Consider the following 57,671-nt stretch of genomic DNA (forward strand, 5'->3'; position numbering starts at 1 on the left):
CTTGGCCTGTAAACATTCTTTTACTCAACAAGACCATCCCCCATATATTTAGTTAATTCTAAGTATACATAAAAGTACCCTATAGAGAGACTTTTTTTAAGTGTCTACTCTATAGGGTACATTTTACGAGATGGAAAGGGAGCATCTTTTTTAGGATGTCTGGCCAGCGTAGTTCTCAATTGCTTGTAAAAACAACTCACCGTATTGTTCATATTTCTTCTCTCCTACACCCTTAAGGGCGAGCATGTCCTCTCTTGTTTTGGGGAGATGGATAGCAAATTGTTTTAGAGTAGCATCCGAAAATACAATGTATGGTGGGATGTCGTGCTCCTCTGCAATAGATTTCCGTAACGTCCGCAGTTCATCGAACAGTTCCTGGTCGTAATCTGTATCCTTTGCCATAGCAGAAGTAGTCTCTAATAGCATATTGACTTGCTCTGCCCCTTTTAAAACCGGAACGGATTCAGAAGTCAGGCGCAGAAGAGGGAATTTTCCTTCTCCGACAGCTAAATACCCTTCTGCTACGAGAAACTGAATCATTTGTGTAATTTCTTTTTCGGTTAAATAAGACAGCAGACCATAGGTTGATATTTTGTTCCATCGACCTTCTATGACTTTCTGGCTTTTTGAGCCCTTTAATACTTTTGCGACTAGCCCTGAACCGAAGCGCTGTTCCATCCGTTTTACACAGGATAGAATCATTTGCGCTTCCTTAGTAATATCCTTTAATTCTCCTTGATGCTGGCAATTGCCGCATCGTTCACATGGGGGATGCTCAAATGGGTCCTTGAAATACGTCAGCATATATTGCTGAAGGCATCGGTCCGTATGACAGAAATTAATCATTTGTTGAAGCTTTTGGTACTCAACGGCTTTCTTATCCTCTTCCATCATAGATTGCTCAATTAAGAACTTCTGCAATTGTATATCTTTAGCGGAAAATAGCAAGATACAATCACTGGGTTCACCGTCTCGGCCAGCACGGCCAGCTTCCTGGTAGTACGATTCAATATTCATCGGTAGGGCGTAATGTATCACATAGCGTACATTAGATTTGTCAATGCCCATCCCAAAAGCGTTTGTTGCTACCATGATGGTGGTTTCCTCTTGAATAAATGAATTTTGAGCTGCCTTCCGCTGTTCCTCAGATAATCCCGCATGATATTTATCCACTTTATATCCTTCGCGTGTGAGCCATTGATGAAGGCGATCCACATCCTTTCGGGTAGATGCATAGATAATGCCGGACTCATTTGAACGTGACTGAATATACCCTTGAATAAAATCGTGCTTCTCCTGCCCTTTAACGATGCGGAAGTGCAGGTTGTCTCTTGCAAATCCTGTGTTTACTACATGCTCCTCCTGGATGGTTAACAACCGCTTTATATCTTCTGTAACCTCTTTCGTGGCTGTAGCGGTCAGTGCCATTATTTGCGGAAGCGACCCTATTTTTTGAATTTGCTGGACTACAGAGCGGTAGCTTGGGCGAAAATCATGCCCCCATTGAGATATACAGTGTGCCTCGTCGAAGGCAATTAGGGAGAGCTTTGTGGACCGCAGGACTCGAATGAAGCCATCTGAGTCAAATCGTTCAGGCGCAACATAGATGAATTGGTATGTACCTTGAGAGGCTTGCTGCAAGCGGTCATATTGCTCCTCCCATGAAAGAGAGCTGTTAATGTAGGTAGCAGGGATGCCGAGCGATGTTAAAGAGTCGACCTGGTCCTTCATTAACGATATGAGCGGAGAAATAATGACGGCTGTCCCATCTAGCACTAATCCTGGAATTTGGTAGCACAAGGATTTTCCGCCGCCAGTAGGCATGATGCCGAGAGCATGTTGGCCGTTCAATACATTCTCGATAATTTTTTCCTGACCTTGGCGGAACGTTGTAAAGCCAAAGTATTGTTCCAATATATGCTGAGCTTGTTTTAGCATGAATATCATCCTTTATACGTGTTCAACTAAAAATATCCGTCTAACTTTCTAATATCGTATCATGTCTGTTTGGTAACCGATAGCTTGTTTTCTTAGTTTCTATTATAATGAAGGCATTCTCGAAGAAGAGGTGATGGTATGGAACCACTCGAAATTATGGCGCATTCCTCTCACGTAAATAAAATTATTTTCTCTGATGATGAACAATCTGTAGTTTCAGCAGGGTTTAGTGGGGAATTGAGGCAGTGGGATGTAAAAACAGGAACATTACTTCAAGAGTTTATTGGTCACACGAAATCTGTAAATGGCATGGCTTTCATAGAGCAAGGAAAAGCTTTACTATCCGTAAGTGCTGATGGAACATTTCGTAAATGGGATGTTGCAACAGGGGAATGCCTTTATAGTGATAATGATCAACGGAAGGGTATTGGATCCTTGAAAATGACGGAAGAATACGCACTTACAAGCTCACCAGAGGCAATGCTTTCGGTAAGGACCCTTCCAGACGGTTCTGTAGCTAGAAAACGAAAGGCAGATCAGAAAAATATTGGTATTATGGCTGTGGACCACAATAAAGTAGCCGCGGTTGGCGGGCTTGGAGAAGCGGTTCGTTTTTTTGACATTGAAACATTAGAGAAGATAGATGAGATATCTGCTCATGATACAGCTGTGATGGGGTTTTCCTTTACCCATAACAATACAGCTATTTCTATCGGATATCATGGGGACATAAAGCTGTGGGATGTAAACAAGCATACAGTCATAAAGGAAGCTTCACTAGGCGGGAAGGGGTACTATTCTCTTGCGATATCTCCTTCTGCACAAGAGGTGGCTGTGAGTATGCCGCATCAAATTGTCATTCTAGATGCTGAATCATTTCAGGAGAAGTATAGGTTACAAGTTAAACCAAAAGGAAACTATGGTGTAGCGTATTCCTCAAGTGGGCAATACCTTGCTCTAGCCTCTGCAGACAAAAGAGTTAGAATATGGGAGTTGGATGAAAAGTGAGTAGAATAAACTCACTTTTCTTTTGGCATTCTATTACTAATTCGACATTATTTTAAAAGTTCCTACTTTACATAACCCTATATTTTATGAGAAAGTGAGAAACTGTGTTTAGCAACGTAAAAAAATTAAAGGAGTTAACTAACCTAAAATGACTACCAACAAACAAGAACGCACCTCCAATATAGATTGGCCCGTCTTTGGATTAAGCGGGGGACTATTAGTACTATTTGTAATAGCAGCTTTTTGGAATCTCGATGCAGTAAAGGCTTTTGTTAACGGTGGCTTTGCATGGTCATCACAATATTTTGGAGCATTTTGGCAAGTTCTCATGTTACTTCATTTCTTAGTTGGACTTTATATTGCTTTTTCTCGTTATGGAAATGTGAGACTTGGATATCTTGAAAAACCAGAAATGAGTACATTTAAGTGGTTATCCATTATTATGGCAACATTACTTGCAGGTGGAGGCGTATTCTGGGCGGCTGCAGAGCCGATGTACCACTTTTTGACCGTTCCGCCATTGCATGAGGGAATAGATGCTAAAACCGAAGGAGCTATTATGCCAGCACTTGCGCAGAGCTATATGCACTGGGGCTTTCTAGCTTGGGCAATCCTTGGTACATTAAGTGCCGTGGTGATGATGTATGGTCATTACCATAAAGGTATGCCTATGAAACCTAGAACCTTATTATATCCAATATTTGGAGAGAAGCTGAGAAATAGTGTCCTTGGTACGATTGTTGATGCATTTTCTATCATTGCAGTTGCAGCTGGAACCATTGGACCAATTGGCTTCCTAGGTCTGCAAGCAAGCTATGGGTTATCAGCATTGTTTGGTTTACCTGAAGGATTTTCTACTCAAATAGCCATCATCATTGGTCTCGTTGTCGTAACAACTATTTCTGCTGTAACTGGTCTGCATCGCGGCATCCAGGCGCTTAGTAACTTTAATGTTCGGTTGGCTATTGGACTCATTATATTTGTTCTTCTCTTTGGCCCTGGCGGCTTTATTATTGATAAATTTATTTCCTCCTTTGGATTTTACGTAGAGAATTTCGTCTCTATCAGTACATTCCGCGGAGACAAGAGCTGGCTTGGCAGCTGGACCGTCTTTTTCTGGGGCTGGTTTATAGGGTATGGTCCTATGATGGCTATCCTTGTAAGTCGTATCTCTCGTGGTAGAACCATCCGCCAAATTATAACAGCAGTTGGTATTATTGCCCCAATCGTAACAACCTTCTGGTTTACCGTTGTAGGGGGATCCGGAATTTTCTATGAGCTGCAAAATGCTGGTTCTGTTTCTGAACAGCTGAATAGCGGAGGTATGCCGGCAGCAATGATTGCTATTACAGAGCAGTTACCGCTTGCCAGTATTATTTCACCACTATTTCTGTTGCTGACAATTATTTTCGTTATTACAACGGGTGATTCTATGTCCTATACGATTGCTATGGCAGTCTCTGGAGAAGGAGACCCTAAAGTATGGCTGCGCGTATTCTGGTCTCTCCTTATGGGATCGATTGCAGGTATTTTACTGTATATAGGAAATGGAAGTATTAATTCCCTTCAAAGCTTTATCGTGGTGACAGCTGTTCCTGTTTCCATATTACTGTTACCGATGCTTTGGCTTGCTCCGAAGGTATCAAAGGAATTATTACACGAACAACAAGGAAAAATGGATTAATTACAGCAAAGAGGCGCACCCTAAAACGGGAGTTGCGTCTCTTTTTCTATTCTGTAATCTACAAATTATAGAAAAGTGTAAGAAGAGATACGGCGGGGTATGAAGACACATAGAAAGGAGAGGTTAACGTGAAAGCAATCGTAATTGAACAATATGGCGGTAAAGAGCAGCTTGTAGAAAAAGAACTAGAAACGCCTGCTATTAAAGAAGATCAGGTATTAGTGGAGATGCACGCTACCTCCATAAACCCAATTGATTGGAAAGTAAGAGAAGGGTACATGAAGGATATGCTCGACTGGGATTTTCCGATTATTCTTGGGTGGGATGCTGCTGGAGTCATTGCTAAGGTTGGCAGTCAGGTAACTAATTTTCAGGTCGGTGATCGAGTGTTCACAAGACCTGCCACAACACCTAATGGTACGTATGCGGAATACGTAGCCGTAGAAAGTCATCTTGTAGCGCACCTACCAGAGAATGTTACCTTTCAAGAGGGGGCTGCGGCTCCACTGGCCGGTTTAACAGCTTGGCAATGTCTTTTTGAGACAGCTCATGTAAAACAGGGAGATAAGGTGCTTATCCATGCTGGCTCTGGCGGTGTTGGAAACTATGCCATCCAATTAGCCAAAGCAGCCGGCGCCTTTGTAGCAACTACAGCAAGCTGGAAAAACAAGGAGCTTGTAGAAGGACTCGGTGCTGACCGCTTTATTAACTATAAGGAAGAAAACTTTGAAGAGGTGTTAAGTGATTATGATATGGTCCTGGATGCTTTAGGCGGAGCGGTACAGGAGAAAAGCTTTCAGGTGTTAAAGCCTGGTGGTCATCTTGTATCTATTACGCAGCAGCCTTCCGAAGAACTTGCCACGAAATATAATGTGGAGGCAACAGCCATCTTTTTAAATCCAAAGGGCGAACAGCTTAGCCAAATGGCTGACCTGATGGAGAACGGGAAGGTAAGGTCGGTGGTTGGACACACCTTTCCTTTTTCACAGGAAGGCCTAAGAGAGGCTCATGATTTAAGTGAAACGCACCATGCCAAAGGGAAAATTGTCATAGAAATGAAATAAAAACACTGCCTTTATGATAACGCATCTAGCCCATGGGAATAGCTAGATGCGCTTTTTTTTACTCAACATATTATAGAAGGGCATGAGAAGAAATATTAAGTAAAAACTAAAATCAGTGTGAAATGATTTACATATGTCATTCCCCCATTTAGAATATTGCTATATGTGTGTTTTCTAAATGGTACTCAATTATAGAAATAATTGGAATATATAAACATAGAAGGGGGCGACCTAATGTTCGATTCCATACTTTTTGACTTTATGTTAATAGGTGCGCTCGGTGTTGGTTCTCAGTGGATTGGGTGGAGATATCGTGTACCAGCAATTGTCGTGATGTCTATAGTAGGGCTGCTAGTCGGTCCGGTATTTGGTATTTTAGAACCTTCAAAAGATTTTGGTGATCTATTTAATCCTATCGTATCGATTGCCGTTGCCATCATACTGTTTGAAGGGAGTCTGAGCCTGGACTTTCGGGAAGTAAGGGGCCTCGGTAAGCCTGTTATGCGTATCGTTACGGTCGGTGCTTTCATAGCATGGCTGCTCGGTTCCCTCGGAGCCCATTACGTTGCTGGCTTATCTTGGGCTGTCGCATTTGTAATTGGGGGGCTGTTTATTGTAACAGGTCCTACCGTTATTTTACCGTTGCTACGACAAGCAAAGCTAAAACCAAGACCTGCTACTATCCTAAAATGGGAAGGAATCATTGTGGACCCATTTGGGGCTTTGTTATCTGTATTTGCTTTTGAAATTATTGATTTCTTAACAGCGGAGGATGTAACTGGAAACGAGTTACTATTCTTCTTTTTCGCATCATTTTTAGCCGTCATCATCGGATATGCATTAGGAAAAGGTCTCGGTTATATGTTTGAGCATGGCCACGTACCAGAGTTTCTGAAATCTCCTGTTATGTTTGCAGTGGTAATATTCTGCTTTACCCTTGCCGATGAAATTGCTCATGAAACAGGCTTGCTTGCTGTTACAGCTATGGGGATGACCCTTGCTAATATGCACATCTCATCCATCGAAGATATGCGGAATTTTAAAGAGAATATATCCGTCTTACTAGTCTCCGCCATCTTTGTCATGCTGACAGCATCTCTAACTGTAGATACACTTCTCCAAATATTTAACCTGAATATCATTGTGTATGTACTAATTATGCTTTTCCTGGTACGACCAATATCAATTTGGCTTTCTACCATCCGCACAGATCTATCCAAAGGGGAAAGAGCACTTGTGGGATGGATTGCACCAAGAGGAATAGTAGCCCTAACGGTTGCGGGATACTTCCAAGTGGTACTTCTAGATGCTGGGTTTGAGGATGCTTCCATATTAACATCCTTAACATTCGCGCTTGTATTCGCCACGGTATGTGCCCACGGTTTTTCAATCGGATGGCTGGCGAAAAAGCTTGGACTATCGAACGAAGGGAAGCCAGGAGTGCTAATTGTAGGGGGAAGCAGCTTTTCAACAGGTATAGCAAAAACCCTGAAGGAATTAAATATTCCAGTGCTTATTACAGATTCATCCTGGCAGCGACTCATACCTGTCCGAAAAGCAGGAGTTCCTTTTATAAAAGAGGAAATCCTATCCGAACAGACAGAGTATCACTTAGATTTAACACCTTACGACTATATGATTGCTGCATCAGAGCTTGATTCTTATAATGCACTTGTATGTAACACCTTCGTCCCAGAGGTTGGCAGAACGAATTTATTCCAGCTAACCCTTCACAATCGTCGAGGTGACGATTTAGAATCTATGGGTAACACCATTGGTGGACGGTTGTTATTTAACGAACAGGCTACATGGGAGCACTTGAATAACAAAGTGGAGAATGGCTACGTATTTAGGAAAACGAACATTACATCTCAATACTCTTACGATAAATATTTACAAGAGCAGCATCCAGAAACGCTTATGCTATTTTTAGTGAAGGCTTCTGGTAAGCTGTCATTCTTCACCCATAAGTCCCGTCCAAAGGCAGAGAACGGAGATGTCGTTGTCAGCCTAATGCCGCCGAGTAAAGAATTTCAGAAGATAAAGGAAAAAATTACGGAAAATAAACAACCAGAAGAACCAGAGTAAGCCTGACACCCCTGCCTCCATGAGGCAGGGGTGTTTTTAGAGCTGTCCTACGGTGTTAGCATGTTCCTGCCATAACAAACATAATGGAATCCTATTTCTTATAAAACCACGACTCTCCAAACCATTACCACCCCATTATTTAAAGTAATAATCCATCTTGAATTCTTTATGAGTAATTAGAAAGCACATGTTAGGGTGCTGTTCCATAATTTCTCAACATGAAAACGACTTGAAATGGGTAATAACTACTAATTAGGTATGGGACAAATGGGGAGAATCATAAGGTTAATATGAGAATAGGAAAAGGAGGGGCGGTTATGGAGGACCTCGTTTTTCATTCAAAGCAAGCGGTTATTTTTGAAAGGTTGGCTAGACAATATCAGCACTTGGATGGTGAATTATATCAGTATTTTTATTGTTTGTATCAATATCACCAGCAGCAGATTTACTACCTTAAAGAAAAATCACTGTAATTGCTTTACCCCTCCATCCCATACCAAAAAAAAGACCTCCTGCTTAATGAAAAGCAAGAGGTCTTTTTTGTTAGGACACCTTTTTAGGAGACTCAACGGGATGGCCGTTGAACATTAGGTCAACTACATATCCAATAATACCACCGATAATGGCTGGGATTAGCCAACCTAAATTTTCCTCAAATAGAGGGAAGAAGCTAATGATACTCTGAAGTCCTGTAACATCTGCACCAAAGGCTTCTAAGCCATCATGAATACTGAATATCAGAGTGAATAACAAAGCACCTCGGTAAACATAGCTCGACCCACCGAAAAGCGGGTGCAGGAACGTAAGTCCAATGAGTACGATAGCTAATGGGTAAATAAAATACAGTACTGGTACACTGTAGGCAATAATTTGGTTCAGTCCGAGATTTGCTACTCCGAAGCTAATGAGAGTAATAATTAGAACAAGGTTATTATACTTCAGTGCTGGGAATGTGTTTGAGAAAAACTGACTGCAGGCCACTGTTAAACCAACACAGGTAGTAAAACAAGCTAACAATACGATAAGGCCAAGTACTAATGCTCCGCCAGAACCGAACAACATTTCTGCACCAGAAGCTAGAATGTCCCCGCCGTTGTCGTAATTACCAAGTGAGGCCATTTTGGCTCCCATCCAGCCAATAGAGGTATAGACGAAAATAAGGCCAATTGCTGTGACGCTTCCCGCCTTAATGGTTTCCTTAATCATCTTGTTACCAGCTGGTACGCCGCGATCCTTTAGGGCGTTGACTACAATAATCCCAAAGGCCAAACCGGCTATAGCATCCATTGTTAAATAGCCATTCACAAACCCTTCAAAGAACGGTCCCTCTGCGTATTTTTCATTGGCGGATTGAAAAGCTGTGTCAAAATTGAAAAAACTAGCCAGGGCTAAGGCTACAATCGCTATGAGCAGCATAGGAGTAAGCCATTGACCAATCCTGTCTACAATTTTAGAAGGGTTAAGGCTGATCCAATACACAACTGCAAAGAAAATGACGGAAAAGATGAACAACACAACCGAGGTTGAAGCTCCTTCTGTGAATGGTTTAACCCCCATTTCAAACGCTACGTTAGAAGCACGCGGTATCGCGAAAACTGGTCCAATTGCTAGATAAATAAGAGAAGTAAATATAAGACCAAATAAAGGATGCACTCGATTTCCAAGTGAACGTGCGTCACTGCTGCCAAAGGAAATTGCCATGACTCCAATAATTGGCAAACCAACTCCTGTTATAATAAAGCCTGCAATCGCAAGCCAGTAATTTACTCCAGATTGGATGCCTAGTTCAGGGGGATAGATTAAGTTTCCCGCACCGAAGAAAAGAGCAAATAGCATAAAACCAATCGTCAATGTATCTTTCTTTTTAACCATTTTAGCTCTCCTTTCTATCTATAAAACGTACTGTTTGGAAATGGTGAGCCTGTTTCAATGCCTTCATAAAAAAAGCCCGTCCGTTTTCCTGAGTAGGACGAGGGTTATCTGTGCTCGACTACGCAATGTTAGCAATAAATGATTGCTCATATGCTGGTAGTCTTCACAGAAAAATATCCAAGGTAACGGGGGAAAACCGGCAAATTCCTACAAAATAGGACATTTAGCAAATACATACCCCTTGAAAACAGCTAATAGCTGCCATGAACAGGACTTCACCTTATCCAATTCATAAAATATATATTATTTTTTGACAATTTTCGAGCTGATTAAAGCTTAACAAGAGGTATTTTCTATGTCAATTAAATTATCAAAAATTTTTGAAAAGAAAAAATTGTAAATGATCAGCCTTCTATGTGGACCACAGCAAGCCTAGTATTTGCACTTTTTGTCTGTTCATACATCGTCTTCTTTTCATTTTTTTATGTTGAACCACATCTATGTTGAGGAGGTACCATAAATGCGTGTAAAACCCGTTTGGGAGTTGGAGCATGGCCATTTGATTGTTCCGCATCAGGAATAACATTCAAATTTGAGAAGAATACCCTGATTTGAAAACAAGAAAAGAAGCATCAGAATTAAGTTTCTGATGCTTCATTCCATGGAAGGTGTTTATTCCGTTGATAATCCCAGATGGTTAAGGCAAACACAAATAGGAAACAAACGCTGGAGAGTTTGAATAAGTCCGCAGTGGATACTCCGAATGAATTGGATATGATGCCTAATAGAAGCGCGCTCAGGCCAATTCCAAGGTCAATGGATGAATAATACATGCCATTAGCAATGCCGCTTCGTTCCTGGGTAGTTTTCGATATGACCCATGCTTGGAACGCGGGCATCATCGAGCCAAACCCAATGCCAAACAAAATCCCTGCTGCGATGATGTAATAAAAGTTATCTGCTAATGCAATAGTCCACATACCTGCGAAGGCGAAAAGGGAGCAAGGGATTATGACAATCCAGGGTCCTCGTTTATCAAACAGCTTACCTGTAATAGGACGAGAAATAGTAGCAAAAACAGCGTTAAATAAATAAAACAAATAAATATGCTCAATGCCTTGCTCTTTACCGAAGATAACGATAAACGTCACGATGGAGCCATACCCAAATGTATTCAATAAGGAAACAACAGCAGGAAACCAGCTTGGCTTTTCAATCATCGATCCAAAGAAAGAGAAGGATTTCACATCGAAAGTGCGCTTTTGAACCTCTTTCGGTGTTGTGAAGTTCGTGATGCTAAATAGAATAAAGGCGATGATTCCAAGAGCTGCTGATGTCATAATCAGTACGGAAAAATTAAAGTTCTGAAAAAGAAAAATTCCAAGACTCGGCGCTATGATCATCCCAATGGTAACGGATAAACCGAAATAGCCCATTCCTTCCCCAATTTTTCTTTTCGGAACTAGGTCGACGGCTGCTGTCCCATTTGTGGTAGAGGACCAGCCCCATCCTAGACCATGCACGAATCGGAATAGTAGGAACACAAAAATGACAGATGTAACAGAATATAAGGTAGTTATTAGTAATAAGGAAAGAGAACCAATAAGGACTAATTTTTTTCGAGCCTCACTTTGCAGAAGATGTCCAATGAATGGTCTACTAAGCACAGCTCCAATTGAAAAGAGAGTAGTGACTAGTCCGACCTGTGTTTTGCTGCCACCTAGCTCCTCCATATAGGGAGGGAGGGTAGGGATAAGCATTTGAAAGCTCATGAAAGTAAACCAGTTCGCAATAAGGAGAAAAATAAACGATTTCGTCCATAATGTTGCTTGTTGCTGCATACAGTACCCACCTTCGAAGGGAATGACCCATTTACTATGTATAAAGCTACTTCATTGTAACAAATGAGGGTGGAATTTGCTCCAATTTAGGCTCTGATAAAGAAAGTAGTAGGGGAGTATTGAAAAGGGGGAGAAAGCAGCCGAAATAAAGGATAACTCCATTGTTTCTTGATGAAAGGTGATGATGTAATGCAGATGAATAGCCTTCAACGCTCCATATTTCCAGGTCCTGTAGCAGGGATTTCCAATCAAAGACATGCAAATCTCACACATCCATCACAAGAATTAGCACCTCAAGAGAAGAAAACGGTCCCGACTCTTTCTGTTTCAGCTGAAGATACACATTATGGAAACAAATTATCTCCTGAAGCCAGACAACATATTTCTGAATTGAAAATGAATGAGATGAAGGTAAAAGCTCATGAACAGGCACATCAATCAGTGGGTGGTTCCTTTGCAGGAGGTATTAGCTATGACACAGAGAAGGGACCAGATGGGCAACAGTATATTGTAGGCGGAGAAGTTCCGATTAGTATGCCGAGTACAGATGATCCGGAGGAAACGATTCGGGCTATGGAACAAATTAGGAGAGCTGCGCTAGCACCAGCTAATCCTTCCTCACAGGATATGCAAGTAGCAACGAAAGCATCACAGGCTATATTACAAGCGAGGAGTGAGCTGGAAGATAAGCTAGCTCAAACATTAGATCCTGCTGTTCAGGTCCCTAAATCCCAGAAGGTCCATGAGGAATACCAGCGTAATATGCATATGCTTCGTCCTCATGAAACAGAATCAATTTATCATTATTCAACGTAACGAAAAAGCCAGCGACCGTAATCATCGCTGGCTTTTTCGTTCCTAGAATTCTTTTGAATTTAGTGCTTCAGTATAAAAATGATTGATTATCGTCTTTACTACCGCATAGAAAGGGATAACGAATAATAAGCCAAGGAAGCCGGCAATGCTTCCAGCAGCTAAAATAAGTGTGATAATCGTCAAAGGATGAAGGCTGAGCGCTTTCCCCATAACATTTGGAGAGACGAAATTCCCTTCAATCTGCTGAGCAATTATCATAATGATAATAACCCAGAGCACCATGGTGGGCTCCTGAAATAGAGCTACCAGAATAGCAGGAATGACAGCCAGATAAGGACCTGCAAACGGAATTACGTTTGTCATCATTCCAAATAATGCAAGTGTTAAGGAGTAATCTAGCCCTATAATGACATAACCGATAAACAGTAAAATACCTACAATTACACTTACAGTGAGCTGTCCCTGTATAAAGGAAGAGAGGGTGTGATCAATACGGCTTAATAAGAGCCTTAGACTCTTGGCCTTTTTATCCTCAAAAAATTGAGTAATAAATGGCTCCATCCTTTCGCCATCTTTCAGCATAAAGAAAAGGAAGAATGGCACAAGGATAAGCAGGAATAAAAATTGGATAACCTGCGCAATCGTGTTAATCAGAAAATCTGTGAATCCCAGTGTTACGTCCTTTATAGAACCTGTAAGCTGCTCTTGAGCACTTTTAATTTCCGACATAAATTCTTCAGGTATGACGGATTGGTTATTCTGCCACAGGTTAATTAATTTCTCCACTTCGTTAATCATTCCCGGCAGATTGTCATAGAACCTGGAGAATTGCTCCTGAGCAATAGGAGCAATGAAGCGAACAATTAAAAATCCTACACCGATTAATAGAAGGAAGACGAAAATAATCGAAATCCATCTTGGCACTTTATAACGGTCCAAAGCATGGACGACAGGGCGTGAAATATAATAGAGAACTCCGGCCGCAATGACGGGAAATGCAATAGCCTTTACATATTTGAAAACGGGAGCAAATACATATTGAGTGTGCTGCAGCAACCAAAATAAAATAAAAATTAAGATGGTTGTAATGAGTGCTTGAAACCAACGTTTTTTATACATTCTTCCACTACCTTCAATCGTAATAATCTTTTCCAAGTATATCGGTTTCTTCAAAAAACGTAAATCTCCTGCTTGTTCTCTAATAAAAAAAACCACTCTCATCGTGAGGAGTGGTTTGTAAGAGAGAAATTACACGATAACATAAGATATTAGTAAGCCTATGATTCCACTTGCTATGGCGTAGTAAAGCATTGGACCGAGTGTCATGCGAATGATAGAGCCTTCTTTCCCGGCCATGTTGACGACAGAGGCAGCTGCCACCACGTTTAGAACACAAACCATGTTACCTGCATTCGCGCCGAGTACTTGAAGTGCTACGATTAATGATGGAGAGGTGCTTATTTGGTCGGCGACACTGAATTGGAACAGGGAGAACATCATGTTGCTAAAGGTAGCACTCCCTGAAATAAAGGATCCTAATGTGCCAACCAGTGGCGCAACGAACGGCCACCCCTCACCGATGCTTGCTGCAAATACTTGAGCCAATTCCATAGGCATGCTATCTAGACCTGTTTGATTGACTCCAGAATTAATGAAAATACGAACCATCGGCACAGCGGTACCTAGTGCTATAGCACTTCCTACTAGTGTTCTTCCAGAATCCTTAAGCGTTGTCAGCATGGCGTGCTTGCTCATGTTATGGAAGAAAGCAGTCAGCAATACCGCTGCTACAAAAATCGTTCCTGGTAGATAAAATGGTTGAAATGATGTACTGATAGCAGTTCCGAATATGTTCTTCCATCCAACTTGAACAGACTGTAATACATCTTTAAAAGGGAATACTTCTAATCTAGTTATGACCAACATGATAGCAATTAATACATATGGCAGCCATGCTTTCCACAAAGGCATTCTTAGACTAGCACTTACCTTCTCTTGACGTAACCGGTCCTCCTCATTGAAGTACCATGGTTCACTGGGGAGGAGCCAACCTCTTCTAGCGACTGGTATAACAATGGCTAAGCCTGTTAAACCTCCGATAATGGATGGGAATTCAGGTCCTAGCCATGTAGCTACAAGAAAGGCGGGAATAGTAAAACTGAAGCCTGCAAAAATAGCAAACTTCCATATGTGAAGCCCCTCCTTAAAGCTCTTATGTTCCCCGAAAAAACGGGTTAATAGAGCTGCCAAAAGAAGCGGGATAAAGGATCCTACAAAGATATCAATGAAGACTGCTGTTTGAGTGACCTGCTGAATAAAGTCTGCCATGGTCTCATTCTGTAGGGCTTGCTCTACTTGAGGAGCAAGGGAGGTACCCTGACGTAATCCTTGATCCACTCCTACTAGAACGGGAGTACCAACGGCTCCAAAGGATACTGCGCTGCTATCTGCTACGAGTGCCAGAGAAGCAGCTCCTAGTGCAGGGAAGCCTAGCGCTACTAATAGGGGTGCACCAATAGCGGCGGGGGTCCCAAAACCAGCGGCGCCTTCAATAAAAGAGCCAAATAGCCAAACAATGATAATGAGCTGTACACGACGATCAACAGAGATGCCAGAAAACCCTGAGCGGATAGAATCCATCGCCCCGCTATTACGAAGGGTATTGAGTAATAAAATGGCACCAAACACAATCCAGAGGATAGAAATAGCTATTATGATACCCTCCATTGATGCTGCTGCAATTTGCAGCAAGGGTACCTTCCAAAAGATAAAAGCAAACATACTGGTTAACACGAGGCTTATTGGCATTGCTATAGATGCTGGCCAACGCAACAGAATAAGAAAGAAGAACACTGCTAAAATTGGCATTACAGCCGCCGCTATTTGTCCAATTGTCATATTATGATCACACCCTATTGTTGTATGTATCTCTATTGTACATCTCATTGTGAAGTATTGAGCAATGTAGTTGTGTACATTTTATTACTAATGGAACTTCTACAGAAGAAAAAAAGAGGAAAATGGTCTAGTAATATTCCATATTAGGGAATTTTGATATATATTTATTACGGTAGCATTTGATGAATTATAAAGAATGAAAGTGTTGATATACATATTAAGCAACCAGGAGAGTATGAACAATCAGCAGGGGGGAGTATGTAGTGGAAGTGTATGTTGCAAGACAGCCTATACTGGATAGAAGGCAGCAAGTCATCGCATATGAATTGCTTTATCGAGGAGATAAGAGACAGAATCAATATGCTTCTCCGGATGGGGATCAGGCCACTGCAGATGTGGTGTTAAACAGTTTCTTTAATATGGGTATTGATCAGCTGACAGAAGGGAAAAGCTGCTTTGTTAATTTTACCGAGAATTTACTAAAGAGCGAGCTGCCACTATGTTTTCCACCACAACAATTAGTTATTGAGTTACTAGAAACGATTACTCCTACAGAAGAAATGGTCCAGATCGTCAAATTATTGAAGGGGAAAGGGTATCGCATAGCATTAGATGACTATATTCTTCATGAAGACAACCCATACACCTATGAGCTGTTGCTGCATGCGGATATAATAAAAATAGATATAAGAAGTACAACTCCAGAACAACAAACAGTAATATTCGAAGCGCTGCAGGGCTTTCCAGTCCAGTGGCTGGCGGAGAAGGTGGAAACATATGAGGAATACCAGTATTGCAAGCAAAGAGGGTATGACTACTTCCAAGGTTACTTCTTCAGTAAGCCCTCTATTGTTACCTCTCATGATGTAGCCATTCCTCCTATGCAGCATATGAACATGATTCAGGAGCTCTCTAAAGAAGAGCCCGAAGTAAGAAAGGTTGCCTCTCTTATTGAAACAGACATGTCCCTTTCTTATAAGCTGTTACGTCTAATTAACACAGTAGCGAATCGCAGGGTAGATAAGATCAAATCTATAGAACAGGCTATCATGTTATTAGGGTTTCAGGAAGTGAAGAAGTGGGCCTATGTACTAGCAATGAAGGACATGAGGGAATATCGAATGGACTTTAATGAGGAAGCGATGAAAATGACCTTCCTGCGCGCAAAGCTATGTGAACAAATAGCAATAGAGCTAGGTAAGAAGCGCGAAAGCTCTGCCTATTTTCTAACCGGGTTACTATCATTAATAGAGCTTTTTATGCAGCAGCCATTACAGGAAATACTGCTGGACCTTCCGGTGGATGAACATATTAAGCAGGCACTGAACGGAGAGGATAACGAATATAAACGGGTGTTAGACCTGTGCATGCGAATGGAAGAGGCCAATTGGAGTGAAATGGAACAAAATGCATCTTCCATAGGGATTAGCATGGAAACGTTATTTAAAAGCTATAACAATAGTCTGCAATGGACAAAGCAAGTAATGCAAAGCTTTTATACTAGTGCATAAGAAAAGGCAAGAGACGCTCTCTTGCCTTTCGTTATGCCTATAATTTTATGGTTTGGTATCCTTTTGGAGGAATCGTGACCCTGTCGACCTTTTCTTTCACTTTTTCGTTCAGGTTTGTGACGCTGATACTTTGATTATAGTTTGACAGGGACAGTGTTGCTGGCTCATGTAAGGGGTTGAACCACCTAAGGATTATACCATCTTGGTCATAGCTTTGCTTACAAACGCTTAATAAGCTGGTTGTATGAACTTGTAATAAAGAGTATTGGGCATTTAGGGTTTCCACTGGATATGGAATTTCAAATCGATCCAATCGCTCTTCGAAAGAGTTCAAGCTTTGCTTCTGATAGCTAGCGTTGTGCTCATTAAATTGATAAAGCCTATTAAACAATACTGTCGGTGAAGCGGAGCTGCTATCAAATGAAATAGCATAATCGAATGTCATACATTGCTGCATTTGAGCGTCCGGGGTGTAAACCACCTTGTTGTTTATACCTGAAGCTCTTCCAGGTCTCCACGTCAGATTATCCCTACCGAGTAACCCGACACTGCGGAAGAGGGTGAATGCCATTTGCCCTGTATCCAGTACCTCATATTCCTTCATTCCTTTTGTCATAACAGTAAATGTACCTTTATCTGACTCTATCCCCGCAATACTTTCTAGTGGATGAATAGAAACAGGAGCCTCTTTATGTCCTCTTTCCTTCCACTCTGACAAATGAGGATTGTTCACAGCATGCTCTACCAAACTGAAGCCCTGGTCCGCGAAGGAAGTAGTAGGAGGTGTTCCTGGTGACTGAAGCAGTACACGTAGGCGATGGTCCTTTGCTTGGTTCGTTACTTCGTGATGAACGCGGACAAAGTTTTCTGTTTTTCTAAGCTCAAATGTAGTAATAATCGTACAAGGTGTAGTAGCCTGCTGCTTTTGACGCTCCTCTAGGGTGTGGGGCACAGCTGTAGTATGCGATACAGTAAGCTTCTCTACTTCTGGGCTCCTTTGTACATCTATTAAGGCACCGTCTTCAAGATAGATTGGACTATCTCCTGGAAGAGGGGAGAAGTCATAAGAGTCTCCAGCATCTGCTCTCTCCTCAAAGCAAAGCAGGTTTTCAATGGTGCTCCCAGTCGATTGATTGGTGAGAGAAATGGTCCCCTTATCTGTCCATTCTAGTTGTAGAAAGGAATTTGATATTACAGTTTCCGTTGCTGCAGCCAGTCTATAGCTGGATGAGACTCCCTCTTGGATCAGGTATGCGGCATACCCTAATGCAGGCATGTCAGTAACCGTTACTAACATTTCACTGCGATAATAACCAGGAATCTCCACCTCTTGTTCCCCATCAGCTGTAACTACAATTTTTTTCCCGCCACTAATGTACTCCTGGTCTAAAACAGTGGAATCCAGTGGTTCCCCCTTTATAGTTGTAATCGTAAAAGCAGGATCCTTCGTGAAAATAGTGGTCGTCAGCTGACCATCCCACACTTGCGGCATTGTATTGAAGAGGACCAGAATCTGTTCTTCTCCTAGTTCGTTTGCCACCGCTTGAGTTACTTGCTTTTTAATAATATTTAGTAACCCGTCTGCCTTCCTATCTATCTTTCGAAGACGAATCATAATGTCACTATTCGTATCGTCTGAATTGCAGCCGCCGATGGAATCATGAGCATGAACATCGAACAAATCCTTCCACATAGTATCAAGCCATTCCTGTGGGTAACGGAAGCCAAGGGTAGAAGCCATTACCGCTATGGGCTCCAGCAGGTGTAATAGCTTATGCTCGACGTTCGTATTCAGCTGCTTAATATCGTACCGTTGAGAACGGATGGTTTGATGAATACGGGAATGCTCCGTCGCGGTTAATTCTCCTTCAATTACTGTATCAAACGGTTCTTCACTCCATGCCTGCTCCATGAAATGTTCGTAGTCAGATAGGATATAATCTCGATCCTCATCTTGCTGATTAAGCTGTTGAATCGTAGATGGGAAGTGGTCCCGAACCAGTACCTGATCACCCCCTGAAGGCAGCAATATTTGGTCCGTGTGTTTATTGTAATTTTCTAATTTCTCTACAATAGGCTGCAGCTTTTCTTCATAATAGGTTGGGTCTGCTGATAGGAACTTCCCTGGACCGTATCCGAAAAGCATAAGGTTCGTAGGAATACTTTCCCCATCAGGCGATTTCCACATGAAATGAAGGTCGTTATCTAATTGTTCGGAATACACACCGCGTTGCAAGATACTGTAACCTAGCCCAAACCCTTTAAACATAGATGGAAGATACGCATTTTGGCCAAATATATCTGGTAAATAGCCAATGTTCATATTGTGTCCCATATCCTCAGCCATACGGCTTCCATATAGCAGGTTACGAATGACGGCTTCCTTGTGAACGAGTAGAGAGTCTGTTTGGGTGTACCATGGTCCCACAAATATACGCTTGTTCGTAATCAGGTTCTTTAACCGTTCCCGATTGTCGGGACGGATGCGTAAGTATTCCTCTACAACAGACATTTGCCCATCCATCACATAACTATAGTAATGAGGGTTTTCCTCAAGCAGGTGAATAAGATAATCCATATTTTCAATTAGTAGAATATTGGAGTCTTCTATCGTAAAATACCACTCCCTATCCCAATGGGAGTGGGGAACGATATGAACGGTTTTTTTGGTCATGACATACCCTCCTAAGCATAATAGAGCAAACAGGCACTGCAGGGAATCGTTCCCATAGCGCCTGTATTCACAGTTCATCAAATGGTAATTCTATTTCGTTTTAATAGAGCAAATCGAACAAATATATTGGCTACGGCAATAAATAGTGCTCCTATTATCAAGCCGAATAAATAAGCTAAAATAGAACCTTCTACTAGAGGCCAGCCCCAAAAGGCAGGTAAAGGTAACCATTGTTCAGCACCAAGTAATACAGCAGTTGATGCCCCTATAATAGCACCGCCTATATTTATGGGGATGGTGATGATAGGGTTACGAAGCATAAATGGAATAGCCCCTTCACTAATAGCTATTAACCCTAGCAGGATAGAGGTTTGTCCTGTCACTCGTAGGTCAGGACTAAACACCCGTCGTCCAACTAAAAATCTATCTAACACAGTAGCTAAACCTAGTCCAATTGGCGGGATAACAATAGCTAATACTCTTGCAGTTAAAGGAAATATCTCGTCTGAGGCAAGTCCAATTGCAATAGCCCCTGCTGCTTTGTTAATTGGACCGCCCAAATCGAAAGCAGTTGCAGCTGCGATGACGGTAGCTAATGCAATTTCACCAGATGATTGAGCCGATTCAATGAAGTTCCGCAGAGCTAAGTTCATCCCGCCAAAGACAGGATCTACAATGTAGAAGTTTAATAGAAAAATAGATAATACACTTATAGCAGGGATGATTAACATTGGTTTCATGGCTTGGAAATTTTTATTCAATTTTATTTTCTCATTAAGGAATTTAGAAATATAACCAGCTGCAAGACCTAATATGAGTGCTCCAAAGAAGCCAGACGCAACACCGTCTTCGATTCCCCAGAAGCGATAATGAATACCGGCTGCAAATATTCCGCCGATGAATCCTGATACGATGCCAACACGGTCAGCTAAAGCATATGCAGTGAAGGCGGCAAAAATGGGGTACATAAATTGGAAGATCATAAAACCAAATTTGTCTAAGTGATGGAGAATAACGAGAAGCTCATTAGGGTGATTGGCAAATCGGCTTGCATCGTTAATATCATTGACGAGTCCAAATGGCATCGACCCAAGCTTAGCAATACCCATCATGAGCCCAGCTGCAACAATCACTGGAATCATATACGATATACCTGTTAATATGGCTTGTCCCATTTCTGCAAATAAGCCTTGCTTTTTCTCAGAAGATGCTGTGTACTCAACAGAGTCAGTGTTTTCTCCTTTTACTGTTCCATCAGGGTTGTGTAAAGCACGATGCAGCAGCTTCTCTGCGTTACCCAGCGGGTCCGCAACCCTTACCTGTACATATGGCAGCCCTTTGAAACGTTCTTTTTCCTTTGGTGCAATATCTGTTGCAAACACAACAGCATCTGCCTGTTGAATGAGCTCCTCAGTATGTCGATCCTCCATACCGTTCGCTCCTTGCTTTTCGGAATGGACCCGAATACCAAGAGATTCTCCAGCTTGCTCCATCGCCTCTGCTGCCATGTAGGTATGTGCAATACCTGCAGCACATGCTGTGACCACCAGTACGGTTTGGTCGTAGGAGGAGGCTGGTTTCTGTTTCCTTTGTGTTGTATCGTCTAACGTTTGGAACAGCTCTTCTGGTGTTGTAGCTTTCATGAGCTGCTCGTAGTATTCGGAATCCATGAGTCTAGTACTTAATTCCGATAATACGTGAAGGTGGGTCGAGCCAGCCTCGCCGTCTGGAATCGCTATAAGAAAAACTAGCTCCACTTCGTTGGCAGGATCGATACTTTCCCAATCTTCCACAGGATTCTGAAGCCGTGCGACAGCAAATCCTGGTTTTTTTACTGCAGGAGATTTTCCGTGAGGTATTGCCAGCCCTGCTTCCATACCTGTTGCAGATACAGCTTCTCTATCTAATACTGCCTGATAATACTCCTCTTTTGAGGAAAGCATGCCTTCCTTAAACATAGCTTCTGTTAATTCCCAGATTACTTTCTCTTTATTCGTAGAAGAGATATCAAAAGTAATTAACGAGCTACTGGTCATTTCTGTTAATCTCATATATTCCACCCCTCATTCAAAGTGTTGAAAACCCTTACTAAAATCGCTTACATATAGTTGTATCATAGAATGGCCTGCAGTGAATGTACACTCGATGTACATTTGTACTTTCTTATTTTGGAAAGGAATAGCCACAAAAAGCAGGTGTGGTATAATTCACCTAGAAATGCTAGAGCGGAGGATAGTTATGGGAGCAATTTTAGATTATTTTTCCAAGGATATACATAAGCTCACACATGCTGAACGACATGTATTATATTATATTGAAGCGAATCTTGATCAATCAAGGAGGCTTTCGCTTACGAACATGGCCTCTATTAATACCGTGAGCACAACAACTATTGTGAGAATGTGTCATAAGCTAGGATTAGAGGGATATTCCGAGCTGAAATACTTTCTACGAAACTTCACCTTTGATGCTTTACCGGAAGAACAAGACACGATGGAGCGGTATGAGAAGGATTTACACCAGGTTTTCACCTCTTTGGATATTGATTATCTGGATGAGGTCAGCTTAAAGATGCTTCATGCCAAACGAATTATTATTGTGGCTGTTGGCTTATCCAAAACATTAGGAGAATATTTCAGTAAACGGCTTATGCAAATGAATACGGTATCCTCCTACGTGTATGAATCCCATATGATTGATTTGCTGCCTAATTGGGTGAACAAGGATGACTTTGTAGTGTTTATTTCTTCTAGCGGGGAGACGGAAACGTTAACGAAAACAGCCGATAAAGTTAACCATTTAGATGTACCGTCTCTTGCAATTACCAATACACCTGACAGTGCTCTACACTCCATGACTAATGATTCTATTAGTGCTCATGTGCAGCGGGTTATGTTTGCAGGATACGACTTATCAGCACGGTCTACCTTAATGATGCTCATAGATGTATTATTCGAGCGATATTTACGAAATGCTTTAGAGCAGAAATGAGCGTCCTAATGAGAAGCTTTGACAAGCAGCGTTAGAAGGGATTAGGGAAAGAGGGAGGGTGACGATGTACTTCTTTAAACAATTATTTCACTTCACATACCAGCAAGCGATGGCTTCGTTATTTCCGGCGCTTATATTTTTGACGCTTGCAGGCACTAAAATCATATCAGTACCAGGAATTCCGCGGTATGATCTTATTTTACTAGCGTGTATTGGTATTCAAATTTGTATGTTGTGGACAGGATTGGAAACGAAGGATGAGCTGAAGGTTATAACTTTGTTTCACGTACTAGGCCTTACTTTAGAGCTGTTCAAAGTTCATATGGGCTCTTGGAGTTATCCAGGGGAAGCCTATTCGAAAATAGCAGGTGTTCCGCTATATAGCGGTTTTATGTATGCCAGTGTAGCGAGTTACATTGTTCAATCCTGGCGTAGAATGAAATTAACCATCACGAAGTGGCCGGCTTGGTATTGGACAGTTCCCTTAGGAGCTTGCATCTATTTGAACTTTTTTACCCACCATTACATTTACGATATGCGTTGGTTCCTTACGGGTGGGCTCTTTCTGTTGTTCCTGTTAGGCAGGGTGTATTTCACCATCCATGACAAACGGTATTGGATGCCCCTGACCCTTTCCTTCTTCCTCATCGGATTCTTTATTTGGATTGCTGAGAATATTTCCACACTATTGGATGGGTACCGTTATCCAAACCAGGGAGATACGTGGGAAATAGTTCATATAGGGAAGATCAGCTCCTGGTTTCTACTTGTAGTAGTAAGCTTCATTATTGTTGCCCAACTGAAACGGGTGAAAGGGGAAGGCTTTGACGATACGGTACCGATAGAGCCGAAAGAGGAGGGGGTCCTCAAACAGAGCTAGGATGCGGATTCAGTATTATCAGGAAGCAGAACTGTTTCGTAAATCCAATATACAATCGCAGCAATTAATACATACAGATAGAACTCCACGTTCATCCAGGAAGTAGATTCAATCCGTAAGATGAGGTATGCCGGAACTGTAATAATCGTCGCTGCCGCTATGTATAGTATTAAATGGATAAGGTCAAACCGATCCTGACTTTCCCATTTTCTAAGCAGTATGGTAATGGGAAGCAACAGGACACAATATAATGCTAGGAACATAGGGAAGGTTACGATAATTGGATACATCATACTCAATGAGAACCCTTTTGATTCAATTCCAAAATCAACAACTACATAAATAATTGCCATTGTAAGTGACGCCAGCAGAAGCATAAAAATATATCGATATCCCATTGATGTTCTCCTTTATGAATTGGTTCATTCGTTTAAAAAAGGTGCCACGTATGTGTTGCCCTTGTATGTGTATGATAAAACATATACTATACCACTATTCTCGAATAGTACCTTTCTACAATTTACCATAAAAAATTAGTACCTGCAGTGTAGACGATTAGGAACGGATGGAGTTTTAGCCTGACTAAGTTTAAGGAATGGCCCTGTTAGACATTTTCGGTGAGGTTTGGGTTATTTTCTTCAAAAGGGGATTCCAGCTCAATCACATAAGGGCACATTACAGAATTAGAGACATGCAATAAATAGTTGTTGACTTTTCCGGTAAAGCACCGTATTCTAAAGATAATTAAATAAACATTTTCTTCCTTAAAGGGGAGTAGCTATACAATAAAGTCGTCATTGCGAGAGAAATCTCCGGCTTTATTGGCAACGATTTTGGTTGTTAGCAAGACCTTTACACCACTCGTGTAGAGGTCTTTTTTGATGGGCCTTTACCAATAACGGTAAAGGTTTTTTTTAATGGTATTTGTGGTGAGAGCAGAGGAAGAAGGAAAAGGAGAAGGATACATGGAACTACAATTAGTGATGGAGTATGGCTGGGTGTTATTAGTACTTATTTTGCTAGAAGGAATTCTTGCAGCTGATAATGCACTAGTGATGGCTGTAATGGTGAAGCACCTGCCAGAAGAAAAACGAAAAAAAGCTCTCTTTTATGGATTGGCCGGTGCGTTCATTCTTCGGTTTGCTTCCCTATTCGTGATTACATTATTAATAGATATTTGGCAGGTTCAAGCCTTAGGAGCAGCTTACCTATTATTCATCTCTATTAACCACTTACGAAAAAGGAATAATAAAAACAAAGAAGGCGATGATAACGAACAGGAATCCAGCAAGGGGAAAGGGTTTTGGGCTACAGTATTAAAAGTAGAGCTTGCAGATATGGCTTTTGCAGTAGATTCCATTTTAGCTGCTGTTGCGTTGGCTGTTTCTCTACCTAATAGTGGTCTTCCTGCAATAGGTGGTATGGATGGCGGCAAATTTCTAGTTGTATTACTAGGTGGAATTATCGGGATTGTCATAATGAGATACGCCGCAAATAAATTCGTGCATGTATTGCACCAACGACCTGGATTAGAAACGGCCGCGTTCATTATTGTAGGCTGGGTTGGTGTAAAGCTTGGGGTTCATGTATTGGCGCATCCATCCGTTCATATCATTTCTCACCATTTTCCAGAATCTCTGTTGTGGAAAGGTATCTTCTATTCTGTGTTAGTGGTAACCGCAATAGTAGGATGGTTCTCAACGGAGAAATCATACCAACAGCAGGTTAGACCAAATATATAGAGGAAGGGGTGCGTTATGTCAAAAGAAGAGGTTAGAAATAAGGTTTGGGACCTTTTAGAGGAGCAGAAGGCAGCTCGATTTCCATTTCCTATAAAGGGGAGGATTCCAAATTTTAAAGGAGCTGAGGCTGCAGCGCAGCAAGTCTGTAAGCTAGAAGCTTATCAGAAAGCTAAAGTAGTAAAGGTGAACCCTGATTCCCCTCAAATACCATTACGTGCACAAGTGCTAAGGGACGGGAAGATATTACTTATCCCAACTCCAAGGCTAAAGGCTGGTTTTATTCAATTAAACCCAGAGGATATCCCGCGTGGAGAAGAGAAAAAGGCGGTTAGTCTAAAGCATATGAATAAATATGGGGAAGAAATATCTTTGTCAGATATGCCGGTTATAGATTTAGTTGTGGTTGGCTCGGTGGCTATTCATGAGGATGGACGCAGGCTAGGGAAGGGAGAAGGCTATGCAGATCGGGAATATGCCATACTCCGTGAGCTTGGCAATCCAGCTGTGCCAATTGTTACGACCATTCATTCTTTGCAGCTAGTACAAGACGATTTCCCCCGGGATGCATACGATGTCACCGTCGATTACATTGCAACAGAAAGGGAGGTTATCCAGGTAGAGTCGCCATACGATAAGCCAACTGGGATTGTTTGGGATCAGGTAACGGAGGAGCAGAAAAAAGAAATGCCTATATTAGAAGATATTTGGGCATTAAAATAGGAATGAACTTAAGCAGCACCACTTCTGGATGCTGCTTTTTCACTGAGGTTTGATTAAAATTGCCCCTGATACCAGCGGAAATACCCAAGCTGATAGGAGCTGTATGCTATGAGGAAAAAAATGGTGATCATAAAGGCTAGAAAAGCCCAATCTCGCCAATCTAGCGTGAAACGGCGATACCACGTTCGCTTCTTGTCTCCTGTAAACCCTTTTGATTCCATGGCAATGGCTGTTCGTTCGGCTTTCCGAATAGCACCGGCTAATAAAGGGATAGCAAAACGTTTGTACTGCTGAAGGGATTCTTTAATGTTTGTTGCTCGGTTGACTCCCCTTACTCGATGGGCAGCCCTTATCTGTGCCAATTCCTCTTTCATCATCGGAAGGAATCGATAGCCTGCAAGAATTCCATATGCTAGCTTTGGAGGAAGTTTGCATTGCTGCATCAAACTTAATATAAAATGCACCATATTAGTGGTAAAGACAAACATTAGTGATAAAGATGCAAAGGCAAGCATCCTTAAGGAAAGAGAGAGAGCTACCATTACGTCCTCTCGAGGGACATTCCACCATAATAGAGCTACAACATCATTTTTGTTCGTTGGTTCATCTGCAAAAGCAATCGTAGTCCAAAGCATCCCGAGCGAAATAATAAAAAAGGGTAGAAAGAAAAGTGCATATCGGCTCCAGGCGACCTTTCCAAAGAGAATTGTCAATAAAATAGTGAAAATGCAATAAAGGAGCGGGGTGAACGGATCAAATACAAAGGCAAGCAAACAGACGGTGAGCACGACAGTGATGGCTTTCAAGCTTGGATTAATTTGATGTAATAGAGTAGACATCTTGCAGTGCCTCCAATCGTTTCTCTAACGACACACTCGTTGGTAATAGCAAGTTCCACTTTGCTAGATTTGGTTGCTTCCACAGTTCAGCAGGAGTCTGATCGGCAATGATTCTTCCCTCTTCCATCACAAGAACTCGTGTTGCATATTTTTGTACAAGGTCCATGTCATGAGTAATCATCACAATCGTAGTATCCTCCTTAAAGCGCTGTTCCAGCAAGCTCATCAGCCTTTCTGTGGAGCGGGCATCTTGGCCAAAAGTAGGTTCATCCAAAAATAACAAGCCCTGCTCATCGACAATCATTGTAGCTACACTCAATCTTCTCTTCTGTCCCTGGCTCAGAGTGTAAGGATGGCGCTTTTCTAACCCTTCCAGCTGACAATAGGACATTATTTCTGTTACGCGTTGGGTTATATAGTCCTCTGAGAAGGATCGAACTTTCATTCCATAGCCTATTTCCTCTTCCACGGAATCTGTTATAAATTGATGCTCTGGATTTTGAAATACATAGCCTATTTCCTTGCGTAAATCCCTTTCCTTCCAGCTGGAAAGCGGTCTTTGGTGCAGCATTAGGTCTCCTTCGTACTTGGTTTCAATACCCGCGAGCGCTCTCGATAATGTTGTTTTACCACTTCCGTTTGGTCCGAGTATTGCGATAAATTCCCCTTTGTGAATAGCAACATCAATTCCCCGCAGTATTGCTTGATTCCGTTTACTTACGTGAAGATCCTTTGCCATGAGCAAATTATTACTCAAAGCCTTCCGTTTGTTTGGCCTAGAGATTATAGCAGGGGCGTGGAGGTGGTTCGCTTCCAACGATTGCATATATTCCTCTATGGTTAACGGGAGGGGCTGTAGAGAAGAACCAAAATGGCTAAGCCAAAGGTCCGTGACTTTCGGAATCCATATGCCCTGTTCTTTTAGTTCGTCACCAAATGTGGTTATCGCTTCTCTTAATGGACCGTCATACAGCATCTTTCCGTCCTTTTGTAAAATAACAGCTCGTTCTATAAAGGAAGCCCATCCCTCCAGCTGATGCTCAATAACAATCAGGCCAAACGAATGCTGAAGATGAAGGCTATGAATCGTATCTATAAAGTCTTGTGTAGCTTTCGGGTCCAGGTTGGCAGTGGGCTCATCTAAAATAAGAATGGCAGGTTGTAACGCCAACACACAAGCTAATGCTACCTTTTGCTTTTGCCCACCAGAAAGAGAGGAAATGGTACTTTCCTTATATTCCTCCATGTCAACTAATGATAGTACTTCTTCTATTCTTGTTTCGATTTCCTCAGGGGGGGTCTGGATATTTTCTAATCCGAAAGCTATTTCATCCTCTACTGTAAGCATACAAAATTGACTTTCTGGATCTTGGAATACCACTCCAATCCGTTGACTCCATTGCCCAGGAGAGCTATTGGAAATGGATGCTTCGTTAAGCTTTACATCACCCGCTGTGTATCCATCTAATTCACTTGGATAAATTCCATTCAAGCAAAAGGTGAGCGAGCTTTTACCAGAACCGCTCGGGCCAAGAAGAAGCATGGTCTCTCCTTCTGAAATAGTAAAAGAAATGTCAGAAAGGGTGCTTTGTTCTGTTTCTTCATAGTTAAGAGAAAGCTGTTGGATGGATAACGTATCCCTGCTCATGCGGCTTTCTTCTTTCGCCATTCTTTACCAAGGGCAAAGCTGGATAGTACACCTGTCTTCGCTAATCCGTCGCTAATTGCTTTTCCAAGTAAACCAGAAATGACAGCCCCGCTAATCATTCTTACAATCAGCATACTAACGATGTAGGTTGTTCCAAACGCAGCGTAACCTGATCGGAAGTAGCCCCAAATAAAGCTGAAAACAGCCGCACCTACACCAGCCATCATAAGGACTGCTAAGGTATATCGCTTCCACCTAGTCAGTGCGAATGCGGTTTCTGCTCCTAATCCTTGAATAACGCCTGAGAGAATTAGGATAGGTCCCATAGCGTTGCCTAGCAGCACTTCAATGGTAGCGGCTATGGTTTCAGAAAGAAAGGCTGCTCCAGGCTTTCGAATAATGTAGGCTGCGATAATGGAAACTATAAACCAAATACCGAAGATAAGATCATATCCAATTGGTCCCATCACTGCTGCTAGCAGCTTTCCAACTGGTAAAAATGCCAAATAGACAACAGCGAATACTACAGAAAGCACGGACATAACAACGATTTCTTTCAGTCTCCAATTATTCATTCCTTTTTCCCTCCTTTAGTAGAAGGGCTGTTAGCAGAAATAGTGACAGTCATGACGGTGTGAGAGGAGCCATTTTTCTCTACATCGGTAAACACTTGCTCTAACCCGTTATAAATAGAATTTCCATCGCCATCTAGCCGGGTCGCATAGTGTACGGAGGATACCTCGATACCCTGCTGCTTCATAGACTCAATTTGGCTGTAAATAGTATCCATATAATCGCCGCCTCCCATTGGATAAAGAGAGAACATTCCTGCTGCTTCTTGATGAATGGTTTGACTGTTTGCAGCGTTTAATGGTGATTCGTCCTCTGCCATATACGTGTCGCCTGATGTGTCTCCAGGACAGCCAATAGAGTAGGTTGCATTAAAAACAACGTGATGACCAGTGCTTGCTGCTTGCAGAAAGGCTGCCTTTGTGACATCAAAGATGTGGGTAATTCTCCCGCGTACGCATGTCCCGATATCAGTCGTTTCCATCCAAACCTTTGATGTATCTACTTCTTTTAAGGCAGATTGAATCACCTGTACAAAATCATCTGTCATTGGATAAATAGCAAAGTTGCATCCAGCTATCCGATTACTTCCGCAAACTCGTTGTTCCATGAATATTCCTCCTAGTAATGAATGATTTTGAACGACACAAGGTGTTATAAACACAAAAAAACTGCATCCCAGGGGAATGCAGTCTAATATAAGATAGGGCACGATAGGCACGTGCTCGTAAATATCAAGTTCGACTGCACTTGCCCACGCTAGTATTATCCAGATCGGGTCATAAGGGTCGGAATTCATCCTCTCAGCCATGTACATAGCTCCCCCAGTGCGTAACGCTAGGTATGCAATTTTAGTTCGTTCACAAGTATAGAATAATAGAAGAATCAAATATTGTAAACATGTGACGATAATAGAAAAGAGGAATATGAGAAAAGAAACACTGTCGTGAAAGCTGCATGTACCCTTTGTTAGTCCACGTTCTCTCCTTTTAGGAGAAACTATAGAAAAATAAAAAATAGTCATATATTTGTTAGAATGAGCAAGAAAAATCGAATTTTAACGAAAATTTTACTGATATTCTGTTCCGCATATTCCAATATTATAATAAAATTTAAGTCTATTACACTAGGTCTTCCGTAATGAGGAGTGGGGATGTTGCAAGAATTGCAAGGTAATTATGAGAGTGGATTGGTTCTCCTTTCCCTCGTAGTAGCTATGGTTGGGGCATATATTTCTCTTGATATTGCACAGCATATTGCTCGGACAAGTAGAGATATGAGAATCCCCTGGCTATTTACAGGGGCTGTAACGTTTGGGATGAGTCTCTGGTCGGTACATTTTATATGGGTTAATGCTTTGCATGTCCATATACCTATATTGGAAAATGGCAGCGCGACCTTCTTGTCTATCTTGCCTGTCGTACTGGCGAGTATGGTTGCGTTTTATATGATTAATAAGGGAGTTATTACCTATATTCAAGTGTTTCTGGCTGGGGTTATTATTTCAGCTGGAATGATCGTTATGCAAATCGTAGCAAGAACTGCATTAGTCATGCCTGGAGTGGAATTGCGTTTTCATGCAGTCTATCTTTTCCTTGCGAGCTTTGTAGCATTCTTATTAGCAGTTGGTTCTATACGTCTGCTAAGAAAAATACAGCAGCATCGTTCCCGCCTTCGTAAAATAGGAAGCGCTATTGGATTAGGAATAGCCAACACGCTATTGTATTACATAGGTACAAAGGCCATGCCCATTTACGTGAGAGATACGAAGGTGTTCACTGCCACTCCATTTAGTGACAATACAGCGCTTGTATTGAACGTTACCATTATGATGACGGTTTTATTAGCCGCTGTTTTATTGCTTGGGCGTGTGGAGAACTTAAGCATGCAGCGCTTAGCCTATTACGATATTTTAACCAACCTCCCGAATAGAAGATATTTTATTCAAAAGTACGATGACCTTCTGAAAGGAACGGCTAAACAAAAAGGCGTCATCTCGTGCATCTTGTTTGATGTGGACCATTTCAAATGGATTAACGATACATTTGGATATGAGGCTGGTGATGAATTCCTAAAGCAGATTGCAAAGGAGATACGAGATCACGCTCATCCTACAACAGTTGTAGCAAGACTGGATGGAAATCGCTTTGGTTTGCTATATAGGAAGGGGAAGACAGTGGAGGATTTGCAAGAAAGGCTGGAAAGCATCCAGGAAAGCTTTCGTGGAATTCCATTTGATTTAGGACAGTTAGAGTTTCGCCCAACCCTATCAATCGGTGCTAGTATGAAGGAATATGATAATCCGAGCTATACCTCTTTATTTAGCCATGCAGAAAGAGCCTTACACTTTGCTAAGGGGAATGGTCGGAACAATATTCAGATCTACAATAAAGATATTCATTCTAATGAAAGAGAACACCAGCTGTTAAACGGTATGAAGCATGCAATGAAGAGAGGGGAATTCTCCCTTTACTATCAACCTACCGTGTCGGCACATCCATTACATTATCGAAGAGCAGAAGTATTAATTCGCTGGTTCAGCGAGGAATTGGGCCAGGTGTCTCCTGGGGAATTTATACCTCTAGCAGAACGGAGTGGATTAATTACCGAGCTAACGGAATGGATTGTACGTACTGCTTTAATCCAGCTGAAAGCGTGGGATAAAGAGCAGGCATCTATCCGTCAGCTATCAATTAATATTTCAGCTATCCATTTTCAATATGGAAATGTGTATGACCTGATGAAGCGATTGACAGATGAGATTGAGATCCATCCCTCCAGAATAGAGTTGGAGATTACGGAAACCTCTGTTATGAAGAATATGAGTCAAGCTGTAGCAACCCTTCATCAGTTAAGAGAGCTCGGGTTTCGTATTGCTCTAGATGATTTTGGTACAGGTCTATCCTCATTAAACTATTTACAGATGCTCCCGATAGATACGTTGAAAATTGATCAAACGTTTGTTCAAGATATTGCTCATGATACGAAGAAGCAGGCTATAGTAGAAACCATCATTCGATTAGCTAAGCACCTCGGAATGGAAATTGTGGTAGAAGGAATAGAGGAAAACGTCCAATATTTGCTCATGCAATCGTATGGCTGTGATTATTTACAAGGATATTATTTCGCGAAACCTATGCGGGCAGAGGAGCTATCAGCGGTGTACGAAAGAAATGCAGCCCAATTAGTGTAAGCATAAATTGGAAATTCTTCTTCCTCGGCATAGGAATGATGTTTGAAGTATAATACAGAAAAGGAACAGAGTATGGAGGAGGGATACCATGGGGAAAGCAGCAGATAACCGTCATTCACAAATTCAATATGTCCAAAACAGAGTGAACATGCTTCAGCACGTTGTCCAATCAATGGATGCTCACTCTGTTGAAGTAGAGGACTTAGATCAACTACTACACTTAATGAACGAGCTGGAAGGGAAGATAGAACGATTTAAGAAGGATTGGCAGGATGGTCGCTCATGAAGGAGCTTAAATCGATTCTTCTAGCCTTGTGGTTACTTTTTATCAGCTATGCCTTTTTTCTGGCTCCAATAGAAGGAGGAAAAGATGTCTTTCTGCAACACCTTTTCTCCGCCCAATATACCGACCCTTTACTGATGACCGTGTTTTCGTTGTTAGGGATATGGCCTGCTGTGTACTGTATTCTTCTACTTGAAAATGATCGAGCATCTATCCCTGCATGGCCATTTGCCTTAGGGTCTTTCGTTGCCGGTGCCTTTACGATATTACCTTACTTTGTATTCCATATAGAAAAACGGCGAGTGAAGAACAGAACTCCAGAACGAGCGAGATTGTTTTTGTCAAATCGTGGGTTATACATACTACTATTACTACTCACGGTAGTGCTGATGGCATTTGGTCTTTACTACGGTGATGTTAATGTATATGCAGATATGTTTATGCAATCCCGGTTTGTCCATGTCATGACGATAGACTTTATCGTGCTGACACTCCTTTCCATGGTCGCCATTGCCCACCATGCCTATTACTTACACGAACGATCCCAGAAGCTATGGTGGCTTGGTTTGATTCCCATTATAGGGGCACTGATCTACTTGCTCATTACAGACAATCGCCAGCGTGTGGAGGAAGGACGCTAAGTAACAACGAAAAGCTGCAAATGTGCAGCTTTTTTATATGGAAGCTATTAATCAGGCTTTTGGATCAGGCTAATGGTTCAAGGAATGTAGTCTTGGGGGGGAACTTTCCACCAGATTATCTCCAATGGAACGCTTTCCGAATGAGGACTGCATAAAAATTGTACCAGCAGCGTGAACAGTTTGTATTAAAAACGAAGAAAAGTGTTGATGTTAATTGACAGAAAAATTAAAATTATATTAAATTGAAAGCGTTTTATAGCTTGCAAGGAGACGTTGTGTGCGAAATATATTAAGAGTATCATTGCAAACCAAAATTTTGGGATTAGTAATATCTATGCTGTTATTCGTTATTGTTACGTTAACCGCTATTTTTGCTTATTGGGAAGTGAAACAAACGAAAAGTCAAAAGGGAGAGCTTGCTCTGCAAGTAGCGACCACCGTTTCCTTTATGCCAAGCATTAAAGATGCCTTCACACTGGAGGACCCATCTCTTATTATTCAGCCAATAGCGAAGGAGGTAGAGAAGGAGGTAGGAGCAGAATTCGTTGTGATAGGAAATAAGAATAGCATTCGTTATGCTCATCCAGATGCTTGGAAAATTGGGCGTAAAATGGTCGGAGGAGATAATGATCGAGCATTACAAAAGGGCGAGTATTATACTTCAGAAGCAACAGGGACATTAGGGCCATCCTTACGTGGAAAAGCACCGATTAGAAATAGTGAAGGGGATATTGTTGGTATCGTCTCCGTCGGATTTTTAATAGAGGATATCCAGGCAGCTATGTATCAAAAATTATGGAAGATTAGTATTGTAGCGTTTCTCATATTACTAGTAGGGGTAGGATGGGGTGTTCTGCTAGTGAGAAGTATTAGAAAGGATACGCTTGGACTCGAACCGAAGGAAATAGCCAGTTTGTATCGGGACCGAAGTGCGATCTTATATTCCATAAAAGAAGGCATCATCGCCATCGATCAAGATGGCAACATTTCTATGATGAACACCTCTGCACAGGAAATGCTCCATATCCCTTACGATGCGATTGACTTATCCATTGAGGAAGTGTTTCCTAATACGAAAATGCTTCGAGTACTTCAATCCGGCCAGCAGGAAACAGACCAGGAGATGCTATTAGGAGACAGGCTGGTTATCGTCAATAGAACTCCCGTTGTAGAACAGGGGGAAGTCATTGGCGTAGTAGCTAGTTTTCGAGACAAGACGGAGGTCCAGCAGATGGTTCAAACCTTAACCGAAGTTCGTAAGTATTCAGAAGACCTCCGTTCCCAGACACATGAATATACAAATAAATTATATGTGCTATCTGGACTCCTGCAATTAGGTAATTACCAGGAAGCAAGGGAACTGTTAGACGAGGAGGTTACTATTCAACAACAACAAAACAGAATATTGTTTGACCAAATTGAAGATGAAACGGTCCAGGCAATCCTGCTAGGAAAAATCAGCTTTGCATCAGAGAAGAAAATTGATTTTCATGTCAATGAAGAAACGGAGTTACACGCTCTGCCTAGTCATATACAGCCCTCCCTGCTCATCACGATTTTAGGGAATTTATTGGACAATGCCTTTGATGCAGTAAGTCAGCAGCAGAAGAAGCAAGTATCTTTTTTTGCAACTGATATTGGGAAGGAAATCGTGCTGGAAGTGCAGGATAATGGCATAGGCATTGAAACCAATCAAATGGACCGTATTTTTCATAAAGGATTTACGACGAGCAAGGAAAAGGGGAGAGGCTTTGGCCTTTCTAATGTGATGGATGCTATCTACCATTTGGAAGGAAGTGTCGAGGTGAATAATGCGGAGGAGGGAGGTACTGTGTTTTCGGTGTTTATACCTAAACAATCCAGCACGAAGGAGGTACTAGGATGAGAGTGTTTATTGCCGAGGATGATTATCGAGTAGCCAATTTACACGAAACATTTCTAAAAAGCATAGAGGGAATAGAGGTAGTAGGGAAAGCACTGAATGCACAAACAACACTAGATTCCTTAAAGGATTTACAAGTTGATTTATTACTCCTCGATGTATATATGCCTGATCAGCTAGGGACCGATATACTCCCTATCATGCGAGAAAGGCATCCAGCGGTAGATATCATTATGATTACAGCTGCTGATGACAAGCAGCAGGTAGAGAAAGCAATACGGTTTGGTGTAGTTGACTATATGATTAAACCAATTACAATGGAACGTTTTATGGAAACAATAGAACGATTTCATCATAATTTTCAAGCCAAGCAACATGTAAAACAATATGATCAGCAATTCGTCGATCAGCTATTAGGGAAGGTACAGGAAAGCCAGGAAGAAAAGCAGCATCTTCCAAAGGGGATAGATGAATATACGTTACATAAAGTAAAGGATTCATTACGCGAGTTTTCGAGAGGAATAACCGCCGAGGAATTCAGCTATCATATGGGAGCCTCCAAAACAACAGCAAGAAGATATTTAGAATTCCTGACAACAGAAGGAAAAGCATTAGCAGAAACGGAATTCGGAAAAGTAGGCAGACCACAAAGAAAATACTATGCAAAATAGCCATGTACGAGGCGTACATGGCTATTTTTGTAGGTCTGTATGGCGGAAAAGAGACGCTGCATGCCAAAAAGGATCACATGCATGGACGGATAGCGCCTCTCTCTTAAGCATAAATTTTATGCATTTTATTAGCTTTAAAGAAGTAAATAAAGCTTATTTTGAAAACGTTTTCAAAAAATGTGTTACGCAGTACAGTTAAGGTATTACTTATGTAGGGGGAGAAAAGGATATGAAGAAAACGCTTGTGAGTTTATTTTGTGCTTCGTTACTGTTTGGTGCGGCTTGTTCTTCTGGTGATCAGGCTTCTGGTACGGGGGAGAACGGAGAATGGACTCCTGAACAGAATATTGAAGTAGTCGCTCCAGCTGGAGCTGGTGGTGGCTGGGATACCACTGCTAGGTCTGTTGCGAAGGTAATGGAGGATGAAGGGATAGTGGAGAAGGACATTGGTGTTGTTAATAAACCTGGAGGTGGTGGATCAGTAGGGTGGTCCTATATAAACGGGAAGCAGGGAAATCCTCACCATTTGTTTGTTTCTTCTCCGCCTCTCATTTTTGTTCCGCTGAATGGGCAAACGGAATTAACGTACGAGAGCTTTACGCCATTAGCTAATATGATTTCAGATTACGGTGCTTTTGCAGTGAAGAAGGGTGCGAAATGGGATAGCTTGACGGAATTATTTGATGATATGAAGGATGATCCTTCGAGTATTACCGTAGTAGGCGCGTCTTCTCCTGGAAGTATGGACCATATGCAATTTGTCAAAATAGCAAAAGCAGCTGGTGTTGATATTAAGAAGATTAAATACGTTTCCGATCAGGATGGAGGGGCATTGACGGCGCTATTGAATGGAAGCGTGGACGTATATTCTACCGGAGTGGCAGAAACGATTGAGCAGGTAAAGGCAGATAAAATTGAGGTGCTAGGTGTAACGTCTGAAGAAAGGCTGGATGGCGAAGTGCTATCTACTTTTCCAACAGCAAAGGAGCAAGGAATTGACGCTACGTTTGTAAACTGGAGAGGTTTCTTTGGTCCTGCGGATATGGACCCTGCTGCAGTGAAGTATTATGAGGAGAAATTGAAGGAAGTTAGTGAATCAGAAGCATTTGCTGATATCCGTTCGAAATATGGATGGAATGAGATGTATAAGGATAGCGAAGAGTACAAGCAGTTCCTAGAAGAACAAACTAAGGATTTGCAGTCCTTACTAGATGAATTGGGGCTCGCGAAATAATGTATCATTCAGCCGGTGGGATATCTCACCGGCTTCAAGTAAAAAGGGTGGTGGTGACATGCTGAAAACCTTAAATCAAAAAATAAGCTTGTTTTTACTCATATTTTCAGGCGGCTATCTTGTTATGAGCTATAATTTGCCGGCATATCCATATGTTCCAGTTGACGCTGACTTAGTACCGAAAGCATTAGGCTATATTATGGTTGTACTCGCTGTATTATTGTATTTCGATAAGCAGTCAGAGACAAACGAAGAGAAAGAGAAAAGGGCGATACCGAAAAAGGAAATCGGGGTCTTGTCTGTCGTAGCTTTCATGATTTTCTGTTATATATTCTTATTCGAGCTATTAGGTTTTGTAGTGGTAACAGCCTTGTTCCTTTTTATTTGCTCTAGGTTTCTGGGCTATACCAATGTAAAAGTAAATGCGATAGTGTCGGTTTTATTCCCGTCCTTGTTATATTACTTATTTCATTATTTATTACAAATTCGATTACCCCAAGGGATCCTTCCCTTTTAAAGGTGTGAGTATAAATGGGTGCTTTTGCAAATATTCTCGATGGATTTCAAGTGGCGTTTAGTGTGTATGGATTACTATTCGTCTCGATTGGAGTAATAGTTGGTACTCTTATCGGTATGCTTCCTGGATTAGGGCCGATAAGTGCTATTGCTATTATGATTCCAATCACTTATGGCATGGAGCCTTCCACAGCGCTCGTCATGATGGCAGGCGTTTATTATGGAGCAGTATTTGGAGGCTCTACTTCTTCTATTTTATTAAATGCACCAGGTATTTCCGGAACAGTAGCAAGTGCCTTCGACGGGTACCCGATGGCGCAGCGAGGGGAAGCGGGGAAAGCTCTTGCTATTGCAGCGATATCTTCCTTCGTAGGAGGAACTATATCGGTTGTGCTCTTAATGCTTTTTGCTCCTGCCTTAGCGCAGGTGGCTGTTGCATTTGGGCCTCCGGAATATTTTGCATTAATGCTAATGGGGTTAACAGCCATTTCTAGTCTTGCAGATGGTTCGACTATCAAAGCGCTCATATCAGCTACTGCAGGATTTATGGTAGCAACAGTTGGAATAGATGGACAAACAGGAACAGCTCGTTTCACGTTTGGAAATGCGAATTTAATGAGCGGATTTGACTTTTTAATTATTGCACTTGGACTATTCGCACTGGCTGAGGTGTGTTTCCTTATAAAAAATCGCCACGATAACTCCTTGAGCCAGCAGTCTAACATTGGTAATTTGAAGCTTGGGAGAAAGGAATTGACAGAGATGCGTGGTCCGATGACACGCCAATCCTTTTTAGGGTTCGTATTAGGCATCTTACCTGGAGCAGGGGCTACAATTGCCTCGTTTATCGGTTATATTTCGGAAAAAAGGATTGCTAAAAAACCAGAAGAGTTTGGAAAAGGGTCTGTCAAAGGCTTATCAGGACCTGAAACGGCAAATAATGCTGCGACAAGCGGTGCTTTTGTCCCGTTATTGAGCTTAGGGATACCGGGATCTGGAACGACCGCCGTTATGCTCGGTGCTTTTATGGTGCTGGGGATACAGCCTGGTCCATTATTAATGCAAGACCATCCTGATGTATTTTGGGGCATTATCGCTTCGATGTACATCGGTAATGTTCTCCTATTAATTCTAAACTTGCCATTAATCCCGTATATCTCTAAAATTCTGAAAATACCTCGGCCGTTACTGATTTCGTTAATGGTAGTCTTTAGTATGCTTGGTGTGTATTCCATCAGCTTTAATGTGTTTGATTTATATGTATTGCTTTTGTTTGGTGTCATTGGGTACTTGATGCGCTTGTTCTCGTTTCCTGCACCACCATTTATTCTAGCCTTCATACTAGGAGGTATGATGGAGCAAGCACTTCGTCAATCACTAACTATTTCGGATGGAAGCTTCCTGATTTTCTTTCAAAACCCAATATCACTTGGATTGATTATTGTTTCTGCTCTATCCTTCGTTATACCTCTTTTAAAGATGAGAGGAAACAAAGAAGAGATAGATCAAACACCGAATATATAAACGAATGTAAAAAGGGCTGTCTTGTGACAGGCCCTTTATTTTTGTTCTAAATATCGCTGGTCCTTCAGGAAAAGCCTCCAAAAAAGGAAAAAGGCTGGAACAAGAATGGATAATCCGATAGCGTAAGCGATGAGAAGCTGATAAAACATTGCAGGGTTTGTAAATCCGTCCTGGACTGTTAAATCCGGATAGACAAGATAAGGCAGGTGAGCAGAACCATATGCGTAGATGGCAAATCCGTATTGTAGAATGACGAAAATAACCGCCGCCCTAGAGTAGCCCACAAGGCCGTTTCGCTGCTTGAAGAAGAGTAAAGAATAACCAATGGCAAATAGCAATATGGACATCCCAAACCCATAAAGGTTGCCCCTAACGTTCTCCACGAGCCAAGAGGCTTCTGTCGGCATGGTAACAATGGTAAGAACAGCAATAACTAGTGTAAGCGGTCCAAGCCAAATGGCATGCATGCGATAGGTGCGAAAGGCACTATCATCCTTAGCCTCACGGGCATAATCCGTTAAGAATAAAGCGGAGAGAAAGAGTTCCGTACTTAAGCCAAAGGCTATGTGCATGTAGGTTGTTGGACTGGAAAGTATTTTACCATATAGTAATTGAGGATATCCGTTGTTAAATTCGACGAAGCCGCCTAGCGTAATCGGTAAAATACTAACGAGCAATGCAGGGATTAATAGTCCGGTTATCCCAGAAGTAATCCGAAATACATCTTTAAACTTGTTTGCATAATTGGCAAATACCATAAAGGTTGTTCGGATGGTTAACAATAGCAGCCCTAACCCCATTGGTACAAGCAGTAAGGTGCCTAGCATGCTGGCCGCGAATGGAAAAAAACTAAATAGTGCAACCACAAGCAAGACTAGAAAAACATTAGTCACTTCCCACGTAGGAGAGAGGAAGCGATTAGCTATAATAGCCGCATTGGTACGGTCGTTTTTTCCGTAAATCATCGCCCAGAAGCCTGCTCCGAAGTCGAGAGACCCTAGCATCGAATAGATAAATAGGAAGCTCCATAAAATGGTGACGGCAATAAGGGATTCTTCCATTACGATTGAACCTCCTTCTCGTTAAACTCAGGATGTACAGGATGGCGTTTGAAATAAAATCGCAGTATGAAAACAGAAGCAAACAGCAACAACACATATAAAGACACAAATAAGACGAAAAGTAGTCCAACATTAGTCGATTGTGTAGCCGCCTCTGTTGTTTTTAATACATTAACAATTGTGTACGGCTGTCGGCCTATACAGCTAAAGCACCATCCCGCCTCAATGGCGATGAGTGCCAGCGGTCCACCTGCAACAAATAAAGCAAGTATCCAGTTGGGGAGCGGTTTTCTTCGAATCCACTTGAGAGCAATAGCCAAAAAGGAAAGACCAATGAGCATGGTTCCAATTCCCACCATAACGTTGAAGAGAGTGTGGATATAAAGAGGGGGCCACAGTTCCTCTGGATATTCCTTCAGTCCTTTCACTTCTGTATCAAATCGATCTCCTGCTAGGAAGCTAAGCGCGTATGGGACTTCAATGGCAAACTTGACTTCCTCCTCTTCTCTAGACGTATATCCACCTATAGAAAGGGGGGCGTATTTAGTTGTTTCAAATAAACCTTCTGCGCCAGCAAGCTTTCTCGGATTGTATTCATGAAGCATTTGTGCTGTTTCGTGTCCATTCACGGCAGTAGCAAGCGACATAATAGCACCAAGATAGATGGCGATGGTTAAGCTTTTTCGATGATATACACGTTCTTCTTTCGTAAGGTTTTTCTGCAGTAATCGGATAGCTCCTATAGAGGCAATTAGAAAGGCGACCGTCATGTAAGCAGAAACAGTAACGTGTATGGCTGTTACGACAAAGCTAGGATTAAAGAAGGCCTCCCACGGATTGACATTTATAATCTTACCCGCATCATTCATTTCAAAGCCCGCGGGGGTGTTCATCCATGCGTGGGCATCTGTAATGAGTACGGCGGAGGCAGTAGCCCCAACTGCAACAGAAATAATACTAACTAACCGAAGCCAAGACGGTAAACGGTCGGCTGCATATAAATAGATAGACATGAACACTGCTTCAATTAAGAAGGCGAAAATCTCAATCTGAAAGGGGAGGGCGATAACCTGGCCAACGATTTCCATGAACCCTGGAAATAGGAGAGAAAGCATGACACCTACAATCGTTCCAGAAGCAATGGAAACAGCTAGTAATATAGCAAATCCTTTCGTCCATCGCTTTGCCATTATTGCATAGTGCTTATCCTTAGTAATTAAATGCATGCATTCTGCAATGATAATCATGACCGGCACACCAACACCGATAGTTGCATAAATAATATGAAATCCGAGAGTGGAGCCAAATAGTGCCCGGGCGAGTACAACCGTATCCAATATAGTTCACCTCAACTGTAATTTTCCTGTTTCCAACATCTATCCTATTTGTCCCGAAAAAGGAAAAAATTATACCCAGTTGGTAGAAAAGGAAAAAGAAGCACACACATAAAAAGCTGAGGAATTACTATTCCTCAGCTGCAGGGGAAATCCACCTTGTTTGCTGCCTTTCCAATGGTAGGTGAAAGTGTTCTGGTGCCGATTCATCGCAAATAACGGCTGTAACGTCTTCTAGACTGGCCATCTTTGCATACGTACGATGATTAATTTTTGTATGATCTGCTAATACGAAAGTTTCCTCCGTGTGGGTAATCAGTTTTTTAGTCACTAATGCTTTGTTAGGGTCATAACTGGTGATGCCGCTTTTTACCTCAATACCATCAGCAACAAGAAAAGCTTTGGTGACAAAAAAGTCTTCCAGCATCTTTTCAGCGATAGGACCTGAGGTTCTTAGGTGGTCTGTATTTACCTCACCACCGATGAAAATAACTCTCGCATCTAGACGTTCTTTTTTCGTGTACTCCATCAGCATATTCAATGCGGGAATAGACGTAGTCATAATAGTTAATTGTTTCTTAGAAATAAGGTGAGGGATCATAGGAAGCGGTGTACTTCCTTCGTCAATATAGATAACGTCATAATCGCTCACTTGTTCCGCTGCGAGCCTGCCGATTGTATGCTTTGCCTTTTCTTGAATGGAACTTCGTTCGTGATGAGGTGGCTCGATTTGCTGATGTATTTTTATAGCGCCACCATATACTTTTTTTAATCGGTTTTCTGCCTCTAAATCATCCAGGTGGCGGCGGATGGTTTCTGTAGATACGTGTAAACGGTTGGCTAAATCGCTCACGCGAACCTTTCCATGTTGCTCCAACAGCTGGACGATGTTTTGTTTTCTTTCCTCTGCAACTAATGACAAACGTCTTTTCCTCCTCAGGTTACCGTTCTTATCACGGGAATGTATCGCAGCATAATATGTGAGAGCTTGTAAGACGTTAAACCGTGGTAAGTTCCCAGTACTTGCTCTCCTTAACAGCCTCTAACAGCCTGTCTATATCTGCTGCATGGACATTTCCGATATTTCCAATTCGGAAGGTTGCAAGGTTCGTCACTTTTCCGGGGTAAATAACGAAGCCCCTTGATTTCAACTCATTATAAAAGGCATCGAAGGAAAAGGTTGAATGCTCTGGATATTGAAAAGCAGTAATGATTGGGGATTGGTTATCGTCTGATAGAAGGGTGGAGAAGCCTAAAGCTCTCATACCCCGCACTAAGGTATTTTGGTTTTCCATATATCTTCTTTCCCTTTCTGATACGCCGCCTTCTGCCTGCAATTCATCCAGCGCCTGTCGAAATGCTCTTACTGTATGGGTAGGGGAGGTGAAGCGCCACTTTCCTTCCTGCTCCTCCATGGTTTCCCACTGATCATACATATCTAAAGATAACGAACGCGATTGACCTTTACACGTCTGTAAAGTGGAGCGATTAGCAATGATAAACCCGAAGCCAGGAACACCTTGAATGCATTTATTGGCACTGCTGATCACGTAGTCTATGTCCATCTGCTCGATATCCATGGTTATCCCGCCAAAGCTGCTCATGGCATCCACGATGTATGTTTTATCGAATTCCTTGACCACTTCACTGATTTCCTGAATGGGGTTAAGCATTCCTGTTGTGGTCTCACAATGTACCACGGCAACATGGGTGATGGCTGAATCAGCTGCTAGCACTTGTCTTAATGACTCTATATCTGGCTGGTGTGTTTCCTCGGTGCGAAAGCTAGTCCAGTTTATTCCGATTGAAGAAGCGATAGTTCCAATACGCTCTCCGTAAGCACCATTCATCACCACTAGTAACTTTCCGTGGGCAGGAATGGAGGAAGTGATGACCGACTCAACACAATAAGTGCCGCTCCCTTGCATAAGGATAACGGTGTATTTCTCGTTTGAAACGTTGGCAACCTGAAGCAGGGATTGGCGGATGGATTGGACGAGTGTCTTGTATTCTTCATCCCACGTGCACCAATCATGAAGCATCGTTTCGCGGACCGTGGAAGTTGTGGTAAGGGGCCCTGGTGTTAACAATAGGTATGGGTTATTTACAGATGAACACATAGTAAACTCCTTTCTGGATGCGCAAAATTCGTATAACTGCAAGAGCTGTAGGAAGTAATTTGGGTGTTTGTTTTTTAGGCTATGATAACAGGGCAGTATGCTCTCCCTCATTCAACTTCTTATTAATATGATCGATAAGAGCAGGGAGCTCTGAGATATCATCCAGCACAAAATGAGCACCGGCATCATATAGTTTCTTTCTAGCGGCTTCCACTCTTTCTGAAAGATTATCCGGTTCCATCGTCTCTACACTTTCTTTCGATAAACCAAGCGTGCTGCTCCCAAGGATAGTTGCAACGGACCACATTCCAGCGTTAAGTCCTTCCTTAATATCCGTAACGGTATCTCCGACCTTTATCATCTGTTTCATAGGATAGACGTTCATGCGCATCGCATTCATATAGCACATCCACGGATATGGACGACCAGCAGGTGCTTCGGTTGAAGTCACAATATGATCAGGCTCGTACCCTTGGTGCTGTGCTTCCCGAGCAATCACATGCATCATTTCTTCCGTGTACCCAGTTGTAGAGCCAATTGCAATCCCAGCATTACGTAAGGAGTTCATCGTGTCTAATACATGGGGGAGCGGTTCTGCATAATGTTCTAAAATGGAAAATAGCATGGGTTCGAAATCTTCATATAAACGTTCTACGTCCTTCTTTGTAGGTGCTTTTCCATGAACAGATATCCACTCTTCCTTTACACGGTCCATATCACAAATGGCACGAATATGGTCTATCTTCAATAAGCCCATAGGCGCTCTTGCTTCCTCATATGTAATCTCTACATTGCGGTTATAAAATACTTCCCTGAAAACTTGAACCGGAGCAAAGCAGCCATAATCTACTGTAGTACCTGCCCAGTCAAAAATAATGCCTTTAATGTTATTCGTCATACGATTTCATCCTTTCCATTTATAGTTGTTGATAGATAGGGGGCTTCATAAGAAGCACTAATTTCATTTTCTAAAGCAGCTATTCTATTGCAGAGAGCGGCCTTTTATGACTATTGTTCAAACGTTTGATCAATACGGAATGGCACACTATTCTCTGTTAACCCTACTTAAGCATTGCTAGCTTAGTACGATTCCAACACTATAGAGGCTGCCATCATAACAACAAACCACCATTTTTCTTGCTCAAAACTTTGGGATTTAGGCTGTCTTGTGGGGTGTTGTATGTTCAATGTATCGTCTCTATGTAAAGCGGATATTAACAAACAGTTAATGTTGGTTTTGTTTGTGTTATTTTGTTGTTTCCTGTTGTTTTTGCTTTGGTATGTTGCAGGAAGGATAAAAGAGGACTTCTAGGGTATAGCAGATGAAATAGAGTGGACTCAAAGGGAAAGGGTAGGGGTGTGCAGGTGCTTATATCAATGAAGTGGGAGCATGTGCTTTTTGCACATTGGAAAGTAGAAAAGGATATAGTACAGGAGTCACTTCCGGAGGGGATGAAGGTAGATACATATGATGAGTTATTCCGATTAGCCAACCTTCCTGTTCCGAAGGGGGAGCCTCATCTTATGTAAAGACAAGAAATGGTGGTAACCGCAAAAAGGATAAAAAAAGTGACATGATTGGTCGGTACCACTACGAAAAATAAAGCTTTTTACGAAATATATTAGAAATTACCAATTATTTTATGTATGATGGATAGAAAGTATTGAAAAATTGGAAACCAACAGACAAGTTATTCGTACAAATAGGTAAGAAGTTAGTATTGTAAGGAGGAGTATGGAAATTGGCTAAAGTGGTTCCAGATGATAAAACAGCAAATTTTGGAGATGTCGTTAGATTCGAAAGAGGCGGTATGGTATTAGAAGGTAAAGTGCTCCCAAGCTCATGCGCCAACTCCGTCATCGTCGATTTGAGCATTATGGAAGGGTTCAAAGACCTGGACATGGAGCACGACCGTACTGTGGTCAATCACAATAAATATAAAGTAGTATCCTAATAGGAATAACAAAAAAGCCTGATCGCTTAAGTGATCAGGCTTTCCGTTTGAAATAGAGTCTTTCATGTTAGCTTGGTTCCGAGGTAATGAGGGGTTAGAAAAAGCAGTTGATTAGGCTGCAGCATTCCTACGCTTCAGCCTAATCTTCATTTCAAACTTTAATCGTAATGGAGGTACAGAACCTCCTGACTTTAGGAATAAAGGAGAGAGCTAAAGCCTATTAAATGTTCGTAAGGAAATGAGGGCACCGAGTGTCAGGGTACCGGACCATTCTTGTTTAGCCTGTTCCCATACGTCTAAATCCGTCGTCCATTCCCACGGAGGTGTGATACGGCCATGTTCTTCCAGTTTATCAATAAAGAAGTCTAGATTATCCTCTACTTTAAAAGCTGGAATGCCAAAATGGTTCGCTTCTGGAGTTGGGATAAACTTAAGAGGGAAGGGAACATATTTCTCCCAATTTTCCCGATCCAGCTTCACTAACGACTGAACAGCTTTTGTTAGCTGTCTTTCTACCTTTTCAGTCCGTTGAGCTGGAACCATAGCAAGCAACCGTAAGTAACAATACATTTCATGCTCTGATTCAAACGTTTTTAGCTCTAATAGATGCTGAACAGCCTGATCCACTAATTTAGGCACCTGCAACACCTGAACCTTGTCCTCGAACAAATGCAGATAGCCTATTAATTCCGCTGAAGGATTCCCCCAATTCTCATCAATCCAGCTCATCCCATTATCGTGCACAGACCACCAAAAGGCATGAGGGTAATCGTTGACCTCTGGTGGAACAGCAAGCCACCCCTGACGTTCCTCTAAAAAGGTATATTCCAGATATTGAATAGCCAGCGTAATCATTTCATCAGCTTGAGGATGATCAGCCAGTCTTACAAGGTGTTGTAAAGCAACAGAGGTAGCCATAGGGGAGGACGCTTTTAGCCTAAAGTCAGCTTCAAGTCCGTTGCCAAAGCCACCATCCTCATTTTGATACGATTTTAACGCCTTCAAAACCTCTTCTGCACTTCCGTTGTTGAATTCGTATTGAAATAATGACTTCTCTAAGGGGCGACCCTTCTCCAAAATAAAGTCCATCGCACCCTTATACGCTTTCGTACTTAGCACTTTCATTTTATTGCCTCCTTCCTATCTATCTTTTACCTTAGCAGATTTTAATCTTCAATTCTCCTAATAGTAATGAAACGGTTGGGATTTTATGCAGGATAATGAATGTGGTATTCATGTAAGGTCTTGCGGAATAAAATGAATGGGGAGATTCAATCCTTTATTATTAACGGTTTTATAAAAATATTTAAAAAATTACATCTTTTATATTGTATATTAATTCTTGTTTATGTATAATAATTCGCAACGAAGACATTTTCATATACCACAAAAGATTTCCAGGTTAGGAGAGAGGTCTATGGCTAGTAAAGGATACCTTGTATTAGAAACAGGGGAAGTATGGGAAGGGAAATGGATGGGAGATAAAAGGCCGACAGAGGGTGAGGTAGTCTTTAATACGAGCATGACAGGCTATCAGGAAATCATTACAGATCCATCCTACGCTGGTCAAATGATTGTTTTCTGCTATCCGCTTATCGGCAATTATGGAATTAATGATATAGATTTTGAGAGCTGCGTACCTCATCTAGCAGGCGTTATTACTGGAGAGGATTGTGAAGCTCCCAGTCATTTTCAATCCATTCAATCCCTGCATCATTACTTAGAGCACCAAGGGGTTGCTGGGTTGTCTGGAATCGATACCCGGGCCTTGGTCAAGACTATACGAAAGCAAGGGACGATGAAAGGGAAGCTCGTTTTTGAAATCCCTTCTTCATTAGAATGGGGGAAAACGGAGCCATCTCATGTTCCGGTCGTTTCCGTTACACAGCCGATTACGTATGAACAGGAAGGGCCGCATATTATCCTGATAGATTTCGGCTATAAGAAATCTATTCTTGATTATTTACTCAAGCTAGGCTGTAAGGTTACAGTCGTGCCTTATAACACAAGCTTCGACACAGTGAAAGGGTTAAAGCCGGATGGGATAATGCTAAGTAATGGTCCTGGTAATCCAGAAGGGATATCCAATATACTGCCAGCTATTCAGCAGATTACCTCAACTTATCCTACATTTGGTATTTGTCTAGGGCATCAGCTGCTTGCGTTAGCCTATGGAGCTACAACTTCTAAATTAACGTATGGACATCGAGGGGCAAATCATCCGGTTCAGCATGTTGATTCTGGCAAGGTATATATAACCTCCCAGAACCATGGCTATGAAGTGAATAAAACAAGTCTAAAGAACACCCCGTTTATTCCAACGTATCACAATATTAACGACGGTTCTGTGGAAGGGATGAAGCACCACACCTTGCCGATTGCTTCGGTACAGTTTCACCCTGAAGCTCACGCAGGTCCGTCTGATACCGAATTTATGTTTCGGGATTTTATAGAATTGGTAGGTGAGAGCACATATGCCACGACGTCCTGATCTTCAAAAGGTACTCATTATTGGCTCAGGTCCAATTCAAATTGGGCAGGCAGCTGAATTTGATTATTCTGGTACACAGGCCTGCATCGCTCTGAAGGAAGAGGGCATAGAGGTTATCCTTTTGAATAGTAACCCAGCAACCATTATGACAGATCCTATGATGGCAGATCGTGTGTACATGGAGCCGCTTACAATAGAAGTAGTGGAAAAAATTATCTCAGCAGAACAGCCACAAGGCTTAATTGGAACCCTTGGTGGACAGACCGGTTTAAATTTGACTATGGAACTAGAGGAAAAGGGTATTCTGGAGCAATATGGAGTAGAACTGCTTGGAACATCATTAGATTCTATTAAACAGGGAGAGGATCGGCAGCTGTTCCGCCAATTAATGCTGGACATTGACGAACCCATTCCTGATTCCAAAATGGTTTCTACAAAAGAGGATGCCTTATCCTTTGCAGACTCTATTACGTACCCTGTCATTGTCCGTCCTGCCTATACACTTGGTGGAGAAGGAGGGGGAGTGGCATATAACAGCCAAGAACTAGAGGAGATAGCTAGAAAAGGTCTTCAGCTCAGCCCTATTCATCAGATACTCGTAGAAAAAAGTATTCTAGGCTGGAAGGAAGTAGAATATGAGGTGATGCGTGATGCAAATGACACGAGCATAATCGTATGCAATATGGAAAATATTGATCCTGTTGGAGTTCATACGGGAGACTCGATGGTAGTAGCTCCTTCTCAAACGCTGACGGACCATCAGTACCAAATGCTACGTGATGCCTCGGTGAAGGTCATTCGAGCTCTGGATATCGTTGGAGGCTGTAACATTCAATTTGGACTCGACCCATATTCTAATAATTATTATGTTATTGAAGTGAATCCTAGAGTAAGCAGATCCTCTGCACTAGCATCGAAGGCAACGGGCTATCCGATTGCGAGCATGGCTGCCAAGTGTGCTATTGGCTACCATTTACACGAATTACCGAATCCGATTACCCAGAAAACCTTTGCCTCCTTCGAGCCCGCTTTAGATTATATTGTGGTAAAGCTTCCTCGTTTTCCATTTGATAAGTTCCCAGAGGGCGATCGTGTGCTGAATACACAGATGAAAGCAACGGGAGAAGTTATGGCAATGGATCGAACGTTTGAAGGTGCGATGAATAAGGCCATCCGGTCATTGGAAGCAGATCGGTATAGCCTAACATCTCAGGATTATACAGATCTAACCCAAGAAGAGTTATTACAAAAGCTTAAAACACCAACAGATGATCGCTTGTTTGTCATTGGTGAAGCATTCCAACGAGGCATTTTGTTAGATGTAATAAAGGAACAGACCATGATGGATCCGTGGTTTCTCGTCAAATTAGAGAACATGGTTCGCTTGGAAAAGGAAATTCGTGACCTTATGGTTCTTTCTAAATCTACAATTTTAAAGGCAAAGCAATATAACGTGAGTGATGCTTATCTTGCGGATTGCACCGGGCTATCACTGCTCGATTTTCGCAAAATATTAAAGCAGCTAGACGTAAAGCCTGCCTACAAGCAGGTGGATACATGCGCTGGTGAATTTGAAGCAATGACACCGTATTATTACTCTACCTGGAAGGGTCAGGATGAAGTAGAGGACCAACAAGGCGGGGAGAAAGTGCTCGTCATTGGTTCCGGACCTATCCGAATTGGTCAAGGCATCGAGTTTGATTACGGTTCTGTGCATGCTGCAATGGCCCTAAAGGAGAAGGGGTACACAGCGATTGTAATGAACAATAACCCAGAAACGGTCAGTACGGATTATACGGTTGCCGATCGGCTGTATTTTGAGCCGCTTATGCTGGAGGACGTATTATCTGTCATAGAAAGAGAACAAGTAGATAAAGTGCTCCTTCAATTTGGAGGTCAAACAGCTATAAACCTAGCGGAAGGACTAGAAGAATGCGAGATTACTATACTAGGCACATCAGTAGAGGGGATTGAAAAGGTAGAAAATAGGGAGAGTTTTTTCTTTACCTTGCAGCAGCTAGAAATCCCTTATATAAACGGTACTTCAGTTACAGAGCAGGATGACATTAGTCAAGTGGCTAGTAAGCTTCAGTTTCCGGTCATTGTAAGGCCCTCGCACGTTATTGGCGGTCAATCCATGTTTCTGTTTGATCAAAAAGAAGATTTCTTGCATCATGCAAAACAATGGAAAATAACGAACACTCGGATGTGGCCGCTCCTTGTAGATGAATATCTGCCAGGGAAAGAATGTGAGGTAGATGCAATCTGTGATGGAAAGGATATTCTGATACCTGGGATTATGGAGCATATGGAAAAGGCTGGAGTTCATTCGGGTGACAGCACCGCAGTTTATCCACCGTTAACCATTACCGAAGAGGAAAAGGAAACCATTCATCGGTACACTCATTTGTTAGCAAAAGAAATGGGAGCAGTTGGAGTCATCAATATTCAGTTTGTCCTCCACGAAGGCCGTGTCTATGTATTGGAAGTTAACCCACGGTCGTCTAGAACAATTCCTATCATAAGTAAAGTAACCAACGTTCCGATGATTGAATTAGCTGTCCACACCCAGCTAGGCATGTCTCTCAGGGAGTTGGACTATGGAACAGGATTGTTACCAGAAGCGTCATTTTATGCTGTAAAAGCACCTACCTTCTCGGATTACAAGCTGCACCAGGTAGATCATGCGCTCGGTCCAGAAATGAAATCGACGGGAGAGGTATTAGGGGTAAGCACGAACCTTGATGATGCTATTGCGAAAGCATGGTATCAAACAAAGCTGGAAAAGGAGTCTACTATCTTGTGCTCCTTAAAAGAAGAAGAAAAGGTTGCTAGTTCTATACCTATATTTAAGGCATTAAAGAAGCAGGGAGTTACGTATAAAGCAACACCGAATACAGCAGCTTTCTTCCATAAGCATGGGCTAGAAGCGGAACGGATAGAGAAAGACATGACGACAATAGAGAATGAAATAAAGCATCAATCCATTGATGCAATAGTGTGTACTCCGACACTTGGGCGTAAGAAGGATCGATTTGGATTTCAAATAAGAGCTTTGGCGACAAGATACCGTGTTCCTATGTTTACGCATATTGATACCTTTAAGCTAGTCCCGTATTTACTGAAAGGAAACGTATCGGCTACAGTAGGAACAATTGAAGATAGTCGCTCCAAAAAAGCATATTCCTACAAACTCTATTCGTAAGGAAGGATGAAGAGAATGCCATCAACTATTGCTAGCGGAACGAAGGATTTCTTAACTATTGGAGAATGGTCTGCTACAGAAATTTTCGATGTACTGGAGAAAGCGACAGTATTGAAGAACCAGCAAAAATCAGGTACCCAGCATAAGGAGCTTGAAGGGAAAATATTAGGAATGATTTTCGAAAAATCATCTACCCGTACTCGGGTATCCTTTGAAGCCGGGATGATTCAATTAGGGGGAAATGCCATCCATTTAAAATCAGATGACCTTCAGCTTGGCCGCGGTGAGTCCGTTGAAGATACTGCGATGGTTTTATCGCAATATGTGGACGCCCTCATGATTCGTACATTCGGTCATGATATTATCCAGCGCTTTGCTGATGCTGCAACAGTACCTGTCATAAATGGCTTGACAGATATGCATCACCCTACCCAAGTAATGGCTGATTTGCTGACAATTAAAGAGGTAAAAGGTGGTCTCCAAGATGTAAAGGTTGCCTATATCGGCGATGGCAATAATATGGCTCATTCGTTTATAGAGGGGGCGGCGAAAACAGGTCTCCACCTTTCCATAGCAGCGCCGGTCGGGTATGAACCAGATAAAAAGATCGTTGCTGCTGGAGAACAAGAAGCAGCACTAACAGGAGGCTCTGTTTCCATTACAGCGGACCCAAAGGAAGCAGTAGAGCATGCAGATGTCATTGTGACAGACGTATGGGCAAGCATGGGGCAAGAGGAGGAACAGGCAGCAAGAATGGGAGCATTTCAGGGATTTCAGGTGAACGAGGATTTATGCTCCTATGCCAAACAGGATTACACCTTTATGCATTGCCTCCCAGCTCATCGAGGGGAAGAGGTCACCTCCCAAATTATTGATGGTTCTCATTCTGTTGTGTTTGAAGAGGCACAGAACAGATTGCACGTGCAAAAAGCCATTATGCACTATCTTTTGTCAGGTAAATAACGTATAAAAATACCTAAAACATTATAAAAATTCATTTTGAAGGAGTGGAGATAATGAGTAACGGCAAAATCGTTTTGGCGTATTCAGGCGGGCTGGATACATCCATATGTATTAAATGGCTAGAAGAAAAGTACGGTTATGAAGTAATAGCATTAGGTCTTGATGTGGGAGAAGGAAAGGATTTAGAAACCATTCAATCCAAGGCTTTACAAGTAGGGGCTGTCAAAGCACACGTTGTGAATGCGAAGGAAGAGCTTGCAGAAGAGTACCTTTTACCCGCTCTTAAGGCGAACACTATGTACGAAGGAAAATACCCTTTATCTTCAGCACTATCGCGTCCTTTGATTTCTAAGCTGCTTGTTGATGTCGCAGAGCAGGAAGGAGCTGTGGCGGTTGCCCATGGATGTACTGGAAAAGGGAATGACCAGGTTCGCTTTGAGCTGTCCATTCAAGCTCTAAATCCAAATCTGAAGGTGATTGCTCCCGTTCGAGAATGGGGTATGACAAGAGATGAGCAGCTTGCTTATGCTAAGGATAAAGGTATAGCTGTACCGGTAACGACTGAAAACCCGTTTTCTATCGACGCCAATATATGGGGGCGTGCCTGTGAGGCAGGAGTGTTAGAGGACACGTGGGCTGAAGCACCAGAAGCAGCATTTGACTGGACGAATCCATTGGAGCATACCCCGGATCAAGCTGAATATGTAGAAATTGAGTTCGAAGAAGGTCGTCCCGTTGCCTTAAACGGGGAGAAGAAAGAATTGGTACCACTTATTGAAGAATTAAATGTAATGGGTGGAAAGCATGGGGTAGGACGTATTGATCATGTAGAGAATCGTCTTGTTGGTATCAAATCAAGGGAAGTGTATGAAAATCCAGCTGCACTCATTCTCATCAACGCCCATAAAGAGCTTGAATTCCTAACCCACACCAGAGAGGTATCACAGTTTAAGTCGACGGTCGATCAGCAATTGGCGAAGCTCATATACGATGGACTGTGGTTCTCTCCATTAAAATCCTCTTTAGAGGCATTTATTGAAGATACCCAGAAAGTAGTGACGGGAACTATTCGCGTGAAGCTTCATAAAGGCCATTACAGTGTGGTTGGACGTAAGTCAGCATACTCCTTGTATAATGAAGAGCTTGCGACGTATTTAAAGGGTGATATGTTCGATCATCAAGCCGCTGAAGGGTTTATTAAGCTTTGGGGTCTTCCTACGAAGGTACACGCCGAGGTCCATCGGAAGCAACCCGTATCCCAGTTATAAGAGAGGAGGAAGGAAGATGTCCAAATTATGGGGCGGACGTTTTACGAAGGAGACGAACGATCTAGTAGAGGAATTCACAGCTTCGATCCAATTTGACAAGGCATTCGCAGAGGAAGACATTGAAGGCAGTCTTGCCCATGTTACCATGCTGGGTGAATGTGGAGTGTTATCAGAGGAAGAGGTCACTCAAATTCAAACCGGACTCATTACAATCCTGAACCAAATAAAGAATGACACGTTTGCGTACTCTATTGCTGACGAGGACATTCACATGAATATAGAACGTGCTCTTATAGAGGAAATTGGTACTGTCGGCGGGAAGCTGCATACAGGGCGCAGCCGAAACGATCAAATTGCGACAGATATGCACTTGTACCTCGACCGAAAGACTAAGAAATTCATCGAACAAATTCGGCTCGTTCAACAAGCGATAGTAAATCAGGCTGAAGCAAACGTGCAAACGATATTGCCGGGGTACACTCATCTTCAAAGAGCTCAACCGATTTCGTTCGCCCATCATATAATGGCTTATTTCTGGATGCTGGAACGAGATAAGTGCAGACTGCAGGATAGTCTGAAGCGTATCAGCATCTCACCATTGGGAGCGGGGGCTCTAGCGGGAACGACCTTTCCGATAGAACGCACACGAACTGCTGAAATTCTTGGGTTTATGGATGTTTACCCAAATAGCATCGACGCTGTCAGCGATCGGGATTTTATATTAGAATTCATGTCCATTGCCTCCACTATTATGATGCATGTATCTCGATTATCCGAGGAGCTTGTTTTATGGGGGAGTGAGGAGTTTAGTTTCGTGGAGCTCGATGATTCCTTTTGTACAGGGTCAAGTATTATGCCTCAGAAAAAGAACCCAGATGTACCAGAATTATTACGAGCGAAAACGGGTCGTGTAAATGGAAATCTCATCGGGCTTTTGACTGTATTGAAAGGCTTGCCGTTAGCGTATAACAAAGATATGCAGGAAGATAAGGAGGGGATGCTGGATACCGTTAAGACACTTGACGGTACATTACAGCTACTAGCACCTATGATTGACACGATGGTAGTGAATAAAGAGAAGATGAAGCATTCCGTTCAAACCGATTACTCCAATGCGACCGATATTGCTGATTACTTAGTGAATAAGGGATCGTCGTTCCGAGATGCACATGAGATAATAGGTAAGATAGTATTGTACGGTCTGGAGCATGGGCTTTATTTATTAGATATTGATTTGGAAACCTATAAGCAGTTTAGCGGCCTATTTGAAAAGGATATATTTGAGGTACTCCAGCCGAAAGCCGTTATGAACGCACGGAGCAGCTATGGAGGTACCTCAGAGGAGCAAGTTAAACAGCAAATAGAATACGGAAAAACTTGTCTATCGTCGTAAGCGGGAACTCTCGCTTACGTTTTTTTTGTGGAATGATGCTTCTAACCACCACAGGAAGAAGGAATTCTCCTGCGCCTTACAGAAAAAGGAGGAGAGACACACAGAAAGGAGACAGGAGCATGCATAAGCTAGCGATATCTGGTAGTACGATTATGTCAGATGAGGATAAATTTCATGAGCTGTTACGAGATGATGTTCACCATATCGAAATTGGGGAATTCTCAAACGAGCAATCCTTTCAGAAGTTCCTCCACATGAAGGGGCAAACAAGCTTCGGGGTACACTCACCGCTATTTCGGCACCAGAGTAAGTATGATTTAATCGAAAGTGTTCATATGGAATCAGAACAAGCATGGAGTCAATTAGAAGAGGAAGCAAGGCAGCTGGCAGAGCTAGGAGCTGAGTATGTTCTCGTTCATTTTCCGTATTTTCAAGGAACTCCCAAAAAGGACGCTGCAGCAGCTATAGAGGAAGGACTGCGTAAACTATCTGCTATTCAAGCTGCATATGATATCCCATTTGTTTGTGAGCCAAAGCTTGGTCTTCAAAGGAGTGGTGCTGCTATACGATACTTATATGACTTCCCGATGGAGATTTGGGAGAAATACAATATTCAGCTCTGCCTCGATTTAGGGGATTATGCTATGGCGGTGGGAGATGAGCTGCCGCGTCATATAGCGAAATGGAGTCCATTTGTTAAGGTAGTTCATTTACATAATGTCTATTATACAGAGGAGAAATATTTCTGGAATATGATTCATCCCAGCCAGGAAACAGACACCGATTTCTTTCACCTGCAATCTGCTATACAGCAGCTTGCAGAGGGACATGATAAGTATTTTGTATTAGAGCATACCCCTCATACTGGCCCGACCGAGAAACGGGTACGAGAGGGGATTGCCTGGGTTCAGAAATTAATCACCTAAATGCCCTTAAGATAATGGGTAGGAAGTATGTAACATATACTATAGGGCAGACGTAAGCAGAAATAATCAAGGAGGCATTGCGTGTATGCAACTTCTTATTATCCACTGGTATGACTGGATTTCACCAACTAATCCTGTGGCTGCCATTTGCATGGGGGTCCTTTTTACAATCATTGCTTGCTTTATGGTATGGGGAGAAACGAAAAATAAACAACATGTCTTTTACGCATTCATGACCGGAGTGGTAGTAACCTTTTTGGGAGTATCTCTATTGACTGCACTAGGATTTTATGCGTAGAAGGACAGACTAGGGTCATATGCTGGTGAGTTTGTCTCCTTTACACCTGCGGGAACCACGTTTAGTTAGTGGTTCTTTTTTTCGTGCAAATGAAATAGAATATAATCATTGAATTATATAATTGTTTGCTTATATAATGGAGGAGGATTAGTGAAGGGCTATTATGGGTTCTGGGTAAGGAGGCGCTTGTTGTAAATATAAGCATATCATTATATAATGATAAGATGGAGGTGATGGTTCATGGAGAAAACCATCTTATCGGTGCAAGAAACAACGCAAACACTTAAATTACTCGGAGATCAAACGAGACTAACGATCGTTGGATTGCTACGAGATAACGAATGTTGCGTCTGTGAGTTTGTTGAGATTTTACAAATGTCTCAGCCAGCTATCAGTCAGCATTTACGAAAATTAAGAGATGCAGGGATTGTGAAGGAGCAGCGAAAAGGGCATTGGATCTTCTATTCCTTGAATGAAGATCATTTAGCCTACGATTTAACTCGGGAAATTCTCAATCATGTCCCTGACCAACGAGAGAAGATCACCGCGTTGGAGCAATCCGGAAAACGCATCGTTTGTGAGTAAAGAGGGGGAGAGGTATTGGATTCAGGTGTCATCATAGCTATACTCATTTTCCTGGTTACGCTCGTATTTGTGATTTGGCAGCCTAAAAATTTAGGGATTGGCTGGACGGCATGTACGGGTGCTATTCTGGCATTATTAGCTGGAGTAGTTGATTTTCAGGACGTAGCCACAGTAACAGGCATTGTATGGAATGCCACGCTCGCTTTTATCGCTATTATTATTATCTCACTCATATTGGATGAGATTGGATTCTTCGAATGGTCAGCGTTACATATGGCCAGAATATCGAATGGAAACGGTTTGAAAATGTTCGTCTACATTGCATTACTGGGAGCTGGAGTTGCGGCCTTGTTTGCAAATGACGGTGCTGCCCTTATTCTAACTCCAATCGTATTAGCGATGGTTAGAGCGTTAGATTTTGAAGAACGGAATATCTTTCCATTTATTATGGCAAGTGGTTTTATCGCAGATACGACTTCCTTGCCGCTTGTAGTTAGTAACCTAGTAAATATTGTCTCAGCTGATTTCTTTGATATTGGCTTTTTGGAATATGCATCCCGGATGATTATTCCAAATATCTTTTCACTGGCAGCTAGTATTCTTGTGCTGTTCCTCTATTTTCGAAAGGATATTCCAAGAACATACGATACAGCCCAATTAAGAAAACCGGCTGAAGCCATTAAGGACCACAAGATGTTCCGTCTTTCCTGGTGGGTGCTCGCCGTATTATTAGTTGGATATTTCGCCAGTGAATTCTTGTTCATCCCAGTATCCATTATTGCTGGAGTGGTAGCGATTTTCTTCCTGCTGATGGCAAGAAGAAGCCCTGCTGTCCAAACCACAACGGTTGTAAAAGGGGCACCATGGGCCATTGTATTCTTCTCTATTGGGATGTACGTTGTCGTGTATGGACTTCGGAATGTCGGGCTCACCGATTTACTGGCAAATGTTATTGAAGCCGCCGCCCAGCAAGGACTGTTTATTAGTACTGTTTCCATGGGCTTTATAGCAGCTATATTATCCTCTGTTATGAACAACATGCCAACAGTAATGATAGATGCTCTTGCCATAGCAGATTCCAATACTAGCGGCATTATTAAAGAAGGACTTATCTATGCCAACGTAATAGGTAGTGATTTAGGTCCTAAAATTACACCGATTGGGTCACTGGCAACCTTATTATGGCTCCACGTGTTATCCCAAAAGGGAGTTAAAATATCTTGGGGATATTACTTTAAAGTTGGTATCATCCTCACCGTTCCAACACTATTTCTTACGCTCGTAGGACTGTACCTAACGTTAACCTTACTATAATAATTACAAAGGAGTTCTTTAACTATGTCT

General features: G+C 42.1%; 49 protein-coding genes and 1 riboswitch (1 of these 50 running past the window's edge). Of the genes, 31 read left to right on the forward strand and 18 right to left on the reverse strand.

The annotated features are described in order from the left end of the window. Positions 1-150: 150 nt before the first annotated feature. Positions 151-1,938: a DNA helicase RecQ gene (gene recQ / locus ACFFGV_RS15680; RefSeq protein WP_377349770.1), complete on the reverse strand. Its 1,788-nt coding sequence runs from the start codon at positions 1,936-1,938 to the stop codon at positions 151-153. 138 nt (positions 1,939-2,076) lie between these two features. Between recQ and ACFFGV_RS15685 the strand changes: the two genes are divergently transcribed. The 5 genes from ACFFGV_RS15685 to ACFFGV_RS15705 all read left to right on the forward strand — a co-directional run bounded on the left by ACFFGV_RS15685 (position 2,077) and on the right by ACFFGV_RS15705 (position 8,255). Then, positions 2,077-2,946 carry a WD40 repeat domain-containing protein gene (locus ACFFGV_RS15685; protein WP_377349773.1) on the forward strand — a complete coding sequence of 290 codons (870 nt, stop codon included), beginning with the start codon at positions 2,077-2,079 and terminating at the stop codon, positions 2,944-2,946. Between the two features lie 148 nt (positions 2,947-3,094). Continuing rightward, positions 3,095-4,630: a BCCT family transporter gene (locus tag ACFFGV_RS15690; RefSeq protein WP_377349774.1), complete on the forward strand. Its 1,536-nt coding sequence runs from the start codon at positions 3,095-3,097 to the stop codon at positions 4,628-4,630. 128 nt (positions 4,631-4,758) lie between these two features. After that, a complete protein-coding gene (locus tag ACFFGV_RS15695; RefSeq protein ID WP_377349777.1) occupies positions 4,759-5,694 on the forward strand; it encodes an NADP-dependent oxidoreductase in 936 nt (311 codons plus the stop codon). A 234-nt stretch (positions 5,695-5,928) separates the two neighbouring features. Beyond that, positions 5,929-7,782 (forward strand): cation:proton antiporter, encoded by a 1,854-nt coding sequence (locus ACFFGV_RS15700; protein WP_377349779.1) that lies wholly within the window; start codon positions 5,929-5,931, stop codon positions 7,780-7,782. A gap of 317 nt (positions 7,783-8,099) precedes the next feature. Continuing rightward, a complete protein-coding gene (locus ACFFGV_RS15705) occupies positions 8,100-8,255 on the forward strand; it encodes a hypothetical protein (RefSeq protein ID WP_377349781.1) in 156 nt (51 codons plus the stop codon). Between the two features lie 70 nt (positions 8,256-8,325). On the opposite strand, the gene brnQ is transcribed toward ACFFGV_RS15705, so the two are convergent. After that, a complete protein-coding gene (brnQ, locus tag ACFFGV_RS15710; protein WP_377349784.1) occupies positions 8,326-9,654 on the reverse strand; it encodes a branched-chain amino acid transport system II carrier protein in 1,329 nt (442 codons plus the stop codon). Between the two features lie 638 nt (positions 9,655-10,292). After that, on the reverse strand, positions 10,293-11,495 hold the full coding sequence (locus ACFFGV_RS15715) for an MFS transporter (RefSeq protein ID WP_377349786.1): 1,203 nt from the start codon (positions 11,493-11,495) through the stop codon (positions 10,293-10,295). Positions 11,496-11,684: 189 nt separating this feature from the next. Here ACFFGV_RS15715 and ACFFGV_RS15720 point away from each other — a divergent pair, with 189 nt between their 5' ends. Next, entirely contained in the window at positions 11,685-12,311 is a 627-nt protein-coding gene (locus ACFFGV_RS15720) for a putative metalloprotease CJM1_0395 family protein (RefSeq protein WP_377349789.1), read from the forward strand. A 42-nt stretch (positions 12,312-12,353) separates the two neighbouring features. Here ACFFGV_RS15720 and ACFFGV_RS15725 read toward each other — a convergent pair whose 3' ends face one another. Beyond that, entirely contained in the window at positions 12,354-13,484 is a 1,131-nt protein-coding gene (locus ACFFGV_RS15725; protein WP_377349790.1) for an AI-2E family transporter, read from the reverse strand. Between the two features lie 75 nt (positions 13,485-13,559). Next, a complete protein-coding gene (locus tag ACFFGV_RS15730) occupies positions 13,560-15,209 on the reverse strand; it encodes an L-lactate permease (RefSeq protein WP_377349793.1) in 1,650 nt (549 codons plus the stop codon). Between the two features lie 263 nt (positions 15,210-15,472). On the opposite strand from ACFFGV_RS15730, the gene ACFFGV_RS15735 reads away from it, so the two are divergent. Next, a complete protein-coding gene (locus ACFFGV_RS15735) occupies positions 15,473-16,720 on the forward strand; it encodes an EAL and HDOD domain-containing protein (protein WP_377349795.1) in 1,248 nt (415 codons plus the stop codon). Positions 16,721-16,757: 37 nt separating this feature from the next. Here the strand turns inward: ACFFGV_RS15735 and ACFFGV_RS15740 are convergent, their stop codons facing one another. Beyond that, positions 16,758-19,394 carry a glycoside hydrolase family 38 N-terminal domain-containing protein gene (locus ACFFGV_RS15740; RefSeq protein ID WP_377349797.1) on the reverse strand — a complete coding sequence of 879 codons (2,637 nt, stop codon included), beginning with the start codon at positions 19,392-19,394 and terminating at the stop codon, positions 16,758-16,760. 77 nt (positions 19,395-19,471) lie between these two features. Beyond that, positions 19,472-21,445: a fructose-specific PTS transporter subunit EIIC gene (locus ACFFGV_RS15745; protein ID WP_377349799.1), complete on the reverse strand. Its 1,974-nt coding sequence runs from the start codon at positions 21,443-21,445 to the stop codon at positions 19,472-19,474. 187 nt (positions 21,446-21,632) lie between these two features. Here ACFFGV_RS15745 and ACFFGV_RS15750 point away from each other — a divergent pair, with 187 nt between their 5' ends. Further along, a complete protein-coding gene (locus ACFFGV_RS15750) occupies positions 21,633-22,385 on the forward strand; it encodes a MurR/RpiR family transcriptional regulator (RefSeq protein ID WP_377349801.1) in 753 nt (250 codons plus the stop codon). A 64-nt stretch (positions 22,386-22,449) separates the two neighbouring features. Continuing rightward, positions 22,450-23,265, forward strand: a complete 816-nt coding sequence (locus ACFFGV_RS15755) for a DUF817 domain-containing protein (RefSeq protein ID WP_377349804.1) — start codon at positions 22,450-22,452, stop codon at positions 23,263-23,265. Here ACFFGV_RS15755 and ACFFGV_RS15760 read toward each other — a convergent pair. Continuing rightward, entirely contained in the window at positions 23,262-23,663 is a 402-nt protein-coding gene (locus tag ACFFGV_RS15760) for a UPF0715 family protein (RefSeq protein ID WP_377349806.1), read from the reverse strand. The two genes, ACFFGV_RS15755 and ACFFGV_RS15760, sit on opposite strands and share 4 nt — an antisense overlap. Positions 23,664-24,230: 567 nt before the next feature. Here ACFFGV_RS15760 and ACFFGV_RS15765 point away from each other — a divergent pair. Both ACFFGV_RS15765 and ACFFGV_RS15770 read left to right on the forward strand, forming a co-directional pair. Next, the gene (locus ACFFGV_RS15765) at positions 24,231-25,007 is read left to right on the forward strand and encodes a MeeY/MeeF family manganese export membrane protein (protein WP_377349808.1); all 777 of its coding nucleotides are present in this window, start codon (positions 24,231-24,233) and stop codon (positions 25,005-25,007) included. Between the two features lie 15 nt (positions 25,008-25,022). Continuing rightward, positions 25,023-25,727 (forward strand): 5-formyltetrahydrofolate cyclo-ligase, encoded by a 705-nt coding sequence (locus ACFFGV_RS15770; RefSeq protein ID WP_377349811.1) that lies wholly within the window; start codon positions 25,023-25,025, stop codon positions 25,725-25,727. Between the two features lie 53 nt (positions 25,728-25,780). On the opposite strand, the gene ACFFGV_RS15775 is transcribed toward ACFFGV_RS15770, so the two are convergent. Genes ACFFGV_RS15775 through ACFFGV_RS15790 form a run of 4 tightly spaced genes read right to left on the reverse strand, consistent with a single transcriptional unit; the run spans position 25,781 to position 29,394 of the window. Then, complete coding sequence (locus tag ACFFGV_RS15775) at positions 25,781-26,566, reverse strand: energy-coupling factor transporter transmembrane component T family protein (protein WP_377349814.1); 786 nt, start codon at positions 26,564-26,566, stop codon at positions 25,781-25,783. Beyond that, entirely contained in the window at positions 26,541-28,214 is a 1,674-nt protein-coding gene (locus ACFFGV_RS15780) for an ABC transporter ATP-binding protein (protein ID WP_377349817.1), read from the reverse strand. Before ACFFGV_RS15780 ends, ACFFGV_RS15775 begins: the two co-directional genes overlap by 26 nt. Continuing rightward, positions 28,211-28,789 carry an ECF transporter S component gene (locus ACFFGV_RS15785; protein WP_377349819.1) on the reverse strand — a complete coding sequence of 193 codons (579 nt, stop codon included), beginning with the start codon at positions 28,787-28,789 and terminating at the stop codon, positions 28,211-28,213. The genes ACFFGV_RS15780 and ACFFGV_RS15785 overlap by 4 nt, the downstream gene beginning before the upstream one ends. Continuing rightward, the gene (locus ACFFGV_RS15790; protein WP_377349821.1) at positions 28,786-29,394 is read right to left on the reverse strand and encodes a YkoF family thiamine/hydroxymethylpyrimidine-binding protein; all 609 of its coding nucleotides are present in this window, start codon (positions 29,392-29,394) and stop codon (positions 28,786-28,788) included. The genes ACFFGV_RS15785 and ACFFGV_RS15790 overlap by 4 nt, the downstream gene beginning before the upstream one ends. A 124-nt stretch (positions 29,395-29,518) precedes the next feature. Next, positions 29,519-29,620, reverse strand: a riboswitch (TPP riboswitch). A gap of 317 nt (positions 29,621-29,937) precedes the next feature. On the opposite strand from ACFFGV_RS15790, the gene ACFFGV_RS15795 reads away from it, so the two are divergent. The 8 genes from ACFFGV_RS15795 (at position 29,938) to ACFFGV_RS15830 (ending at position 38,728) form a co-directional block, all read left to right on the forward strand. After that, positions 29,938-31,977 carry a putative bifunctional diguanylate cyclase/phosphodiesterase gene (locus tag ACFFGV_RS15795; protein ID WP_377349823.1) on the forward strand — a complete coding sequence of 680 codons (2,040 nt, stop codon included), beginning with the start codon at positions 29,938-29,940 and terminating at the stop codon, positions 31,975-31,977. Between the two features lie 88 nt (positions 31,978-32,065). Then, the gene (locus ACFFGV_RS15800) at positions 32,066-32,263 is read left to right on the forward strand and encodes an SE1561 family protein (RefSeq protein WP_377349825.1); all 198 of its coding nucleotides are present in this window, start codon (positions 32,066-32,068) and stop codon (positions 32,261-32,263) included. After that, positions 32,260-32,901, forward strand: coding sequence for a hypothetical protein (locus tag ACFFGV_RS15805; protein WP_377349827.1), 642 nt, complete (start codon positions 32,260-32,262; stop codon positions 32,899-32,901). The genes ACFFGV_RS15800 and ACFFGV_RS15805 overlap by 4 nt, the downstream gene beginning before the upstream one ends. Positions 32,902-33,178: 277 nt before the next feature. Continuing rightward, entirely contained in the window at positions 33,179-34,786 is a 1,608-nt protein-coding gene (locus ACFFGV_RS15810) for an ATP-binding protein (protein ID WP_377349828.1), read from the forward strand. Continuing rightward, positions 34,783-35,454 (forward strand): response regulator, encoded by a 672-nt coding sequence (locus ACFFGV_RS15815; protein WP_377349829.1) that lies wholly within the window; start codon positions 34,783-34,785, stop codon positions 35,452-35,454. Before ACFFGV_RS15810 ends, ACFFGV_RS15815 begins: the two co-directional genes overlap by 4 nt. 229 nt (positions 35,455-35,683) lie before the next feature. Further along, positions 35,684-36,688 (forward strand): tripartite tricarboxylate transporter substrate binding protein, encoded by a 1,005-nt coding sequence (locus ACFFGV_RS15820; protein WP_377349831.1) that lies wholly within the window; start codon positions 35,684-35,686, stop codon positions 36,686-36,688. A gap of 58 nt (positions 36,689-36,746) precedes the next feature. Further along, positions 36,747-37,205 (forward strand): tripartite tricarboxylate transporter TctB family protein, encoded by a 459-nt coding sequence (locus ACFFGV_RS15825; RefSeq protein ID WP_377349832.1) that lies wholly within the window; start codon positions 36,747-36,749, stop codon positions 37,203-37,205. Positions 37,206-37,219: 14 nt separating this feature from the next. Continuing rightward, complete coding sequence (locus ACFFGV_RS15830) at positions 37,220-38,728, forward strand: tripartite tricarboxylate transporter permease (protein ID WP_377349834.1); 1,509 nt, start codon at positions 37,220-37,222, stop codon at positions 38,726-38,728. Between the two features lie 35 nt (positions 38,729-38,763). Here the strand turns inward: ACFFGV_RS15830 and ACFFGV_RS15835 are convergent, their stop codons facing one another. The 5 genes from ACFFGV_RS15835 to phnX all read right to left on the reverse strand — a co-directional run bounded on the left by ACFFGV_RS15835 (position 38,764) and on the right by phnX (position 44,141). Then, positions 38,764-39,789, reverse strand: a complete 1,026-nt coding sequence (locus ACFFGV_RS15835; RefSeq protein ID WP_377349837.1) for a cytochrome d ubiquinol oxidase subunit II — start codon at positions 39,787-39,789, stop codon at positions 38,764-38,766. Then, positions 39,789-41,126, reverse strand: coding sequence for a cytochrome ubiquinol oxidase subunit I (locus tag ACFFGV_RS15840; RefSeq protein WP_377349839.1), 1,338 nt, complete (start codon positions 41,124-41,126; stop codon positions 39,789-39,791). The genes ACFFGV_RS15835 and ACFFGV_RS15840 overlap by 1 nt, the downstream gene beginning before the upstream one ends. Before the next feature lie 127 nt (positions 41,127-41,253). Beyond that, positions 41,254-42,045: a DeoR/GlpR family DNA-binding transcription regulator gene (locus tag ACFFGV_RS15845; RefSeq protein ID WP_377349842.1), complete on the reverse strand. Its 792-nt coding sequence runs from the start codon at positions 42,043-42,045 to the stop codon at positions 41,254-41,256. A gap of 76 nt (positions 42,046-42,121) precedes the next feature. Continuing rightward, positions 42,122-43,243: a 2-aminoethylphosphonate--pyruvate transaminase gene (phnW, locus tag ACFFGV_RS15850; protein WP_377349845.1), complete on the reverse strand. Its 1,122-nt coding sequence runs from the start codon at positions 43,241-43,243 to the stop codon at positions 42,122-42,124. A 79-nt stretch (positions 43,244-43,322) separates the two neighbouring features. Further along, entirely contained in the window at positions 43,323-44,141 is an 819-nt protein-coding gene (gene phnX / locus ACFFGV_RS15855) for a phosphonoacetaldehyde hydrolase (RefSeq protein ID WP_377349847.1), read from the reverse strand. A gap of 479 nt (positions 44,142-44,620) precedes the next feature. Between phnX and ACFFGV_RS15860 the strand changes: the two genes are divergently transcribed. Continuing rightward, positions 44,621-44,773 carry a DUF2071 domain-containing protein gene (locus ACFFGV_RS15860; protein ID WP_377349849.1) on the forward strand — a complete coding sequence of 51 codons (153 nt, stop codon included), beginning with the start codon at positions 44,621-44,623 and terminating at the stop codon, positions 44,771-44,773. Between the two features lie 221 nt (positions 44,774-44,994). Then, the gene (locus ACFFGV_RS15865) at positions 44,995-45,198 is read left to right on the forward strand and encodes a YkvS family protein (RefSeq protein ID WP_377351086.1); all 204 of its coding nucleotides are present in this window, start codon (positions 44,995-44,997) and stop codon (positions 45,196-45,198) included. Positions 45,199-45,408: 210 nt separating this feature from the next. Here the strand turns inward: ACFFGV_RS15865 and ACFFGV_RS15870 are convergent, their stop codons facing one another. Beyond that, positions 45,409-46,323 (reverse strand): hypothetical protein, encoded by a 915-nt coding sequence (locus ACFFGV_RS15870; protein ID WP_377349851.1) that lies wholly within the window; start codon positions 46,321-46,323, stop codon positions 45,409-45,411. A gap of 292 nt (positions 46,324-46,615) precedes the next feature. Here ACFFGV_RS15870 and ACFFGV_RS15875 point away from each other — a divergent pair, with 292 nt between their 5' ends. From ACFFGV_RS15875 to arsC, 10 genes are all read left to right on the forward strand, one after another. Beyond that, positions 46,616-47,689 (forward strand): carbamoyl phosphate synthase small subunit, encoded by a 1,074-nt coding sequence (locus ACFFGV_RS15875; RefSeq protein WP_377349854.1) that lies wholly within the window; start codon positions 46,616-46,618, stop codon positions 47,687-47,689. Continuing rightward, a complete protein-coding gene (gene carB, locus ACFFGV_RS15880; RefSeq protein WP_377349857.1) occupies positions 47,673-50,894 on the forward strand; it encodes a carbamoyl-phosphate synthase (glutamine-hydrolyzing) large subunit in 3,222 nt (1,073 codons plus the stop codon). Before ACFFGV_RS15875 ends, carB begins: the two co-directional genes overlap by 17 nt. 15 nt (positions 50,895-50,909) lie before the next feature. Continuing rightward, the gene (gene argF, locus ACFFGV_RS15885; RefSeq protein WP_377349860.1) at positions 50,910-51,857 is read left to right on the forward strand and encodes an ornithine carbamoyltransferase; all 948 of its coding nucleotides are present in this window, start codon (positions 50,910-50,912) and stop codon (positions 51,855-51,857) included. Positions 51,858-51,910: 53 nt separating this feature from the next. After that, a complete protein-coding gene (locus ACFFGV_RS15890) occupies positions 51,911-53,125 on the forward strand; it encodes an argininosuccinate synthase (RefSeq protein ID WP_377349862.1) in 1,215 nt (404 codons plus the stop codon). A gap of 16 nt (positions 53,126-53,141) precedes the next feature. Further along, positions 53,142-54,518: an argininosuccinate lyase gene (gene argH, locus ACFFGV_RS15895; protein ID WP_377349865.1), complete on the forward strand. Its 1,377-nt coding sequence runs from the start codon at positions 53,142-53,144 to the stop codon at positions 54,516-54,518. A gap of 119 nt (positions 54,519-54,637) precedes the next feature. Continuing rightward, on the forward strand, positions 54,638-55,444 hold the full coding sequence (locus ACFFGV_RS15900) for a sugar phosphate isomerase/epimerase family protein (protein WP_377349867.1): 807 nt from the start codon (positions 54,638-54,640) through the stop codon (positions 55,442-55,444). An 85-nt stretch (positions 55,445-55,529) separates the two neighbouring features. Next, complete coding sequence (locus ACFFGV_RS15905) at positions 55,530-55,742, forward strand: hypothetical protein (protein WP_377349869.1); 213 nt, start codon at positions 55,530-55,532, stop codon at positions 55,740-55,742. 240 nt (positions 55,743-55,982) lie between these two features. After that, on the forward strand, positions 55,983-56,327 hold the full coding sequence (locus tag ACFFGV_RS15910) for an ArsR/SmtB family transcription factor (RefSeq protein WP_377349871.1): 345 nt from the start codon (positions 55,983-55,985) through the stop codon (positions 56,325-56,327). A gap of 15 nt (positions 56,328-56,342) precedes the next feature. After that, a complete protein-coding gene (locus ACFFGV_RS15915; RefSeq protein WP_377349873.1) occupies positions 56,343-57,641 on the forward strand; it encodes an arsenic transporter in 1,299 nt (432 codons plus the stop codon). A 24-nt stretch (positions 57,642-57,665) separates the two neighbouring features. After that, positions 57,666-57,671, forward strand: the 5' portion of a protein-coding gene (gene arsC / locus ACFFGV_RS15920) for an arsenate reductase (thioredoxin) (protein ID WP_377349875.1). Its footprint extends 420 nt past the window's final position; the window shows 6 of its 426 coding nt (coding positions 1-6); the start codon lies at positions 57,666-57,668; its stop codon lies beyond the right edge, outside the window.

Origin of the sequence: Pontibacillus salicampi (genome assembly GCF_042434395.1) — a bacterium.
GTDB classification, from domain to species: domain Bacteria; phylum Bacillota; class Bacilli; order Bacillales; family BH030062; genus Pontibacillus; species Pontibacillus salicampi.

What these genes read in the sequence shown, in the direction of transcription:
- ACFFGV_RS15785 (WP_377349819.1), bottom strand. Translation starts at nt 28,789, where the DNA reads ATGAATAATTGGAGACTGAAAGAAATCGTTGTTATGTCCGTGCTTTCT.
- ACFFGV_RS15905 (WP_377349869.1), top strand. Translation starts at nt 55,530, where the DNA reads ATGCAACTTCTTATTATCCACTGGTATGACTGGATTTCACCAACTAAT.
- ACFFGV_RS15860 (WP_377349849.1), top strand. Translation starts at nt 44,621, where the DNA reads ATGAAGTGGGAGCATGTGCTTTTTGCACATTGGAAAGTAGAAAAGGAT.
- ACFFGV_RS15730 (WP_377349793.1), bottom strand. Translation starts at nt 15,209, where the DNA reads ATGACAATTGGACAAATAGCGGCGGCTGTAATGCCAATTTTAGCAGTG.
- ACFFGV_RS15750 (WP_377349801.1), top strand. Translation starts at nt 21,633, where the DNA reads ATGGGAGCAATTTTAGATTATTTTTCCAAGGATATACATAAGCTCACA.
- ACFFGV_RS15890 (WP_377349862.1), top strand. Translation starts at nt 51,911, where the DNA reads ATGAGTAACGGCAAAATCGTTTTGGCGTATTCAGGCGGGCTGGATACA.
- brnQ (WP_377349784.1), bottom strand. Translation starts at nt 9,654, where the DNA reads ATGGTTAAAAAGAAAGATACATTGACGATTGGTTTTATGCTATTTGCT.
- ACFFGV_RS15825 (WP_377349832.1), top strand. Translation starts at nt 36,747, where the DNA reads ATGCTGAAAACCTTAAATCAAAAAATAAGCTTGTTTTTACTCATATTT.
- ACFFGV_RS15835 (WP_377349837.1), bottom strand. Translation starts at nt 39,789, where the DNA reads ATGGAAGAATCCCTTATTGCCGTCACCATTTTATGGAGCTTCCTATTT.
- ACFFGV_RS15685 (WP_377349773.1), top strand. Translation starts at nt 2,077, where the DNA reads ATGGAACCACTCGAAATTATGGCGCATTCCTCTCACGTAAATAAAATT.
- ACFFGV_RS15800 (WP_377349825.1), top strand. Translation starts at nt 32,066, where the DNA reads ATGGGGAAAGCAGCAGATAACCGTCATTCACAAATTCAATATGTCCAA.
- ACFFGV_RS15830 (WP_377349834.1), top strand. Translation starts at nt 37,220, where the DNA reads ATGGGTGCTTTTGCAAATATTCTCGATGGATTTCAAGTGGCGTTTAGT.
- ACFFGV_RS15740 (WP_377349797.1), bottom strand. Translation starts at nt 19,394, where the DNA reads ATGACCAAAAAAACCGTTCATATCGTTCCCCACTCCCATTGGGATAGG.
- ACFFGV_RS15700 (WP_377349779.1), top strand. Translation starts at nt 5,929, where the DNA reads ATGTTCGATTCCATACTTTTTGACTTTATGTTAATAGGTGCGCTCGGT.
- ACFFGV_RS15875 (WP_377349854.1), top strand. Translation starts at nt 46,616, where the DNA reads ATGGCTAGTAAAGGATACCTTGTATTAGAAACAGGGGAAGTATGGGAA.
- ACFFGV_RS15820 (WP_377349831.1), top strand. Translation starts at nt 35,684, where the DNA reads ATGAAGAAAACGCTTGTGAGTTTATTTTGTGCTTCGTTACTGTTTGGT.
- recQ (WP_377349770.1), bottom strand. Translation starts at nt 1,938, where the DNA reads ATGCTAAAACAAGCTCAGCATATATTGGAACAATACTTTGGCTTTACA.
- argF (WP_377349860.1), top strand. Translation starts at nt 50,910, where the DNA reads ATGCCATCAACTATTGCTAGCGGAACGAAGGATTTCTTAACTATTGGA.
- phnW (WP_377349845.1), bottom strand. Translation starts at nt 43,243, where the DNA reads ATGTGTTCATCTGTAAATAACCCATACCTATTGTTAACACCAGGGCCC.
- ACFFGV_RS15780 (WP_377349817.1), bottom strand. Translation starts at nt 28,214, where the DNA reads ATGAGCAGGGATACGTTATCCATCCAACAGCTTTCTCTTAACTATGAA.
- ACFFGV_RS15715 (WP_377349786.1), bottom strand. Translation starts at nt 11,495, where the DNA reads ATGCAGCAACAAGCAACATTATGGACGAAATCGTTTATTTTTCTCCTT.
- ACFFGV_RS15870 (WP_377349851.1), bottom strand. Translation starts at nt 46,323, where the DNA reads ATGAAAGTGCTAAGTACGAAAGCGTATAAGGGTGCGATGGACTTTATT.
- ACFFGV_RS15910 (WP_377349871.1), top strand. Translation starts at nt 55,983, where the DNA reads ATGGAGAAAACCATCTTATCGGTGCAAGAAACAACGCAAACACTTAAA.
- ACFFGV_RS15755 (WP_377349804.1), top strand. Translation starts at nt 22,450, where the DNA reads ATGTACTTCTTTAAACAATTATTTCACTTCACATACCAGCAAGCGATG.
- ACFFGV_RS15770 (WP_377349811.1), top strand. Translation starts at nt 25,023, where the DNA reads ATGTCAAAAGAAGAGGTTAGAAATAAGGTTTGGGACCTTTTAGAGGAG.
- ACFFGV_RS15760 (WP_377349806.1), bottom strand. Translation starts at nt 23,663, where the DNA reads ATGGGATATCGATATATTTTTATGCTTCTGCTGGCGTCACTTACAATG.
- argH (WP_377349865.1), top strand. Translation starts at nt 53,142, where the DNA reads ATGTCCAAATTATGGGGCGGACGTTTTACGAAGGAGACGAACGATCTA.
- ACFFGV_RS15900 (WP_377349867.1), top strand. Translation starts at nt 54,638, where the DNA reads ATGCATAAGCTAGCGATATCTGGTAGTACGATTATGTCAGATGAGGAT.
- ACFFGV_RS15775 (WP_377349814.1), bottom strand. Translation starts at nt 26,566, where the DNA reads ATGTCTACTCTATTACATCAAATTAATCCAAGCTTGAAAGCCATCACT.
- ACFFGV_RS15690 (WP_377349774.1), top strand. Translation starts at nt 3,095, where the DNA reads ATGACTACCAACAAACAAGAACGCACCTCCAATATAGATTGGCCCGTC.
- ACFFGV_RS15720 (WP_377349789.1), top strand. Translation starts at nt 11,685, where the DNA reads ATGCAGATGAATAGCCTTCAACGCTCCATATTTCCAGGTCCTGTAGCA.
- ACFFGV_RS15745 (WP_377349799.1), bottom strand. Translation starts at nt 21,445, where the DNA reads ATGAGATTAACAGAAATGACCAGTAGCTCGTTAATTACTTTTGATATC.
- ACFFGV_RS15765 (WP_377349808.1), top strand. Translation starts at nt 24,231, where the DNA reads ATGGAACTACAATTAGTGATGGAGTATGGCTGGGTGTTATTAGTACTT.
- ACFFGV_RS15795 (WP_377349823.1), top strand. Translation starts at nt 29,938, where the DNA reads ATGTTGCAAGAATTGCAAGGTAATTATGAGAGTGGATTGGTTCTCCTT.
- ACFFGV_RS15790 (WP_377349821.1), bottom strand. Translation starts at nt 29,394, where the DNA reads ATGGAACAACGAGTTTGCGGAAGTAATCGGATAGCTGGATGCAACTTT.
- carB (WP_377349857.1), top strand. Translation starts at nt 47,673, where the DNA reads ATGCCACGACGTCCTGATCTTCAAAAGGTACTCATTATTGGCTCAGGT.
- phnX (WP_377349847.1), bottom strand. Translation starts at nt 44,141, where the DNA reads ATGACGAATAACATTAAAGGCATTATTTTTGACTGGGCAGGTACTACA.
- ACFFGV_RS15705 (WP_377349781.1), top strand. Translation starts at nt 8,100, where the DNA reads ATGGAGGACCTCGTTTTTCATTCAAAGCAAGCGGTTATTTTTGAAAGG.
- ACFFGV_RS15815 (WP_377349829.1), top strand. Translation starts at nt 34,783, where the DNA reads ATGAGAGTGTTTATTGCCGAGGATGATTATCGAGTAGCCAATTTACAC.
- ACFFGV_RS15805 (WP_377349827.1), top strand. Translation starts at nt 32,260, where the DNA reads ATGAAGGAGCTTAAATCGATTCTTCTAGCCTTGTGGTTACTTTTTATC.